Genomic DNA, 55,581 nt, shown 5'->3' with positions numbered 1-55,581 from the left:
GTTGGAGGACGTGGACCGGGCCGACGCCGAACGCGAAGGCCTGCCCGTAGCAGCCACCCGCTGAGCTGCTTGAGTTTTGGGCCGGCTCCAGCCACGCTGGAGCCGGCCGCCTCATCGAATTTTTGACACGGAAGGCTGAGTTATGGAAAACACGCTGAACGGACGCAAGGCCCTGGTCACCGGCGGCGCCGGCGGGATCGGCGCGGCGAGCGTCCGGGCCCTGGCGGCACGCGGGGCCAAAGTGGTGATCGCGGATAGGGACGAGGCCGCCGCCGCCGCGCTCGCCGACGAAATCGGCGGCACCGCGTGGGCCGTCAACCTGCTCGACGTCGAATCCCTCCAGACGCTCAGCCTGGACTGCGACATCCTGGTGAACAACGCCGGAATCCAGCGCATCAGCCCCATCGAGGAGTTCGATCCGGCCGACTTCCGCCGCATCATCACCCTCATGCTGGAGGCCCCGTTCCTGCTGATCCGGGCCGCGTTGCCGCACATGTACGCCAACAACTTCGGCCGCATCATCAACCTGTCCTCCGTGCACGGGCTCCGGGCCTCGCCGTTCAAGAGCGCCTATGTCTCGGCCAAGCACGGGCTCGAGGGCCTGAGCAAGGTGACGGCCCTCGAAGGCGGGGCGCACGGGGTCACCTCCAACTGCATCAACCCCGGCTACGTCCGCACGCCCCTGGTTGAATCGCAGATCGCGGACCAGGCCAAGGTGCACGGCATCCCGGAGTCCGAGGTGCTCGCCAAGATCATGCTGACCGAATCAGCGGTCAAGCGGCTCGTGGAGCCCGAGGAAGTGGCGTCCCTGGTGGCGTGGCTGGCATCCGACGACGCCGGCATGGTCACCGGCGCCAGCTACACGATGGACGGCGGCTGGTCCGCGCGGTAGCCCGTCGCCGCTCAAACCAACGCGGGGTCAGCTACGGCCCATTCAGAGGGCATTAATGGGCGCTAATTGACCCCGCGTTGTGCTGCTGGAGCAGCGTGCTAGTCCTTGGTGCCTGTCAGGGCCAGCGTGCCGCCCAGCCCGATCATCATCACGCCGCCGGTGGTGCTGAGAGCGGCGATCCGCCGGGGGGAGCGGGCAAACCAGTGCCGGGCCGTCCCGGCCGCGAGGGACCACGTGCTGTCCGAGACCAGGGCAATGAGCAGGAAGACCGCACCCAAGGTGGCGAGCTGCACGGGAATCGCTCCGGCCGAGTAGTCCACGAACTGGGGAAGCACGGCCACGAAGAACACAATCGACTTGGGGTTGGTCGCGCCGACGATGAAGCCCTCCCGGAGCACGCGCGCGGTCGAGGCCGGGTTCGAGGTCGACGCCCTCGCCGCTCCGCCGCCGCGGTGCCGGATCGCCTGGATCCCGAGGTAGACCAGATAGGCGGCGCCGGCGAATTTCACCACGCTGAACAGCAGCAGGGACTGCGCCAGCACCACGCCGACGCCCAGGGCCACGGCGGCGATCTGCACCACCTCTCCGGCCGCGTTTCCCAGAACGCTCAACAGCCCGCCCCTGCGTCCCAGGGCCAACGTCCGTCCGATCACGAACAGCACGCTGGGCCCCGGGATGGCGATGAGTACGAGGGCGGCAAGGGCAAAGGCCAAGAGGTTGGTGGCGGGGACCATGCCTGATCCTAACCCCGCGAGGGCCCGCCCGGGAGCGTCTTAATCCCTTGGGGGCGAGGCACCATCACCGCCCGGCGGGAACCTGCGGGAGCTGGGCGGTTTCGTCGACCAGTTCCGCCCGCGCCCGGCCGTGGCCGCGGACCCAGAGGCGGTAAGCGAGCACCAGGACGCCCAGCCAGGCGGCGCCCACGTACAGCGCCACCCGGGTGTCCTCGAAGGCACCCAGAATCACGATCACCAGGGCCATGAACGCGATCGTCAGTATGGAGGCGGCGGGCCACCACGGCGACGGGAACTCCGACGCCGGCAGGCACTTGCGGGCGATCTCGCGTTTCATGGCGACATGGGAGGCCAGGATCATGGCCCAGACCCAGACGGTCGCGAAGGTGGCGATCGAGGCGATCAGCAGGAAGACGTCTTCCGGGATCACGGCGTTCAGCACCACCCCCACCAGCAGGATGCCGGTCATCATTACCACGGTCATCCACGGCACCCCGTGACGGGAAACCTTGCCGAAGCTCGCCGGTGCGTGGCCCTGCCGGGCCAGGCCGAAGAGGATCCGGCCGGCGCCGAAGATGTCGCTGTTGACTGCCGAGAGCGCCGCCGTGATCACCACGGCGTTGAGGATGTGGGGTGCGGCGGGGATGCCCAGGCCGCTGAAGATCTGCACGAAGGGGCTGCCGTTGCTGCCAATTTCGTCCCACGGGAACAGGCTCATCAGCACGCCGAGGGTCAGCACATAGAACAGCAGGACCCGCACGGGCACGGTGTTGACGGCCTTGGGGATGACCTTTTTCGGATCGGCGGCCTCACCGGCGGTGATGCCGAGGGTCTCCACGCCGCCAAACGCGAACATCACCACGGCGAAGGAGGCAAGGAGTCCTTCGAATCCGTTCGGGAACAGGCCTCCGTGGTCCACGAGGTTGCCGAGCCCTGGTGCCACGGTGGCGCCGCCGGCCTGGAAACCGAAGACGATGATCGCCGCCCCGCCCGCGATCATGGCGATGATGGCCGCCACCTTGATCAGGGAGAACCAGAATTCCAGCTCGCCGAACACCTTGACGCTGAGCAGGTTCAGGGCAGCCAGGAAGAAGATGATGGCCAGGATCCAGACCCAGCGCTCCACGCCGGGGAACCAGAATCCCATGTAGATGCTGAACGCCGTGACATCCGCGATGGCCACGATCGCCATCTCAAAGACGTAGGTCCAGCCCGTCACGAACCCGGCCAGCGGTCCCAGGTAGCGGCTCGCGTACTGGCCGAAGGACCCGGACACCGGATGCCGCACCGCCATCTCGCCGAGGGCGCGCATCACCATGAAGACCGCGGCGCCGCCGATCATGTAGGCCAACAAGACGGCGGGCCCGGCCTTCTGGATGGCGGAGGCGGAGCCGTAGAACAGCCCCGTGCCGATCGCCGAGCCCAGCGCCATGAAGCGGATGTGGCGGACGTTGAGTCCCCGGCTGAGTACGGAGTCGACGGCTGCGCCGACGGCGGTGGCAGCGCTGCCGGTGCCGGCCTCGGCAGGAGCCGCCTTCGTAGCGGTTTGGGCTTGTTGCATGCGAATACCTTCTCGTCATTGGGAGGGGGATCGCCATCCAGCAGACCATGTCCGGCCTTGCTGTGAGGAGTCTCACGGGAACTTCGTGTCTTTGATTTCAGACTGTGCGGCGCCCCCGCGCGCGGAGCCGGCCGCCGCCGCCGTCGAACCCCAACCGGCGGGGGAGCGGCGAAAGAGCTTGACAACATGTCAGGATTTCTTCACATTCAAGGTGTCGCCCGGCGCCTGCGGTTACGGAATGGCGAGCTGACCCAGAGGAGAAGCACCATGAAAGCGATCGTCCAGGATGTTTACGGTTCCGTTGAGGTGCTGGAACTGCGCGACGTCGACGCCCCCGTGCCCGGCGACGACGACGTGCTGATCCGGGTCCGGGCCGCCGGCGTCGACCAGGGCGTCTGGCACCTCATGACGGGCCTTCCGTACCTGACCCGCGTGGTCGGCTACGGGCTCAGGAAACCGAAGACCCGGATCCGGGGCCGGGCCGTGGCCGGCCGGGTGGAGGCTGTCGGCCGGAATATCGTCGGCTTCCGGACCGGGGATGAGGTGTACGGCACCTGCGAGGGATCCTTCGCCGAATACGCGTGTGCAAAAGAAGGCCGGCTCGCGCTGAAGCCGAAAAACCTCAGCTTCGAACAGGCCGCCGCCGTCCCGATCTCGGCCGTCACGGCCCTGCAGGCGCTCCGGAACGCCGGCAGGATCCAGGCCGGGCAGGAGGTCCTCGTCATCGGCGCGGCCGGCGGTGTCGGCGCGTACGCGGTGCAGCTCGCCAAGGCGTTCGGGGCGCAGGTGACGGGGGTGTGCAGCACCGCGAAAACCGATCTGGTCCGCTCCATCGGCGCGGACCACGTCATCGACTACACACATGACGATTTCGCGGACGGATCCCGGCAATTCGACCTCATTGTGGACACCGCCGGCAACCGCCCGCTCACCGTCCTGCGGCGGGCGCTCAAGCCTAAGGGCACGCTCGCGATCGTCGGTGGGGAAGGCGGAGGGCGGCTGACGGGCGGATTTCAACGCTCGCTCGGCGCCGGGCTGCTCTCCGTGTTTGTCGGCCAGCGGCTCAGGGGCGTCATGGCTGCAGAGCGGGCGGAGGACCTCCGGTTCCTGACCGGGCTCATCGAGGCGGGCGCGGTGACCCCGGTCATCGGCAAGAGCTACGCCCTGGCGGACGCGCCGGCGGCAATCCGGGACCTGCGTGATGGGCACCTCCGCGGGCAGGCCGTCGTCATCATTTGAGCCCGCTTGCCGGTTGGCCGGCGTCACGGTTTTGGGCGGAGCCGCCTAGGGCGTTCCGGTCCGGAAGCGGGTCACGTACTGCCGCTGCCAGGGAGTTTCCACTGTCCGGCGCCGGTACTGGCGGCGGACGTAGGACACTGCCTGGCCGGGCGGGACTCCGTCCAGGATCGCGATGCAGGCCAGTGCGGTGCCGGTCCTGCCGATCCCGCGCCAGCAGGCCACTTCAACCCGTTCGGTCTCGGCCCGGCGCCAGGCCTCCCGGAACGCCTCGAGGGCATCCGGCTGGTCGACCGGCAGCCGAAGGTCGGGCCAGGGCACCCATCGGGACTCCCACCCCACGGGCGGCGGCTGCTTGCCCAGCAGGTACACGCCGAACTCGGGAAACGGCCCGGCCGGAAGCGGATAGTGCAGGCCGCGCCCACGAATGAGCCGGCCGGACGGAAGAGCCATGATGCCGTCCGCGGAAGTTTCCCACGTGTGCTTCATGAACCCGATCGTAGTCTTTCCCGCCGCCGGTTGTCCGTGACACGGAACGGCTGGATGTCAGCGGTATCCGGAGGCGTCGGCGTCGAGTCCTGCTTCCTGGACCTCCACGAGGTACCTCCAGCAGTCCGGCTGCGAGCCGTCGGTGTCGGTGAAGCCGTACTCGCGGGCCAGCGCGCCGGACGAATACGAGCCGCCCGTGCGGCTGAGCACGTGGGGGTCCGCCGCCAGGGCCGCGACCGCACGCCCGACGAACAGCGGGCTTTCCGAGATCGCGGCAAAGTGCGGCTGCGTCCCGGCGGCCTCCCGCCAGTTTGCCTCGGTGACGCCAAAGTGTTCGAGCATCATCTCCGAACGCATCCAGCCGGGCGTCAGCGCCACCGCCGCGCAGCCGGAGGATCTCAGCTCCTCCGCCTGGCTGAACGCCAGGCGGAGCACCGCGGTCTTGACGAGGTCGTAAAAGACGGAGACCCGGTAGTGCTGTGCGTTGTACTCGCGGGTGCCGTCGGTCATCTCCACCACCAGGCCGCCGGGGCGGCGGGTGAGCAGCGGCAGCGCGAAGTGGCTTGTGATGAGGTGGGTGTCCAGACCGAGGTGGAGCATCTGCAGTCCGGCATTCAGATCGTGGGCCCAGAGCGGGGTGTTCCATTCGATGAAGTCCTCGCCGCCCCAGATGTCGTTGACAAGGATGTCCAGGCGGCCCTGCTCGGCGTCGATCCGCTGCACGAGGGCTTCCACCTCCGCAGCCTGGCGGTGATCGACCTCGATGGCGATTCCAGTGCCGCCAGCGGTGCTGACAAGCCCGGACGTCTCCTCGATCGTCTCGGGCCGGTTGTAGTCCGAACGGTGGCGGGAGGTCGTGCGGCCGGTGCAGTACACCACCGCTCCTGCCTCGCCGAGGGCGACGGCGGTGCCGCGCCCGGCGCCGCGCGTGGCCCCGGCAACCAGGGCGACCCTGCCCGACAATGCTGCGTCCACGTCTGTGCCTTCCCTCCGGAACCATCCCGCATGGGGCTCAGCCGGCGATGACTGGTGCCAATGACCGGGCCTACCACTCGGAAGCCGGCGCCCAGATTCATCGGAACATCGGGGGTCTGGCCGGGCTAGGGGCGGAAGGCCCGCCGCAGGTATGCGGCACTTGTCCGGCATTCCAGACAACCGTTCCTGTGGGAGGCTGTCGGTTGACCGCTGCCGGGCGCATGCTTAAGTACGGGATACCGGACACCACCGACCCTGAAGAGGATCCATGCCACCCACCAGTACTGCCGTGAGCCCCGCCGCCGCGACTTTGTCGGCTGCGACCGACGCGACTCCGGCGCAGTCCGCCGCGACTTTGTCCGCAGCGCCTGACACACCCGCGCCCAAGGCCGTCCACCGGGCCGCGGGAACCAAGGCGGCGTCGAAGGTGCCGGCCGCCGAGAACACGCTGCGCATCCTCAAGCTGCTGGCCTCCCGGCGCGGGCCGATGGCGGCGTCGAACATTGCCACCGCGCTGGGACTGCCGCGCTCCAGCGTCTACCACCTGCTCGGGGTGATGGAGGCGAACGGCTTCGTGCTGCACCTGCACGAGGAGCAGCGCTACGGCCTGGGCATCAGCGCATTCGAACTCAGCTCGGCCTACTCCCGGCAGGAGCCGCTGTCCCGGCTGGGCCGGCCGATGCTCGCCTCGCTCGTGGACGTGATCGGCGAAAGCGCGCACCTGGCGGTGCTGCACGGCCGCGACGTGCTCTACATCGTGGAGGAGCGGGCCAAGAACCGGCCGTCCCTGGTGACCGACGTCGGCGTCCGGCTGCCCAGCCATCTCACGGCCAGCGGGCGGGCCATCCTCGCCGCGCTGCCGAAGTCGCAGGTGCGGGCGCTGTACCCGAACGCTGCAGCCTTCACGGCCCGGCACGAAACCGAATCGCCCATCATGAAGTACTCCGCGCTGTCTTCGCATCTGGACCAGGTCCGCCAGCGCGGCTACGCCACCGAACACGGCGAGGTCACGCCCGGATTCGGTTCGATCGCCGCCGCCGTGACCGACCACGTGGGGTGGCCCACCGCCGCCGTCGCCGTGACGTTCCTGGAGGACAAGCTGCCCGCGGATCAGTGGCCGGTCCTGGCCGCCCGGGTCCAGAAGGTCGCCAACGAGCTCTCGGTCCGGATCCACGGCCGTCCCGCCTGACCGGTTGCCCCATCCCACCCCACCCCACCCCCGGTTGCGCTGTCACTTAGGGCTCCCATTCGCCCTTTTTGGCAACCGGAAGTGATAGCGCAACGGGGGAGGGGAAGGGTCTGGAATCCCGGACAGCACCCCTCCGGCAGGCCTGTTTCCGCGGCCGCGAAGGGGCTTTAGTTGATACAGAACCTCATTCCTCCGGATGCACCAGGACACCAGTCCGAACAGACATCATCCGGCCACATATCCAGCGACAAAGGAGACCCTCATGGCACCCGCCGATTTCACCACCGGTGCCCGCCCGGTCAAAGCAGCCCGCGGCACCGAGCTCACCGCCAAGAGCTGGCAGACGGAAGCCCCGCTGCGCATGCTCATGAACAACCTCGATCCCGAGGTCGCCGAGCGCCCCGATGACCTGGTGGTCTACGGCGGCACCGGCCGCGCCGTCCGGTCCTGGGCCGCGTTCGACGCCATCACCCGCACCCTGGAAACCATGGAAAAGGACGAGACCCTGCTGGTCCAGTCCGGCAAGCCGGTTGGCGTCTTCCGCACCAACGAATGGGCACCGCGCGTGCTGCTGGCAAACTCCAACCTCGTCGGCGACTGGGCGAACTGGCCCGAGTTCCGCCGGCTCGAGGCCGAGGGCCTGATGATGTACGGCCAGATGACCGCCGGGTCCTGGATCTATATCGGCACCCAGGGCATCCTGCAGGGCACCTTCGAGACCTTCGCCGCGATCGCCCGTAAGCTCACCGGGGACGAGAACGGCACGCTCGCCGGCACCCTGACCCTCACCGGCGGCTGCGGCGGCATGGGCGGCGCCCAGCCGCTCGCCGTCACCCTGAACGACGGCGCCTGCCTGATTGTCGACGTCGACGAGACCCGCCTGCGCCGCCGGGCCGGGAAGCGCTACCTCGACGAGGTCGAAACTGATCTCGACGCCGCGATCGCCAAGGTCCTGAAAGCCAAGGAAGAACGCCGCGGCTGGTCCGTGGGCTACGTCGGCAACGCCGCGGAGGTCTTCCCCGAGATCCTGCGCCGCCACAACGCCGGCGAGCTCACCGTCGACATCGTCACGGACCAGACCTCCGCGCACGACCCCCTGAGCTACCTGCCCGAGGGCATCACGGTGGAGGAATGGCACAGCGAGGCTGCGGCAGATCCCGAGGGCTTCACCAAGAAGGCCCAGGCCTCGATGGCCAAGCACGTCCAGGCGATGGTCGAGTTCCAGGACGCCGGCGCCGAGGTCTTCGACTACGGCAACTCCATCCGCGACGAGGCCCGCAAGGGCGGCTACAACCGCGCCTTCGAATTCCCCGGCTTCGTCCCGGCCTACATCCGGCCGCTGTTCTGCGAGGGCCTCGGCCCGTTCCGCTGGGTGGCCCTCTCCGGCGACCCCGAGGACATCGCAGTCACGGACAAGGCCATCAAAGAGCTCTTCCCCGAGAACAAGCACCTGCACCGCTGGCTCGATGCCGCCGCCGAACGGGTCGAGTTCGAAGGCCTGCCGGCCCGCATCTGCTGGCTCGGCTATGGCGAACGCGCCAAGGCCGGCCTGCTGTTCAACCAGCTCGTCAAGGAGGGCAAGGTCAAGGCGCCCATCGTGATCGGCCGCGACCACCTCGACTCCGGCTCCGTCGCCTCCCCGTACCGCGAGACCGAGGCCATGGCCGACGGCTCCGACGCGATCGCCGACTGGCCGCTGCTCAACGCCCTTCTCAACACGGCCTCCGGCGCCACCTGGGTTTCCATCCACCACGGCGGCGGGGTCGGCATCGGCCGCTCGATCCACGCCGGCCAGGTCTCCGTCGCCGACGGCACCGACCTCGCCGCGGAAAAGCTCGCGCGCCTCCTGACCAACGATCCCGGCATGGGCGTCATCCGCCACGCCGACGCCGGCTACGACCGCGCCGTCGAAGTCGCCAAGGAACGCGGCGTCCGCATCCCGATGAACGAAACGAAGTAGGACTTCACCATGACTATCACCACGCATTCACCGCTCACCGTCACCCTCGGCTCCAGCGGTGTCACCCCCGAAGACGTCGTCGCCGTCGCCCGCCACGACGCCCACGTCACCATCGCCCAGGACGCCCTGGACGCCGTCGCCAAGGTCCGTGCCCACATCGACGACCTCGCCCACAGCGAGGTCCCGGCCTACGGGATCTCCACCGGCTTCGGGGCGCTGGCCAACCGGCACATCCCCAACGAGCTGCGCACCCAGCTGCAGAAATCCCTGATCCGCAGCCACGCCGCCGGCATGGGCCCGGCCGTGGAACGCGAAGTGGTCCGCGGCATCATGTTCCTGCGCGCCAAAACCCTGGCCTCCGGCCGCACCGGCGTCCGCCCGGTGGTGCTGCAGACCATGGTGGACGTGCTCAACGCCGGCATCACCCCGGTGGTCCGCGAATTCGGCTCCCTTGGCTGCTCGGGCGACCTCGCGCCGCTGTCCCACTGCGCCCTGGTCCTGATGGGCGAAGGCGAGGCGACTGGCCCCGACGGCACACTGTACGGGAGCAAGGATGCCCGCCCGGTCGCTGAGCTCCTCGCCGCGCACGGCATCGAACCCGTCACGCTGGCCGAAAAGGAGGGCCTGGCCCTCGTCAACGGCACCGAGGGCATGCTCGGCATGCTGCTGATGGCCATCGCGGATATCCGCCAGCTGCTTACGACGGCGGACATCACCGCCGCGCTCAGCGTCGAGGCGCTGCTCGGCACCGACCAGGTGTTCCTGCCGGAGCTGCACGCGGCGCTGCGCCCGCACCCAGGCCAGGCCGCCGCCGCGGACAACATGCTCCGTGTGCTGTCCAACTCCCCGATCGTGGCCTCGCACCGGATCAACGACACCAAGGTCCAGGACGCCTACTCGCTGCGCTGCGCACCCCAGGTGGCCGGCGCCGTCCGCGACACCGTGGACCATGCCGCCCTGGTCGCCTCCCGCGAACTGGCCGCCGCGATCGACAACCCGGTGGTCCTGCCCGACGGCCGGGTCAGCTCCAACGGCAACTTCCACGGCGCCCCGGTGGCCTACGTGCTGGACTTCCTGGCGATCGCCGTCGCGGACCTGAGCTCCATCGCCGAGCGCCGGACCGACCGGATGCTGGACCCGGCCCGCTCCCACGGGCTGCCCGCCTTCCTGGCCTCGGACCCCGGCGTCGACTCGGGCCTCATGATCGCCCAGTACACGCAGGCCGGCCTGGTCTCGGACAACAAGCGGCTGGCCGTCCCGGCGTCGGTGGACTCGATCCCGAGCTCGGCGATGCAGGAGGACCACGTCTCCATGGGCTGGCACGCGGCCCGCAAGCTCCGCCGCTCGGTGGAGAACCTGCGCCGGGTCCTGGCGATCGAACTGGTGACCTCGGCCCGGGCGCTGGACATCCGCACCCAGCTCTCCGGCGGCGAACTCACGCCGGGACCTGCGGGCGCGGCCGTGATCGCCGCGCTGCGCGACGTCGTCGACGGTCCGGGCACCGACAGGTTCCTGTCACCGGAGCTCGAAGCGGCGGATGTCCTCGTGGCCTCGGGCAAGGTCCGGGCGGCGGCCGAATCCGCCGTCGGAAATCTCGCCTGAGAAGAAACAAAATGCAGGGCAGCTGAACAATTCCCGGCGCCCCCGAAATCTTTGGCGACACGGACGGCGGGGGCCCGGGAACTGTAGTACAAATGGAGAGTCCACACCAACGAAGTTGTGGCAAAGAACACATACAAAGGGGTAGAAGTTCTATGAAAGCACGCGGCACGGTACTGTCCAGGCGCCTTGCATCCGCAGCTACGGTTTCCGACTGGAGCGGCCTTCGGGTCGGCGAACGCGTCGAAATTGTCAAGCACGCACAGGTCATTGCGGCCGGTGAGGTCGAAGAGGTCTCGGTAAGCGGGAATGTGCTCTGGCTGGTCCCCGCGGGGCCGTCCGAAACGCAGCTTTTCCTGCAGTCCGACGGCGTGCAGGTCCGCCGCAGCTAGGCTGAGCGTTTTCACCAGAAAGTCCCCGCCACGGCGGGGACTTTCTGCGTTTCGGGGCCCAGGGCCCAGATGTGGGCGCGGTGCTGTCAGTGCCCAGTGAACGGCGGCGGACCCAGCAGCACGATCCCGCCGTTTTTACGTGCCGACTCCTGGACTCTGCCAAAGTCAACCAGGCCCGGCGCGACGGATTCGCCGGCAGGGTCCCCGGCATCGTTGCCGGGGGAGAGGGGTATGCTCGCGTCCCAGTAAAAGGCCTCGCAGCATCCGGGGGTGTGCAGGCAAAGCATCCGGGCGGAGTCGGAGACCACCATGAAGGCGTGTGGAACGCCCCGCGGGGCCACGGCCAGTCCGCCGGGGCCGATCCGGTGCTCTCTCCCGTCCATATGCACGAGGATCTCGCCGTCCAGGATGTACATGGTTTCATCCGAATCGGGGTGGCTGTGCAGCGGTGTCATTTTCCCGCCGGACATCTGGTCCTCGAACAGCAGGAAGGCCCCGGCGGTCTCTTCCGCCCTGGCCTTCCAGGTGTGGACTCCGCCGCCGAAAAACCATCGGCGCTCGCCCTGGTCTTCCGCGCGGATGATGGCTGCCGGGTTGCTGGCCGTTTCCATAAGATCGCCCCTTCGCCGAGGACTACATGGGACGCGTGTCCCATGACAAGACTCGGGTACCATGAGATCCATGTCAACCCCCTATCAGGACGCTGGCCGGACGGGGCAGAAGCGCCGCACTTTTGAGGCCCTGTTGGCTGCAGCCCGCGAGGCCGTCGCGGACGGGGTCGCCCCCACCGTTGACGGCACCGCGGCAGCGGCCGGGATTGCCCGGAGCACGGCCTACCGCTACTTCCCGAGCCAGCGGGAATTGCTCGCCGCAGCCCACCCGGAAACGGCCCGGCAGTCCCTGCTGCCGGCGGATGCCCCCGAGGATCCAGCGGAGCGGCTCGACGCCGTCGTGCTGGAGTTCACACGGCTGATCCTCTCCACCGAGGCGCAGCAGCGGACCATGCTCAGGCTGTCCCTGGAACGTGACCGCGGAAAGTCGGACTTGCCGCTGCGGCAGGGGCGCGCGATCGCTTGGCTTGAGGAAGCACTCGCGCCGCTCCAGCGGAAGCTGTCCGGACCTGAAATCCGGGCGCTAGCGCTGGCCATCCGCAGTGCCATCGGGATTGAGGCCCTCGTCTGGCTGACGGACATCGGCGGTCTTACGCAGGAACAGGCTGTGGCGTCGATGCGTTGGTCCGCCCAGGCCCTGCTCGCACAGACCCTGACGTCCGGGCCGCCGCCTATCCCAGCAGCGTATTGACCAGCCGGGCCGCCACTTTGGCGGTGCGGCCGTCGATGTCGAACTCCGGGTTCAGCTCGGCGATATCCAGATGCAGGAGCTTCCCGCTCGCGGCCACCTGGCGGCACACGGCGCTGATCACCGGCAGCGGCACACCAAAGGCCGCGGGAGCGCTCACCCCGGGGGCCACGGAGGCCGGCAGCACGTCCAGGTCGATGGTCAGGTACACAGCGTCCACCTGTGCCAGGAAGGCTGCCACAAACGCGTACGCGGCGTCCGCCGAGCAGTCCTCGTCCAGCAGATAGTCCACGCCGAGCTCGTCTGCCGTCCGGAACAGCGTCCGGGTGTTGTTCGGCTCGGAAATCCCGACGACGGCGTAGCGCAGCTCCCGGCCGGCGGCTGCTTCGGCGCGGGCCATCTGGAGGAAGGGCGTGCCGGAGCTGGGCACCGGCTCATCGCGGAGGTCGAAGTGCGCATCGAGATTCAGCACGCCGACGCTCAGGCCCTCGCGCACGGCCGCCGACCCGGCCACGCCGAGATAGCTGGCAAAGGCGGTCTCGTGCCCGCCGCCGAGCACCACGGGAAGCCCGCCGGCGTCGAGCAGACTGGTGATCGCGAGCCCGGCGCGTGCCTGTCCTGCCTCTAGCGCGTCCCCGGCCACGGTGACGTCGCCGGCGTCGTGCACGGCCCGCGTCAGGTGGAACGCGAGCGGGCCGAGCGCGGCCCGGATGGCGGCGGGGGCGGCCGCGGCGCCGGTCCGGCCCTTGTTGCGCCGCACCCCGGCGTCGCTGCCGAAGCCGAGGATGACGGCGGGGCGCGCAGCAGGGACACCCGCCGGAACCGTGCCGGGAGCGTAGGGGGTCACCCCCTGCCACCAGCGCCGGTGCTCGTCGCCGTCGCCGTCGAACCTGCCGGTCCAGGGCTGGGGCGGGACATCAACGGGGAGCGCGGGAGAAACCATGCCCCTAGCTCACCGCAGCCCGGGCCGGAAAACCAGCCGGGCCGCCGTCGGACTGTCCGGAATCCCGGAAACTGAGCTTAACAACGGTTAAGCAGCGCCGGGTGGGCCACGCCCGGGTGGGCGTGGCCCACCCGGCGGCGTGACCGCGGGCGGGGCTGCGTTAGTGGATCCCCAGGACGGCCTCGATCGGGCCGATCGCGAAGAAGAGCAGGAACGCGGACGCCACGGCCCACATGAGCGGGTGCACCTCGCGGGCCCGGCCCTCGAACAGGCGGATCAGCACGAAGCTGATGAAGCCCGCGCCCAGGCCGTTGGCGATCGAGTACGTGAACGGCATGAGGGTGAAGGTCAGGAAGGCCGGGATCGCGATGCCCCAGTCCTGCCAGTCGATCTTGCCCACCTGGGAGACCATCATGAAGCCGACCACCACGAGGGCGGGGGCCACGGCCTCGAACGGCACGAGGTTGATCAGCGGGGTGAAGAACATCGCCACAAGGAACAGCAGGCCGGTCACGACCGAGGCCAGGCCGGTGCGTGCGCCTTCGCCGATGCCGGCACCGGACTCGACGTAGATCTGGTTCGAGGAGACGGAGGCGCCGCCGCCGATGATCGCGCCCAGGGCGTCCACCTGCAGCACGCGGTCGACGTCGGGGATGTTGCCGTCCTTGTCGATGGTGCCGGCCTCGGTGGCCAGGCCAACCATCGTGCCCATGGCATCGAAGAAGATGCTGAGCAGGATCACGAACGCCAACAGGGTCGCCGCGACGAAGCCGAGGTGTTCAAAGGCGCCGAAGGGGTTGGCCTTGCCGATCAGGGACAGGTCCGGGGCCGCCCACTCGGAGAACTGCGGTGCCACGAGGGACCAGCCCTGCGGGTTGTGGTTCTTGCCGTCAAAGCTGGGCCCGATGTGCAGGATGGATTCCAGGATCACGGACAGGATGGTCGAGGCCACGATGCCGATCAGGATGGCGCCCTTGACCTTGCGGACCACCAGCGCGATGGTCAGGATCAGGCCGAAGACGAACACGAACGTCGGCCAGCCCAGGAGCTTGCCGTCGAAGCCCAGGCCGACCGGGACGGTGGTGCCGGCGACATCGGGGACGCGGCGCACGAAGCCCGCGTTGACGAGACCGATCAGGGCGATGAACAGGCCGATGCCCACCACGATCGCGGTCTTCAGCCCCTCGGGTACGGCCTTGAACACGGCCGTCCGGAAGCCGGTGAGGACCAGGATCAGCATGGTGATGCCCGAGAGCATCACCAGGCCCATCATGTCCGGCCAGGTCAGGCCGGGGTTCGTGGCCACCGTGACGGCGACGAACGCGTTGACGCCGAGCCCGGTGGCCAGGGCGAAGGGATGCTTGGCCCACGCGCCCATGAGGATGGTCAGGATGCCGGCCACGAACGCGGTGACGGCGGCGACGGCGGGGAAGCCCAGCGTGGCGCCCGAGGAGTCCGGCCCGGAGAGGATCAGCGGATTCAGCACCACGATGTAGCTCATGGCGAAGAACGTGGCGAACCCTCCGCGGATCTCGCGCGAGACGTTCGACCCCCGCTCGGATATTTTGAAATACCGGTCGAGTGCCGAGCCCTGCTTGAGCATTAGGTCTTGCATTAGTCCTCCGGGAGTGATGGGTGTTGCATATATCTTATTTGGCGCCCGAGGGCCAACCCTGCGTTTTCGCCTAGTCTGTAAGGAAGCCAACACTAGGAGTAGCCTGCCCATGCGCCGTATCCGCCAGCTTCGCAGTGCCCTGCTGGGCGCCGTCGTCCTTGTGGCCGTCCTGCTGGGAGCAGTGAGCCCGGCGTCGGCGCACGATACCGCGGAGTCCACCAGCCCGGCTGCCGGAGCAACCGTCGCGGCACCGCCGGAGCAGGTCTCGGTCACGTTCAACCACAATCCGCTCGCCCTGGGGTCGCAGATCGTGGTCAATGATGCCACCGGCGCCAACTGGTCGGACGGTTCCGTGGAAATCGTGGACAACGTCGCTGCGCAGAAGCTGAAGTCCGGCGCCCCTAGGGGGCAGTACACCGTGCACTGGCGGGTGGCCAGTTCCGACGGCCACCCGATCGAGGGCAGCTTCACCTTCACAGCGACGGCGGCTGCGGCAGGCACGACGGCGGCTGCCGCAGTCCCCACGATGGGCACCGCCCAGCCGGGGACCACGCCCGCGCCTGCCCCTGCGCCGGCCGGGTCGCAGCAGTTTCCCTGGAGCGTCATGGTCTTCGTCGCCGTCGGGGTCGGCATCCTGGTGGCCCTGGGCCTGATGGCGAAACGCCGCCTCACACCGGACGAGGGCGGCGACACCGAAGGCTGAAACAAGCCAATGCAACTCCGGCAACGCGGCCAAAGCGCTGCTAGGCGGGGGCGGCCAGGGCAAAGCCGCCGGGCAGCAGTGCGGGGATCCCGTTCGGGTGGACCTTGGCCGAGATTGCCTGTCCCACCACTTTGGCCTGGCGCAGGACTTCCTTGGGCGTCGGGGTAATGAGCTCGCCCACCCCCACGAGGTACATACCCAGGGCATGCATCGCCGCCATGAGATTCTGCCCGGCTGCCATGCCAAGTTCCGAGAGCATGCGGCGCAGCTGGCTGTGGGCGCAGCGGGTCAGGACGAGGTGGTCGGCCAGCAGGACGCCGCCCGGGGTCTGGACGGCCCACTTCTCCGTGGGTGAGCCGTCCGTGCCGGCCTCCAGGAGGTCCAGCTGCAGGGCCCGGATGTTGTTCCGCACGTCGAGCTTGTGGCTTGCGGCGTAGTTGCGCAGGTGCCGCAGGATTTCGTTGCGCTCCCTCAGGCTGCCGGCGTCCGCCGCGTCGCAGCGCTGGAGCGAGGAGGTGTTGGCCGGATGGCCGGCACCCAGGAGGTCGAGCCCGTCCACAATGATGGACGCAACGCCCCGGCGCTGGAGCTCGCTGGCCACAGCCAGGCCGGAGAGCCCCGTCCCGATGACTACGGCGGTGGTCCGCTCAATCCCGCCGTACAAAGGCATGCTCGACACTGCAGGGTACCTCCTTGAAATGGTGCGAGTCGCGGGGGAAACCCCGGACGCCAACCCGTGCCTGGTTCCACAGCCCCAGCGGCTGCTTTCTGGAACACCAGTCTCGGTTCAGCAATGCCTCGAAGGATACCTAAGATTCCCGCCCGTGGATAGGGGAGGTAGGACATTGGCTGTGGTGCCGGATTCCGGCGGTTTCCGTGCTCCCGCTCCAGCGGAAACCGGCTCAAAAGCCTGAATTTCCGGGTCAGGAAACGGCGTGTTAATTCTGCGTAAATCCTTCCGCCGCGGGCGGGCGGGGGCGCCTTGCCGCCGTCTTGAATGTTCGCAATTAACCGAGAATAGTGAGGAAAATCAGGGGTTCCTGCACGCAGATTCCGGGTCGCCTCGCCGGTGGACGCCGGGCGGCAGTACTTCTGGCAGAATAGCCGCAACATCAGGCAAGAATCGCGAGGAGGCGGACCCTATGGGCCGTGAACAGGTGCATCCGGACCCGGCATGGGAGACCGGTGGCGAGCCGGCGCCGCCCCGCGGAATCGTCGTGGGAGTGGACGGCTCGGACCACAGCCACTGCGCCTTGGTGTGGGCGGCCCGTGAGGCGGAGCGCCGCCGCCGCCCGCTGCACATCGTGACCGCCTATTCCGTTCCGATCTTCGCCGCTTCCGGGCTCGACGGCGGCTACGCCACGGTGGACGACTCCGTGATCCGCGAGGGCGCCGAAGCCATCCTCAAGCACGCCATGGACAAGATCGCCTTCTACAACATCGACGTCGACGCGTCCGTCGAAAACGGGGACGCGTCCGGCGTGCTGCTGGAAATCAGCGAAACCGCGGAGCTTCTGGTCTTCGGCACCCGCGGCCGCGGTGGCTTCGTGGGCCGGCTGCTCGGCTCCGTCAGCAGCGCGCTGCCCGCCCACTCGAAGTGCCCCACCGTGACTGTGCCGCTGATCTGCGCGGACCGCCTGGGCGAAACCACAGACGACAAGCACGTCCTCGCCGAACGGGCCAAGTCGGGCAGCCAGCCGGTGGAGAACGTCGTGGTCGTCGGCGTCGACGGTTCCGAGCAGGCCCGCGTCGCCGTGCTGGAGGCCGCAGCGCAGGCCGAGCGGCTCTCCGCCCGGCTCCGCGTGGTGTGCGCGGTGCCGCAGTACACCGGCTCGTTGGCATGGGTGCCCACCCCGATGGACCGCGACGCACTGTTCGCCGACATCAAGGTCCAGCTCGACGCCGGCGTGGCGTGGCTGCGGAGCCACTTCCCCGCCCTGCAGGTGGAGACGCAGCTCGTGGACGGCTCGCCCGTCGACATCCTCGTCGACGCCAGCCGGCACGTGGAGCTCGTGGTGGTCGGCACCCGAGGGCGCGGCGGATTCACCGGAATGCTGCTGGGCTCCACGTCCGACGGCGTCCTCCACCACGCCAAGGGGCCGGTCATGGTGGTGCCGGACCGCGACGACCCGCGGCTGGCGGACAGAGCCAGCTTCGGCCCGATGCTCGGCGACTCCTAGAAGGCGACGGCCCGGCGTCGGAAGGACGGTTAACGGATGGAGCACCCCGGGACGCCGGACCCTGCCGAGGGCGGGCCGGTCCTGGCCCTAGAACGCCTTGGCCCGGACATGCTCGCCACCGTCGGCGGGAAGGCGGCGAACCTGGGCGAACTGGCACGCGCCGGCCTACCGGTGCCCGCCGGCTTCTGCCTGACCACCAGTGCGTATCTGGACGCCACGGCATCCCCGGCGCTGGCGGACGTGCACCGCGCCCTCGCCGCAACAGCCCCCGACGACCTGGCGGGGCTGGCTGCGCTTGCGGCGAAGGCCCGCGCGCTGGTGCTCGACGCCGATGTCCCCGCCGACATCGACGCCGCCGTGCGCGCCGCCTACGCGGCGCTGGGCACCGACACGGCGGTCGCCGTGCGGTCCTCCGCGACCGCCGAAGACCTGCCGTTTGCCAGCTTCGCCGGCCAGCAGGACACTTTCCTGAACGTGGTGGGCGCGGATGCCGTGCTGGCTGCCGTCCGCCGGTGCTGGGCCTCGCTGTGGACAGACCGCGCGGTGACCTACCGCGCGGTGCAGGGGATTGAGCCCTCGGCGGTGTCCCTCGCCGTGGTGGTCCAGCGCATGGTGGACGCGGCCGTGGCCGGGGTGCTGTTCACAGCCAATCCCGTGACCGGCCGGCGGCACGAGGCCGTCATCGACGCCAGCCCGGGGCTGGGGGAGGCCGTGGTGTCCGGGGCGGTCAACCCTGACCACTTCGTGCTCGACGGCACCACGGGACGGATCCTCGAGCGACGAATTGGGGACAAGGGCATCATCATTCGTCCCCTGCCCGGCGGCGGCACCGAGCGGGTGGCGCAACCTGACGCCGGGCTGGCGCCCAGCCTGGACGACGCCCAACTGGCGGCACTGGAGCTCCTGGGCCGCCGCGCGGAGGTGCACTTCGGCTCGCCGCAGGACCTCGAATGGGCCATCGGCCGGGACGGTGCCGTGTGGCTGACGCAGTCCAGGCCCATCACCACGCTCTATCCGATGCCGGACCGGCCTCCCTCCGGGCCGACGCCGCGCGTGTATTTGTGCTTCAGCCTGGCCCAGGGGCTGACCAGGCCCCTGACCCCGATGGGACTCGCCGGCATCCGGCTGATTGCGTCCTCGGTTGCGGGGGCCGCGCATTTCCCGGTGCCGGTGCCCCGTGACGGGCCCGCGCCGTACGCCGAGGCAGGCCAGCGCATTTTCTTCGATCTCACGCCGGTTCTCCGGAGCCAGACCGGGCGCGCCATTGTCCCCCGCGTGTTTGACGTCATGGAGGCGCGTTCGGCCACCGTGCTGCGCAACCTCTTCGCAGATCCCCGGTTCTCCGTGACCACAACAAGGCCGTGGCCGCTCCTGCGCCACGTCGCTCCGGTGGCGGCGCGGGCGAAGGTCCCGGAGACCTTAATCCGCGGCCTCATCCGGCCCGAGGCGGCACTGCGCCGGGCAGACCGTGTGGGCGAACAGCTCCGCGCGGCACTCGCGGTGCCCGCCGGCGCCACCGCCACGGAGCGTCTGGACCACGTCGAGCGGATCCTTGGCCAGCATGTCTTTGCCGTGGTTCCCGCGATCCTGCCGCTGCCCGCCCTGGGGTTCGCCTTGCTGGCCGTGGCCGGAAAACTCGCCGGGAAACCCGGGAACGGGGCGCTGCAGGAAGTCCTGCGGGGGCTGCCCAACAACGTGACCACCGAAATGGACCTGGACCTGTGGTCGCTGGCTACTGCCATCCGCAACGACCCGGCGTCGGCGGCGGTGTTCGGGGAAGCCGCATTGCCCGAGATAGCCCGGCGTTACCGGGCGGCGGACCTGCCCGGCGTCGTGCAATCCGGGCTGCGGGACTTCCTGGGCCGGTACGGCCACCGCGCCGTGGCGGAGATCGATGTCGGCATGCCCCGCTGGTCTGATGACCCGACCCACATCCTCGGGGTTCTGGCCAACTATCTGCGCATGGATGATCCTGCGCTCGCCCCGGACCGGCAGTTCGGCAAGGCGGCCCGCGAGGCGGAGGCGCAGGTGGCCCGGCTGGTGGCAGCGGCGGGGCAGCGCAACCGCCTTCGCGGTGCACTCGCGCGGGCCGCGCTGCGGCGGACCCGGATGTTCGCCGGGCTGCGTGAGCTGCCCAAGTACCACCTCGTGGAAGCGCTCGGCGCCGTCCGGCAGCAGCTCGCAGCCGTCGGGGCCGAACTCGCCGCGGCCGGGGCCATCGATGCGGCGGACGATATCTTCTTCCTCGACCTGGCTGACGCGCACCGGGGGCTCGGCGGCGCCGCGCTGCAGGGGCTCGTGGCACGGCGCCGGGAGGCTTACGCGGCCGAACTGGGCCGCCGGCACATTCCCCGCGTGCTGCTCTCGGACGGCACCGAGCCCGAGGCGGTGCAGACCACAGCCGGCGGAAGGGGGCCGGCGGGTTCTGACGGCGGCGCGGGGCGGCTCTCCGGCACGCCGGCTTCGGCCGGCACCATCACTGCCCGGGCCCGGGTGATCCTGGACCCCCAGGGCGCGCACCTGGAACCGGGCGAGATCCTCGTGGCGCCGTCCACCGATCCGGGCTGGACGCCGTTGTTCCTGACAGCCGGCGGCCTCGTGATGGAAATGGGCGGGCCCAACTCCCACGGCGCCGTCGTCGCCCGGGAATACGGGATCCCCGCAGTGGTGGGGGTCCCCGACGCGACGTCGAGGATCGCCACGGGCCACAGCATTACGGTCGACGGCGCCGCCGGCACCGTGACGCCGTCAACGTCGCCGGCACCCTGACGCCGCCACTCTGACGCCGGCCAATTCGTGCCGGGCCGCCCGCGGCGGCGGGCTCCGCACCATGGTGTCGGCCGGCTCGCTACAGTGGGGCCATGAGCGAAGTGCGCGGCTCCGAGGGCCGGGAGCCCGGGAGCGCCGGAGTTCCCGCGGCGGGCATACCGGCGCCTGACACCCGGCCGCCCGCAAGCCCCGCGCCCGGAGCCCCCGCGCCCGCGACTGACGCCCCCGCGCCCGTGGACCCGGACGCGTGGCTGCCGGAGTGGTTCGTGGGGCGTCCGCTCACGGCCGGCTGGGCGTGGGCCGGGTTCTGGGCGGTGCTGATCGTGGCCGACGAGTTCCTGGATCTGGCCGGCTGGTCCTGGTACGTGCTGGTTGGCCTCGCCGCCCTGCCGACGCTGCTGGCAAGCATCGCCCTTCTGCACGCCACCCCGCGCCGCTACCTGAAGCCGCGCCGGGACTCCGTCCTGGGCCACTTCTTCGTCCGCTTCCTGGCCCTGATCGCCGCCTTCCTCGTGTGGGGCGTGTCCGTGGTCATGAGCGCCTCGATCTCAACCACCCTCCAGTCACTCGTCGGGGCGTCCGAACGCGAGGTCACCGCGGTGGGCTTCAACCTCCTGCTGGCCGCGATCCCGCTGGTGGTCTCAGTACTGTGGCTGGCCTTCATCATTCGCTGCGCCTGGTTCCTGCGGCGGCTCCGGGGCTGGAAACAAACGCCGGAACCGGGCGCCGTGCCCAAGAAGTTCCTGCGGGACAGGCCGCGGCTGAGGCGGGTGGTGGTGGGCCTGGCCCATCCCGGCCTGCTGCTCGTGGCGGGCCTGGGCACCTCCGTGCTCGCGTTCCTGCTGGGCGCCGTGGAACTGACCATTAATGTGCTGAAGTAGGATAACCGGGCCGCCGGGGCCAGGCGTACTGTTGACCTATGAGCTGCACTGAAGCGCGCATTCCCCAGGCGCAGATAGTTGGAACATCTCTTTCCGGAGCGCGGTCACGATGACGCGCACGTGGCTGCGCTGGCTGCCCGCTGCCGCCGTTCCTGCCGTTATTGCCGCCGGCGCGCTGGCCGGATCCCTGCCCGCCAGCGCCGGGGATCCCCTGCCGCCCAAGACGCCGGAGCAGGTGCTGCAGTTGATTGCCCAGCACCGCCAGGCCGCTCTCTCCGGAACCCTGGAACAGTCCTCTGCGCTCGGGCTTCCTGAGCTGCCCAAGACCGGTGCCGGCCCGGACGCGTCAGGGACGGCATGGCTCGAACTGCTGACGGGGCCGCACACCGCGCGGGTTTATCGCGACGGCCCGGACAACGCCCGCGTCCAGGTGATGGACCGGCTGGCCGAACGCAACGCCATCCGCCACGGCAACGACGTGTGGTTCTACAACTCCAAGGACAACACGGCCGCCCATGCCCAGCTCCCGGCCGACGACGCCGGTGACACAGGCCGTCACAGCGCCGGCACCGACGTCACCGCCACCCCCGACCAGCTCGCCGCGATGCTTCTGGCCAAGATCGAACCGGGCACCGACGTGGCGGTGGGCGCCGATGTCCAGGTAGCCGGCCGGCCCGCCTACAACCTGGTGCTGACACCAAAGTCCGATGCGACGCTGGTCGGGTCCATCGCAGTAGCCGTTGACGGCCAGACCGGGCTGCCGCTGGGCGTCGAGGTGAAGGCGCGCGGACAGTCGGATCCCGCCTTCCGCGTCGCCTACACCAGCCTGACCCTCGGGGCCCCCGACGCGTCGGTCTTCACGTTCACCCCGCCGCCGGGCGCCACGGTCGAGGAGATTCCGGTAAAGGAGCACAAACACGGAAACGACGCCGGGAATGCCACAGCGCCGGCGGCCAAGGACCGCGCCGGCAAGCCGGCCGTCACCGGCTCTGGCTGGGACTCGGTTGTTGAGTTCCCGGCGGGAACGGCCGGCCCGGCGTCGGACGCCACGGCCCTGCTCGAACAGGCCACCGTCCCGGTCCAGGGCGGCCGGCTCTTGTCCACCGCGCTGGTGAACGTGTTGGTGCTCGACGACGGCCGGGTCGTCGCCGGCTCCGTGCCACTGGAGCGGCTCCAGGCCGCTGCCGCACAGAAGTGATGTCCGGTGCGGTATCCGGTGGCCGACGGTTGCTCCCTGACCATCCGGTGACGGCCGCGTGAGCGCCGCCGGGCCGGCGGCCGAGCTGAGCATTGAGACCACGGGCCTGACCAAACGGTTCGGCCAGCAGATGGCTGTCGACGGCGTCGACCTGGCCGTGCCGAAAGGCGCGGTCTTTGGTTTCCTGGGCCCGAACGGTTCGGGGAAGACCACCACCATCAGGCTCCTGCTCGGCCTGGCCACGGCCACCGGAGGTTCCATGCGCGTGCTGGGCGAGGAGATGCCCGGCAAACTCAATGACGTGCTGCCCCGGGTCGGGGCGCTGGTGGAAGGACCGGCGTTCTACCCTTTCCTCTCCGGCGCCGCGAATCTGCGCCGCATGGACGCCGCGGACCCCTATGGTTCGGGCGCCACTCGGCGTGCCCGCGTCCAGTCAGCCCTGGAACGGGTGGGTTTGACGCACGCCGCGGACAAGCTGGTCCGGGCCTATTCGCTGGGGATGAAGCAGCGGCTGGGGATCGCCAACGCCCTGCTCGCCCCGCGGGAACTGCTGGTGCTGGACGAGCCCACCAACGGGCTGGATCCGCAGGGCACCCGTGAGGTGCGGAGCCTGGTGCGATCGCTCGCGGCCGACGGCGCCACGGTGTTCGTCTCCAGCCACCTGCTGGCCGAGGTCGAGCAGATCTGCACCCATGCGGCCATCATGAGCGCTGGCCGGCTTGTGGCGCAGGGAACCCTGACGGAACTGCGCGGGGCCGGCCAGGCAAGGATCCGCGTGTTGACCCCGGATCCGGGTACTGCGGCGCAGGTGCTGGCCGGCCTCGGCCTGACCGCGACCCTGGGCACCGACGGCCGTACTCCCGGTGGCGTCGGTCCCGGTGCCGCCGGCCCCGGGACCGACGCGGCCCTGTTCGCCTCACTGCCTGGGGCTCCGGCTGCCAGGGAAGACGGAGGATCGTCCCGGTCCGTGGAGCGGGCGGCCGTGCAGCCGGAGGCCGTGGTGGCGGCCCTCGTGGCGGCGGGGGTCCGGGTCCGCGGCTTCGCGACCGAACAGGCCAGCCTTGAGGACCGGTTTGTGGCATTGACGGGGGAGGGGTTCGACGTTGTCCAGTAACAGCTCATCCGCGGGCGATCCGGGAGCCGGCCCGTCAGTTGCCCCGGCGCCGGGCCCCAGCGAAGCGGCCGCAGGCGCTGGCGGGGACGGCGGGGCGGGCGCTGCGCCGGTCCGGCGCGGGTCCCTGACCGGTGACCTGCTGGCGTCCGAGCTCGGGGTGCTGTTCCGCCGCCGCAGGACGTGGGCCATGTTGTGCGCGCTGGCGGCCATCCCGATCCTGATCGCGGTGGCGGTGCGGGTCTCCTCGGCCGTGCCGGCAGGCCGCGGGCCGGCCTTCCTGGACCGGATCGCCCAGAACGGCCTGTTCGTGGGCGTCACGGCAATGGTGGTCTCCGTTCCGCTGTTCCTGCCCCTTACCGTCGGCGTCGTGGCCGGAGACACGATCGCCGGAGAGGCCGGACAGGGGACCCTGAGGTACCTGCTGGTGGCTCCCGCCGGGCGGATCCGCCTGCTGATCGTCAAATATGCCGGGGCGGCCGTGTTCGTGATCGTTGCCCCGCTCGTGGTGGCCCTGACCGGGGCCGGAATCGGCGCGGCGCTCTTCCCCGTGGGGCCGGTGACCCTGCTCTCCGGCGACACGATCGGCACCGGCGAGGCCCTGGTCCGGCTCCTGCTGATCGCCGCCTATCTGGCGGTTTCGCTGCTGGGGTTGTCGGCGATCGGGCTGTTCATCTCCACCCTCACCGATGTTCCGGTGGGGGCCATGGCGGCCACCGTGGTGCTCTCTGTCGTCGCGCAGGTCCTGGACGCGCTGCCGCAACTCGAGTGGCTGCATCCCTGGCTTTTCAGCCACTACTGGCTGGACTTTGGCGATCTGCTCCGGCAGCCGGTTTCCTGGGATTCCTTTGCCGCCAATGCCCTGCTCCAGGGCGGTTACGTCGCCGTCTTCGGCGCGCTGGCCTACGGCAGGTTCATCACCAAGGACGTGCTCTCCTAGCCGCCAGTCTCAGTAACGGGCCGCGTAGCCGTACAGCTGCATCCCGGACATGGCGGCGACATCGGTCACGGTAATGCCGGCGTCGGGGTTCAGCGCCTGGACCACGCGGCCGCCGCCGAGGTAGATGGCCACGTGGTAGAAGCCCGGGGCCGAACCCCAGACGAACAGATCGCCCGGACGCGCCTGGGAGAGCGGGACATGGACGGGGGCCTGGGCGAACTGCTGGGAGGCCGTGCGGGGCAGGTACTTCCCTGCGGCGGCGAACGCATTCTGCACCAGGCCCGAGCAGTCAAACCCATAGCTCCCGGTTCCGCCGTACTGGTAGAAGAACGGCGATCCGGTCTTGCCGAGCGCCACCGAAATCGCGGTCTGGTTTGACCCGCCGGAAATCGGCGCCGGAACCGGAACGGGTACTGGCGCCGGGACCGGGGCAGGAATCGGTGCGGGGACCGGAGCAGGTACCGGCGCGGGATCCGGCGCGGACGCCGGAGCCGGAGCGGACGCCGGTGCGGGTGCGGGCGCCGGTGCGGGCGCCGGTGCGGGCGCTGCAGCGGGGGCCGGCACGTCGGCGGGAGCGGGAGCGGCTGGCTGTCCTGCGGCTGAATCGTCCCGTCCAGGTGCTGCCGGTGCCGGCTGTGAACCCGTGCCAGGCTGCGGCGCGGGACCTGCCGCCGCGGTCAGTGCTGCGAGCCGAGCCTGCTGGCGCTGGCGGTCGAGGGCGTCCACCCGGGCCGATTCCAGCGCCGCGGTGGTGTTTCTCAGGCTTGCCAGCTGGTCCACGAGCGCGCTGCGCTGCGCTTTGGCATCGGCCACGACCTGGCGCTGGGCGGCGTCGGCGCGGCCGGCGTCGGCCTTGCGGTCCGCAGCAGTCGCGGCGGCCTCGTCGGCGGCGCGGTTGGCGTCCGCTGCGGCTTCGGTCAGGGACTGCGCGGCCGTGGCCGCGTTTTCCGCGGACTCGAAGGCCCGCGCGCGTCCGGCCGTTACAGCCTCCAGCGTGGCGGCATCCTCCAGGGCCCGCCCGGAGCCGCTGACAAAGCTGCTGAGGGCCGGGTTCAGCCCGCCGTTGCGGTACAGGTCACCGGCCAGCTGGCCCAGCTGTTTGCGGGTTTTGGCCTGTTCTGCCCCGGCGGCGGCAGCCCTGGCGGCCGCCACAGCCGCCGCGTCACGGCGTGTGGCCAGCTCCACGAGGGCCTCGCCGTACGCGTTGTTTGCTTGCAGGGATGCGGCGAGGCTGGTTTCCTGGCCGGCCGACGCGTCGGCCAGAAGCCCGTCGATCCTGGTGACCTCTGCCGCCGTCGAGCTCGCACTGGACTTGGCGGCAGCGATCTCTTCCGGTGAGGGGATCTCCGGCGACGCCGGAACCCGGCCGGCAGTCTCCTGCGGCGGGCGCCCCTGCGCAGAAATCTGCGAAGAAATCAGCGGCGCGGCCTGGGCCGGGAGCGCGAGCGTTCCGAGGAGGACGACGGCGGTGCAGAGCACAGCCGTCTTGCGGCCGGATCGGATCCAACTCATGGGCAACCTCGCTGAAGTCTCAGGCTGGAGTGAGCGAGGTCGGATTTGGCGCGTGAAAGCCCTCTGCGGATCACCCAGCAGGCATGAGGCTACGTGCCGAAGGCTACTTTGGCAACACGAGTCACATGAATAACATAAACAACACGAGTGTCATTTGGCCACGTCCGTGACGGGTGTGTCCTGCCGACGGTCAGGCGTGCTGGTGGGCCTCGTGCTCTGAATGCGTGGTGGGCTCGAGCTGGAACGTGCAGTGTTCGGTGTCGAAATGGGAGCCAAGGCAGCTGGTGAGTTTGTCCAGAACCCGGTCGGCGCCTTTGGCGCCGAGCGCTGCGTCTTCCACCACCACGTGGGCGGAGAAGACGGGGACACCGGAGGTAATGGTCCAGATGTGGATGTCGTGGACGGATACCACGCCGTCCACCGCAAGGATGTGGTCGCGGATCATCTGAACGTCCACGCCCTTGGGCGTGGCCTCGAGGAGCACGTCGACGACGTCGCGCAGCAGGTGCCAGGCCCGGGGCAGGATCATGAGGGCGATAAGGATCGAGGCAATGGTGTCGGCCGCCTGGAACCCGGTGACCATGATGACCACCGCCGCCGCGATGACGGCAAAGGACCCCAGCAGATCCCCCAGGACTTCGAGGTAGGCGCCGCGGACGTTCAGGCTTTCCTTCTGGGCGCCGCGCAGGATCAGCAGGGAGACCAGGTTGGCGACGGCGCCGAGGACCGCCGCGGCGAGCATGACGTCGGTGTGGACCTCGGGGGTGGTGCCGAGCCTGCGGATGGCCTCGGTGAAGATGACCACCGAGATGACGATCAGGACCAGTGCGTTCGCCAGCGCCGCCAGAACTTCGGCGCGCTGGTAACCGTAAGTGCGCAGGTCGCTGGCGGGCCGGGTGGCGATCCATGCGGCCAGCAGGGCGATGAAGACGCCGGCGGCGTCCGAGAGCATGTGTCCGGCATCGGCGAGCAGGGCCAGGGATCCGGAGACCACCGCACCGATCGTCTGCACGAGCACCACGGCGAGCGTGATGGCCAGGACGGCGACCAGGCGCTTGCGGTGCTTGCCGGTGGCAGTGATGCCATGCGAGTGGCTGTGGTCGTGTCCCATGCCTACAAGGCTATCCCCAGCCGAGCTCGTGCAGGCGCTCGTCGCTGATGCCGAAGTGGTGGGCGATCTCGTGCACCACGGTGACGGTGACTTCCTCGATCACGTCCTCCCGGGAGGTGCAGATGTCCAGGATGGGTTGGCGGAAGATGGTGATCCGGTCCGGCAGCGAGCCGGCGTCCCACCAGGAGTCCCGCTCGGTCAGGGGCACCCCCTCATAGAGCCCCAGCAGCACGGTGTCCGGATCCTCGCCGGGCTGCGGGGTGTAGTCGTCCTCGATGAAGATCGCGACATTGCTCATGGTCTTTGCCAGATCCGGCGGGATCCGGCCGAGGGCATCACTCACGGCGGCCTCGAAATCGGCCTCGGACATCGGGAAGGGGCTGTCACCACCGTCCCCGCCGTTCGGAACGATCGGCAGGCCGGGCGGGAGGGAGGAGGGCATAGGCAAACTCTAGCGGGACCGGCGCCGGGTCAGTCCCACGCCCACAAGGCAGATCGCGCCGCCCACCAGGCCCCAGATGGTCGGAATCTCGCCCAGGACCAGCCAGGAGATCAGGATTGTGGTGCCCGGGACCAGATAGGTGGTGGCCGCGAGGCGTCCCGCATCAATCATCGAGAGCGCATAGGCCCAGGTGGTGAATGCGATCGCAGTGGGGAAGATGCCCAGGTAAACCAGGCCGAGGGTGGCCGGCAGGGGAGCGGACTGCAACTCGGTGACCAACTGGCCGCTGAAGGGCAGGCAGCACAGGGCGCCCACCATGATGCCGAACCAGGTGGCCTGGGCGGCCGGGAACTTGCGGAGCACCGGTTTTTGGACGATTACGCTCACGGCGGCCAGCGCGGCCGCAAGCAGGCAGAGCAGGACGCCGGCCACGTCCGCCGTCGACCGCTGGCCGGAACCAAGCGCAATCACGGCCACGCCGCCGAACGCGATGAGGCTGCCGATGATGAGCCAGCGCGGGAACCCTTCCTTCAGGATCACACCGGCCATGACGGCCACCAGGATGGGGTTGACGTTGATCAGCAGGGCGGCCGTGCCCGCGTCGAGCATGTGTTCGGCGGCGTTCAGGGCCACGTTGTAGCCTCCGAACCACATGACGCCATAGGCCAGGATGGGCCGCCACTCGCGGCCCCGGGGCAGGCCCCTGAGCTTGGGCACCACCAGCAGGCCCAGCACGACGGCGGCAACGGCCAGCCGGCCGAGCGTCAGGGAGCCAGGGGAGAAGCTCGGGCCCACGGCGCGGATGCCCACGAAGGCGGAGGCCCACAAGACCACGGTGACGACGACGGCGGCGATGCCGAGCCTGCTGATCGTGGCCGGCTGCCCGGGAGGGGGCGGCGCGGGTTGCGGGGCGGGTGCGGGGGCAGCGTGCGGAGACCCTTCGTGGGGGCCTGCGGACGGAGTGGGGCCGGATGCGGCGGTTGTTGCCATGCTGCCAATGTAGCCGTTCCCGCCTCCTCCCGGCTGGCGGGAATCGGTCACGTCTAGTCGAGATCCTGCCAACATCCCGAATGGCCTCAGCGCAGGACGCGCGCTGCCGTCCGGACAGCGGCCGCGACGTCGTTCAGCGCTGCCGAGCCGCGCCGCCACTGCTGCCAGTAGAGGACAACGTCCACGTGCGCTCGCGGGGCGAGGGCCTCGAGCCTGCCGGCCAGCAGGTCCTCGCCGATTTCGATTTCGGGCATCATGCCCCAGCCCATGCCCCAGCGGATGGCATCGCCAAACTCCTGGGCGGCCGGGACATAGTGGCGCGGCGGCTGCAGGGAGGCCCGGCTGACCCGGCGCAGCCAGCGGTCCTGCAGGTCGTCCTTGCGGTCGAAGACCACAACGGGAGCCGCGGCGAGCGTCGCGCCAGTCGCACCCGCCCCAAACCAGCGGCGGGCGAAGCCCGGAGCGCACACCGGCAAATAGCGCATGGTGCCCAGCTTGCTCGACGAGCAGCCGGGCACGGGCTGGGCTGTCTCCGTGATGGCGGCCGCGGCGGCTCCGGCGCGCAGCAGGTCCAACGAGTGCTCCTGGTTTTCACGCAGGATCTCGAGCTGGACGTTGTCACTGGCCGCCGCGAGGCCGGCCAACGCCCAGGTGTGCAAGGAATCGCTGTTGATCACCAGCGTCAGGCGCGTCCCTCCGCGGGGGTGCTCCGGCTGCAGTTCCTCGGCCAGGTCCGCAGAAAGCATTTCCAGCTGCCGGGCGAAGCGCACCACGGCCTCGCCGGACTCCGTGAGTCCGGGCGGCCGCGCCCGGGTCAGGACCGGCCGCCCGACGGCGGTCTCGAGTGCCCGGACCCGCTGGCTGATCGCCGACGGCGTCACGGACAGGTGCGCGGCCGCGGCGTCGAAGCTCCCGTGCGTCAGAATCGCGGCCAGCGTCCGGGCCTGTTCGGGGGTGATCTCCATCATTAGCCCATCTTACGTATCAGCAGAATCTTTAACTGGTTTCATCTTTGGCGGGCGCCTACCGTGGAGTGGTGATCCTTCCCCTGTTTTCCGGTCTCTCCGCCGGCCTGTCCCTCATCGTTGCCATCGGCGCGCAGAACGCTTTTGTCCTCCGGCAGGGCATCCAGCGCTCGCACGTCGTCATGGTGGTGGCAGTCTGCGCGGTCTCGGACCTCGTGCTGATCCTGCTGGGCGTCGCGGGCATCGGCATCCTCCTGGACCGGGCGCCCGCTGCCCTCGTCGTGATCCGGTGGGCCGGGGCCGCGTTCCTCCTTGCCTACGGGGCGCTCGCGGCCCGGCGTGCGGTCCGCGGGGAGCAGATGGAGAATCCCGGCGACAAGCCCGCCGCCGGCCGCGCCGCCGTCCTTGGCACCTGCCTGGCCTTCACCTGGCTGAACCCGCACGTCTACCTGGACACGGTGCTGCTGCTCGGGTCCCTCGCTGCCGCCCAGGGCGAAGCCGGGCGCTGGTGGTTCGCCGCCGGGGCCGGCCTGGGAAGCATTGCCTGGTTCACCGCCCTCGGCGCGGGGGCGCGGTTCCTGACGTCGCTGTTCCGGCGCCGGACGGCCTGGCGCGTGCTCGACGCCGGAATCGCCGTCGTGATGGTCACCCTTGCCGTGCTGCTGCTTACCTGAACCGCGCCCGCCCGCCGCGCCACCCCGCGCCACCCCGCGCCGCCCCACGCGAAGTGTCGGGAAGCTCAGGCTGATCCCTCCGTCCCCGGGGTTGGGCCGGTGGGCCCTTGTCCGCTCAACATGGCGGGGTCACGATTGCTGGTATGACAGCATCCCCAGCTTCGGTCAGCGAACGACGGCGTGCAGCAATCGGCACAGCCGTCTTCGCGGTCGCCCCCGCAACCGCCGCCGCCGTGGTGCCGTGGCTGCTGACCCGCTGGAAAGTGGAGTCCCCGGTCCCCGGCGGGGTGCCCGCGCAGATCGCGGGCGCCATGATGATCGGTGCGGGCGCCGCCGTCATCGCGAACTCCTTTGTGCATTTCGCCGTCGAGGGCATCGGGACCCCCGCGCCATTTGCCCCGCCCAGGCAACTGGTGGTTGGCGGCCTTTACCGGTACGTGCGGAATCCGATGTACGTGTCCATTGCCGCGGCCGTCGCGGGGCAGGGGCTCCTGCTGGGCCAGCCGAAGCTCTTCCTGGCTCTGGGCATCGGCGCCATCCCGGTGGTGGGTTTCGTCCGGCAGTACGAGGAGCCCACACTGGCCCGGAAGTTCGGTGCGGCGTACGAGGAGTACCGCAGCAATGTCCCGCGCTGGCTGCCCAGGCCCACGCCGTGGAGGCCCGAAGGGCCGGAGCCGTCCCGGGCCTAAGCATCGTCGGACTGGGCATCGGCGGGCTGGGTAGCCCTGGGGCCTGGCCCAGGGCAGCTGTCCGGTCGCTATTTGCCGCTTCCGGCCCACTCCAGCAGCCGATCCAGCGGCCAGGTGGTGACGATCCGCTCGGCGGGTACCCCGTTCGAGGCCGCACGCTCGGCGCCGTACTGCAGGAAATCCAGCTGGCCCGGCGCATGGGCGTCGCTGTCGATGCTGAACAGACAGCCGGAATCGAGGGCCAGCCGGATCAGCTCGTCCGGCGGATCCTGCCGTTCGGGGCGGGAATTGATTTCGACGGCCACATTATTGCCGGCGCACGCTGCGAACACGCGCGCGGAGTCGAACTCGGACTGCGGGCGGGTTCCCCTCGACCCCTGCAGCAGCCGGCCGGTGCAGTGGCCGAGGACGTTCGTGTGCGGATCATTGATGGCGCCCAGCATCCGCTCGGTCATGGTGCGCCGGTCGGAGCGGAGCTTCGAGTGGACGCTCGCCACGACGATGTCCAGCCGGTCCAGCATCTCCGGGGACTGGTCCAGGGTGCCGTCCTCCAGGATGTCCACCTCGATCCCGGCCAGGAGGCGGAAGTCCCCGCCGTCCGCGTTGATGTCCGCAACAATGTCCAGCTGTTCCCGAAGGCGTTCGGCGCTCAGGCCGTTGGCAATCTTGAGGTTGGGGGAGTGGTCCGTCAGGGCGAGGTAATCCCGGCCCAGCGTCCGGGCGGCGTCAGCCATCAGTCCGATCGAGGACCCGCCGTCGGACCAGTCGCTGTGGCTGTGCAGGTCCCCGCGGAGGGCCGAGCGCAGTTCGGCGCCGCCGGTCGCGAGGGGTTGCTGCCCGCGTTGGCGCAGATCCTCAAGGTAGTCGGGCACGCCGCCGTCGACCGCCTGCCGGATGACCTCGAACGTTCTGTCGCCGATCCCCTTCATGCTCTTGAGTCTGCCGTTGCGTGCCCGCGCTGCGACCTCCTCCGGGTCCAGGGCGCCGACAATCCCGGCTGCCTTGCGGAACGCCTGGATCTTGAAGGTGGGGGCGAGCCCGCGTTCGAGCCAGAACGCAATCTCATTGAGGGCATCAACGGCATCCATCAGTCCATCTTGCACCCACTCTGCCCGGCCCCGCCCCTATCTTGGCCCGGCTTTGTATCGGCGGGAAGGACCGATTTTGGATAATCCGGGGGTCTGCCCTTATAGTTTTATAGTCCAGTTCGGAGGAACCCGAAAGGACAAAAACGACAGGCTTCGGCCCTTAATTTTTGCCCTGATATGTTCCGACGGATGGCGTCCTGGCCCCCATCGTCTAGCGGCCTAGGACACCGCCCTTTCACGGCGGCGGCACGGGTTCGAATCCCGTTGGGGGTACGCAAGGAACTGGTCAAACCGGGTGAAAAAGTCTGGTAGGCTAAAGGCCTTGAAAATCTGCGGTAGCGATATCGCAGGCAGCAAGAACAAGCAGTAAACAAGCAAGGCCCTGTAGCGCAGTTGGTTAGCGCGCCGCCCTGTCACGGCGGAGGTCGCGGGTTCAAGTCCCGTCAGGGTCGCTCTGATTGCCGGAAGAAGTTCCGGCCTTCAAGGTGACATGTCACCTAGGCTCTGTAGCTCAGTTGGTAGAGCGTTCGACTGAAAATCGAAAGGTCACCGGATCGACGCCGGTCGGAGCCACCACTGGGAAGCATCAGTTCTTTGAGAACTGGTGCTTTTCTTCTTTAACACCCATCTGGTGCTCCGCTTTATCGACGGGGGAGGCGGGCGGCGGCCGACGGCGGCGACCGTTTGGGGGCCGTCCAGCCGGCCGGGCTAGACTCGCACGCTGGGGAAAGAACACCAAGGCCGCCGGCAGCCCGGTCCGGGCAGGCGGCGTAATCTCAACCGAAAAGTGATTCTGCACCGTGACTTCGAAGAATATTGCCCGTCCTCTCGCCGCAACCGCCCTCCTCGCAGCCCTGGCGCTTACCGGGTGTTCGGCCCCGCAAGCCGGCAGCGCGCCTTCGTCCGCCGCGGGCACGTCCGCCGGTGGCGAGTCCACCGCTTCCACGTCCGCCACGCCGAGCCCCAGCGGGACCTCGGGACCGTTCGGCGGCTTCACCAGCGCAGCCGAGGCGTGCTCCAAGATCTCGGAGCAGGCAACCGGCGCCACGCTCCTTCCGCTGTCGGCCGCCCAAGGCAAGACGGCGGAACTGGAACAGTTCAAAACGGAGCTGGCCGAGACGGCCGAACGCGTCCCGGACAGCCTCAAGGCCGACTTCGCCAACCTCAAGGAGGTGGCCGTTGCCGGAGTCACCGACCAGACGGTCTTCTCCAGCGGAAAGCTCCAGGCCGCCATGGCGCCGGTCACGACCTGGATCGCCACCAACTGCAAGTAGGGGGTTCGGCCAGGCCAACGCCCGCGTCGGCCCCCGGCTGACATCCCGCGGCGGACAGACGGCTGGCCTTGTCCCCGATGCAGGCCGCCCGTTCCCGCCCCCACCTGCATGGACTGTGGGAACGGGCGCCGCAAGATTCCCCCACGCGCCCCAAGGCAGGGACTAGGGTTGTGTCAAAGAGAAGGGGGAGTGCGTTATGGAATACCAGAATTCTCAACCCGTCGCCGGTCCTGCGGCCGGTCAACACGTTGCCGGGCTCGCAGCCGGTCAGCCCGGTCCCGATGCCCTGGTCAGTCCTACAGACGGTCTGTCCGCGCCGGCCGGCACCGGCCGCACGGTCATAGCGGAAACTGCCGTCGCCAAGGTAGCGGGCATCGCCGCCCGATCGGTGCCCGGCGTCTATTCGTTGGGATCAGGACCCTCACGCGCCCTCGGGGCCATCCGCGACGCCGTCGGCAACGCTGATCACGCAGCAGGCGTCCGCGTGGAAGTCGGCGAAACGCAGGTCGCCGTGGACATCGATCTTGTTGCGGTGTACGGCACCCCCCTGCAGACCCTCGCGGACCAGGTCCGCGCCGTCGTCTACGCCGCCGTCGGGGAACTGGTGGGTCTCGAAGTGATCGAGGTCAATATCGAGATCAACGACGTTTATGTGCCCGGCCCGGCCAAACCGGCCGCGTCCGCCGAGGCCCGGCCAGTCAGGGAGGCAATCCAATGAGTCTGACGGTAGTGGGAATCGCCATGGGCGCCTTCGTGGCCTTCATGTCCTTCCAGTTCGGTGTCTGGGGCTTCCTCGGCTCCCTGTTCTTCATGGCCATTGGCGCCCTCCTGGGCCGGGCCGCAGAGGGGAAGCTGGACCTGCGAAGCGTGTTTGACGCCCTCACGGGCCGGCGTTCCTCCTCATGAGCATCACGGCAGAAGCGCCGATCCCCGGCGCCGCGGTGGCCGGGCACAACCGCATCAGCACCCAGGCCCTGACGAGCGTGGCCCGGGCGGCCGCGGGGGAGGCCCTCGGTGTCCCGGCGCACGACGTCCGCGCCGACTGGTCGGACGATGACGGGCTGCTCGCCCTGTCGCTTGTCATGCCCGTCGCGGTCCCGAATCTCACCGCTGTGGTCCGGGACCCCGGCCGCGTCGCCGGATTCGGCGGTTCCATCTGGGAGCGTGCCGTCGCCGCCAAGGCCGAGATTCTGCGCCGCGTGACGGAACTGACCGGAGCGCAGCTGAGCCGGGTGGACATCCGCATCAGCGGGGCCGCCGTGCGCGGGGGAGGCCGGGTACATTGAGCCAGGACACCCAGAACGCCGGGATCGACTCCGCCGGGCACGACGCCGATGCGGTGCAGGGGAGCGCGCCGTTGGGTTCCGGCGCCGCGGGCATGGGCCGGATAGTGAAACGGGAGACGCACACATCGCGCGCTGTTGTGTCCGTGATCGCGGCCGGCCTGGTCATGGTCGTGTTCGGCTATGCGCTGCTTGAGACCGGGGTCCGTGCGATCGGGCAGCCGCCGTGGCTCGTGGATCCGCAGACCGCGGCCGAGCGGGTAGTCGCGCTCCCGGCGGGAATCCCGCCGCTTCTGCTCGGTGTCACGGGCGCTGTGATCGCGATGGCCGGATTGTTCTTCTTCCTCAATGCCGTGCTGCCCGGCCGGCGGGCACGCCACCTGCTCCCGGACCGCCGGGCCGCCGTCGTGGTGGACGATGAGGTGATCGCCGCTGCCCTGGCGCGCCGGGCCCGGCTGGCCGCCAACGTGGCCAAGGAACAGGTGATGGTGGTCGTGTCGCGGAATCGGATCACGGTCAACGTCCGGCCGACCTCCGGTGTGCCGCTGCGCCCGGACGCCGTCCTGGATGCTGTGCGCCGGGAAGTGGAGGAAATGGGCCCCTGGCCGATGCCGGAAGTGCGGATCCAGGTATCCACAGCCGGGGTGGTGGGGGCATGAACAACACCCCCCGGGCGCTGAACCGCGTACTGATTGGCATCCTTGGCATCCTGCTCCTCGCCGTCGGCGTCCTCCTGATACTGCTTGCAAGCGTCCCGGCCGTGGGCGTGTGGTGGCATGAGTGGGCCGGCGGCGTCCTGAGCTTCTGGCTCGATTTGTTCGAACGGACGCAATTCCCCCGCCGCCAGGGGAGCTGGCTGTGGCTTGCCATCTGCGTGGCGCTGCTGGTGGTGATTGGCCTGATGATCGCCTGGATTGCCCAACAGGGTACGGGCCGGACCAGCCTGCTCGTGGCAGAGGAGGACCCGGGTGAGGTGCCCGGCAACGTCGGAATCAGCGGCGGCGTGGCGGAGCAGACTCTCCGCGCGGCGCTGGCGGACCGGCCCGACCTGGCCGGCGTCACGGTCGCCGCCTACAAGATCAGCGGTGAGCCGGCCCTCAAGATCCGGGTGGAACCGCGCCAGGGCGTCGCCCCGCACCGGCTCGCCGCCGAAGTTTCCGCCCTGGTAGAGGCGCTCGACGCGGTGATCGGCAAACGCACCCCGGTGCTGATCCACATCGGATCCGGCGCGCGGTCGCGGTTCGGCCGTTCCGAGCGGGTCCGCTGAGGTGGCCGGCCGGCGGGCGGGCCACGGAATCTCCTTTGCATAAAGGTTTCATGTAAACGCTTGCATTCCGGACTGCCTGTTGATTACTGTGATGGTCGGCACACCATCAGTACGGCCGTTTTTCACCGGTACTCAGCGAGGAGCACTCCAGTATGAAAACCCGCAATTTCCTACTTCCCGTCGCCACGGCAGGCATTTTGGCTATCACCCTTTCGGCGTGTGGCGGCGGAGGTGGCGGCACTACCAGCGGCAGCGACGCCGCCTCGCAGGGCCTGGACGGGCGCGGCCCCATTACTTACGTTCAGGGCAAGGACAACAGCAACGTGGTCCGCCCGCTGATCGACAAGTGGAACGCCGCCCACCCGAACGAAAAGGTCACCTTCAAGGAGCAGACCGACCAGGCCGACCAGCAGCACGACGACCTCGTCCAGCACTTCCAGGCCAAGGACCCCGGCTACGACGTCGCGAGCGTCGACGTCGTCTGGACCGCCGAATTCGCCGCCAAGGGCTGGCTGCAGCCGCTCAAGGACAAGATGGCGCTGGATACCTCGGCCATGCTGAAGCCGACCGTTGATGCCGCTTCCTACAAGGGCACGCTGTACGCGGCACCGGAATCATCCGACGGCGGCATCCTGTACTACCGCAAGGACCTGGTCCCCACGCCCCCGAAGACCTGGGACGAGATGATGAGCATGTGCTCCATCGCCAAGACCAACAACATCGGCTGCTACTCCGGCCAGTTCAAGAAGTATGAGGGGCTGACCGTCAACGCCTCCGAGGCAATCAACTCCGCCGGCGGAGCCGTGCTGGACGAGAACGGCAAGCCCAACCTGCTCACCGCGGAGGCAAAGGCCGGCATGGCCAACCTGACCAAGGCCTACGCAGACGGCTCGATCCCGAAGGAAGCCATCACGTTCCAGGAAGAGGAAAGCCGCCAGGCATTCCAGGACGGCAAGCTGCTGTTCCTGCGCAACTGGCCCTACGTCTACAACCTGGCCACCACCGAAGGCTCCTCCAAGGTCAAGGACGTCCTGGGCATGACCGCACTCCCCGGCAAGACCGGTCCGGGCGCCTCGTCCCTCGGCGGCCACAGCGCCGCGATCAGCGTCTACTCCAAGAACAAGGCCACCGCGGTGGACTTCCTGAAGTTCCTCACCACCGAAGAGACCCAGAAGTTCTTCGCCACGCAGGGTTCGCTCGCACCGGTGCTCGGCAAGCTCTACGACGACAAGGAGCTCGTCGCCAAGCTGCCGTACCTGCCGGTCCTGAAGACCTCGATCGAGAACGCCGTGCCGCGCCCGGTCACCCCGTTCTACCCGGCCGTCACCAAGGCCATCCAGGAAAACGCGTACTCGGCCATCAAGGGCGAGAAGACTGTAGACGCGGCCCTGTCCGACATGCAGAAGTCCATCGAGTCCGCTAGCGCGGGACAGTAGGTCCATCATGGCAACTGAAGTAGGCCCGACGTCGGTCAAGGCACCGGCGTCGGGCGGGGCACCGATCCACCACGCACCCAAGGGTGTTGGGGAGGACAACCGCATCGCGACGCAGGGGCGCTGGGCAGCTTGGCTGCTGGCGCCGACCATCCTCGCATTGTCGGTAGTGATCGTGTATCCGATCATCACCGCCATTGTGATGTCATTCCAGAAGGATGCCGGTCTGGACCCCGCTACGGGTCTCTTCGTTGAGGGTGGCCCGGCCGGCTTCTCGAACTACTACAACTGGATTTTCCAGCAATGCCCGGCACCGTCCGGCGGAACCGTTGACTGCCCGCCGGGAACCCTCGGCGCGCAGTTCTGGTCCGCCACCGGCACCACGTTCTTCTTCACCATCGTGACGGTGGCACTGGAGACCGTGCTCGGCTTCTGGATGGCCGTCATCATGGCACGGGCCTTCAAGGGCCGCAGCCTGGTCCGTGCAGCCGTCCTGGTGCCGTGGGCCATCCCCACCGCCGTGACGGCCAAGCTGTGGCTGTTCATCTTCGCCTTCGAAGGCATCGGCAACAAGCTCTTCAACACCACCGTCCTATGGACCGGCAGCGAATGGCCGGCCAGGTGGGCCGTGATCATCGCGGACGTCTGGAAGACCACGCCGTTCATGGCGCTGTTGATTCTTGCCGGCCTGCAGATGATTCCCGCGGAAGTGTACGAGGCGGCCAAGGTCGACGGCGCCTCAGCCTGGCAGCGGTTCCGGATGATCACCCTGCCGCTGGTGAAACCGGCGCTCATGGTGGCCATCCTGTTCCGCACCCTGGACGCGCTGCGCATGTTCGACCTCCCCTACATCCTGACCGGCGGAGCGAACAACACCACCACGCTCTCCATCCTGGTGATCAACCAGATCAGGCAGGGCTTCAACGCGGCGGCGGCTTTGTCCACCATCACGTTCATCATCATCTTTCTGGTGGCTTTCATCTTCGTGCGCTTCCTCGGAGCGAACGTGGTGGAGCAGCAGACCGGCGCAGGTAAGGGGAAGAAATGACCGCCGCGACGAGCGCCGCAACCGAGCTGCGCGCAGAGCAGGACCGGGGGCGGAAGGCCGCGCAGAACCGCGAGAAGTGGGCCCAGAGCCGGACCTACATCAGTGCGGTCGTGATCCTCTTCTGGTGCCTGGCTCCGGCCTACTGGATGGTGGTGACGGCGTTCCGCGACGTCGGCTACACCTACGACACCTCGATCCTGCCGACTCACATCACGCTGGACAACTTCAAGACGGCGTTCGACACGTCCTTCGGCAACCACTTTGGCCAGGCACTGCTGAACAGCTTGTTCATCGGCACCGTCGTCACCCTGGTGTCGCTGGTGATCGGCGTGTTTGCCGCCTACGCACTGGCCCGCTTGAACTTCAAGTTCAAGTACCTTGTGCTGGGCTTCATCCTGGGCGCTTCCATGTTCCCCGGCGTCGCCCTCATCACCCCGCTGTTCCAGCTCTTCACGAACATCGGCTGGATGGGCACCTACCAGGCCCTGATCATCCCGAACATCTCGTTCGTGCTGCCGCTGACGGTCTACACCATGACCTCCTTCTTCCGGGAGATGCCGTGGGAGCTCGAGGAATCGGCCCGGGTGGACGGCTGCACGCAGGGACAGGCCTTCCGGAAGGTCATCATGCCGCTGGCCGCACCGGCCATCTTCACAACCGCCATCCTGGCCTTCATCTCATCGTGGAATGAATTCCTGATCGCCAGCCAGCTTTCGTCCGACGCAACGCAGCCGGTCACCGTGGCCATTGCGAGCTTCGCCGGTGCGCAGCCGAACCAGATTCCGTACACCGCCATCATGGCTGCGGGCACTATTGTGACCATTCCCTTGGTCATCCTGGTGCTGGTGTTCCAGCGTAAGATTGTCGCGGGCCTCACGGCCGGCGCGGTTAAGTGACTGAGGCGTGATGACTGACGAGCAGAACCAGGGTCACGTGCCGGCGACGCGTCGAAAGGTGCGCTCCGGCGAGGACTTCGACATCATCATCGGGTTCCTCGGCTTTTGGGCCGTGGTGCTGCTGGTGGTCACTGTCTGGATGGAAGTGACCGCCCAGCCAGCCCTCTTCTGGGCCCTGGGTCTGCTCGCCATGTTGCTGGCCCTCTACGGGATGATCCGGCTGCGCCGGCGTTTGCCGCGCCGGACGGCCAGCCGGCACTCCTAGCAGGGGGACAGCAGCCGGGCAGGAGCCGGGCAGCAGCCGGGCAGGATTATTCAGCCGCCGGGGGGAGGCGGACGCAACACGTCTGCGGGCAGCCGCCAGGCTTCCACGGACCGTTAATTAGGGGGCACAGGTGGCACGGACGGAACGGGCGCAGCGCGGCGGCCACTCGGGCGTCAGCATTGAGGATGTCGCCGCCGCTGCGGGCGTGTCAACGGCCACCGTATCCCGTGCCGTCCGGGGACTGCCCCGTGTTTCCCCGGCAACCCGCGAGAAGATCCTCGGCATCGCCGAATCCTTGGGCTACGTCGCGTCGTCCTCGGCGTCCGGCCTGGCGACGGGCCGGACCAAAACCATCGGCGTCCTGGCCCCGTTCGTCAGCCGCTGGTTCTTCTCCAAGGCCATCGAGGGAGCCGACCGGGAACTCCACTCCCGGCAGTACAACCTTTCCCTCTTCAACCTCGGCGGCCACGGCAGCCACCGTGAGCGGCTCTTCAGCAAGACCATGGTCTACAAGCAGATCGACGCCCTGCTGGTCCTCTGCATGGCGCTCACCCACGAGGAAATCGAGCATCTCCAGAAAATCGACATCCCGCTGGTGGTGGTGGGAGGCCACGTCGAGGAGTGCCCCTACATCGGCATCGACGACTACGCCGCGGCCGCCACCGCAGTGCGCCACCTGATCGGGCTGGGCCACACGGACATCGCGCTCCTGCACGGCGACGACGAAACCGACCTCAACTTCGACGTCCCCAGGGTCCGGATCCAGGCTTTCCACGACATCATGGGCGAGTCGCGGCTGCCCGTCCGGGCCGAATGGGACCTCTGGGGGGACTTCACCGTCCGCAGCGGTCAGGAGGCATTCCGCCGCCTCTGGGCCACCGGCGGTGCCAAGCCCACAGCAATCTTCTGCGCCTCCGATGAGATGGCCATGGGCGTCATCTTCGAGGCCAACAAAGCCGGTGTGCGCGTCCCGGAGGACCTCTCGGTCATCGGCATCGACGACCACGACTTCGCCGAGGCCATGGGCCTGACCACAGTCGGGCAGCGCCCGGACCAGCAGGCCGAACTCGGCACCAAAATGCTGCTGGACGAGCTCGACGGCATTTCCGGCTCCGTGCAGTCCGCTGTGGCGCCGCACCGGCTGATTATCCGGACGACGACGGCGCCGCCGCTGCGCCAGTCCACGCGGCTCAGCTAGCGGAGTTCGGGCCGCGCTAGGACGCGCGGGCCAGCTGGCGGATCGGCACCCAACGCGAGGCCAGCCGGCGGTAGGCCGCGGCGGCGCCGGTCATGTCCCCCTCCGCCAGGCACTCGATGCCGAGGCGTACGTCCAGCGGCGAATCATCCGGATAGACCTTGTCTGCCACCCCGCCGTAGTCGAGTTCCACCGCCGAGTCCGGGTGGAAGAGCTCAAGCCATTCCGTTAACTGGGTCAGGTCCTCAAGCATGTCGAGATCGGGCGCGGCGAGGGCCAGGTGCGCCACCGCATAGCTCACCCGCTCCAGCGCGTTGCTGATGCCGGCGCGGATGCGGACCGTCACAATGTGGCCGTCGGCTTCGACGACGTCGGTGGGATCCGATTCCTGGAAAAGGCAGAACCAGCTGAACGGAATGCCCCACGTGGACGCCCTGGTGTGGACCCGGCTCAGGCCATCGTGGGCGCGCACCTCATCAATGCGTTCCTGGTGTTTGTCCCGCTGTTCTTCCGGGATCAGCAGCTGGGCCAGGGGCCCGTGGATGCCTTCCATCAGGGCATTGGCGGCCAGCCCGGCGCGGAGGACCAGCTGGCTGGGGCAGTACAGCAACCGGTCGGGCTGCGGGGCGGCCGCAGTCCCGGACCCGGCGGCGTCGTGCGCTGCGCCGGACGGGGCCCGCCTGGCCGGAGCCGCGACAACGCGCACCAGATCGGTCCGGCCGGTGGGAAACGGATCCCCGTCGGGCCGGGTGATGCGGCCCAGGGACGCCAGGAGCTCGGCGTTCTCCACAGCCGCGCGGGACGCCTGGCCGGCGCCGGCGGCCTCCAGGGTCTTCCGTTGCTGTTCGGGGAACGCCTCGAGGGGCTCGTAGATCCGGAGCGCGGAAGAGAACGGCAGCCCGGACTGTCCGTGGTAGATGCTCCCCGTCATTGGATCACGACGCTTCCCTGGCCGGCAGCCATTAGTCCGCCAGTTCCGCAATCACCGGGGCGTGGTCCGAGGCGCCCTTGCCCTTGCGCTCCTCGCGGTCGATCATCGCACCGGTGACCCGTGCCGCCAGGGCCGGGGAGGCGAGGATGAAGTCGATCCGCATGCCCTCCTTTTTCGGGAAGCGGAGCTGCGTGTAATCCCAGTAGGTGTAGACGCCGGGCCCCGGGGTGTGCGGGCGGACGACATCCTGGAAGCCGGCCTCCTCGAAGGCATGGAAGGCGGCCCGCTCAGGTTCACTGACGTGGGTGAGGCCCTCGGAGCGGAAGTAGTCGATGTCCCAGACGTCATCATCCAGGGGGGCGATATTGAAATCGCCCATCAGCGCAATCTGCGCCTCGGGGTCCTCCTTGACCCAGGTGCCGGCGTGGTTTTTCAGGATGTCCAGCCAGTTGAGCTTGTAGGGCATGTGCTCATCGTCGAGGGCGCGGCCGTTCGGGACATAGAGGCTCCAGACCCGGACGCCGCCGCACGTGGCGCCGATGGCGCGGGCCTCCTGCACGGCGTCCTTGCCGCTCTTGCCGAACACGGGCTGGTCCAGGAAGGTGCGTTCGACGTCGTCGAGTCCCACCCGGGAGGCGATCGCGACGCCGTTCCACTGGCTCAGGCCGAAGTGCGCCACCTCGTAGCCCATGTTCTCGAAGAGCTCCCAGGGGAAGTTCTCGTCCTTGCATTTGGTTTCCTGGATGGCCAGGACGTCGCAGTCCGTGCGCTGAAGCCAGGACTCCACACGGTCGGCGCGGGCACGGAGCGAGTTCACATTCCAGGTAGCAATCTTCACAGTCCCTAACTTACCGAACTTGGCCCCCGGACGAAGCCGCCGGCCGGCTCCGTCCTCTGGAAATTAGTAGGAAGTCCGAGTATATTCGGCTGCAGAGATGATCTAGGTCACATGCAAAGGAGCATTCGGTCATGGTTCGAAAACTATCCCATTACATTGACGGGCAGCGGGTTGAGGGAACCTCCGGCCGGTTCAGCGACGTCTATGATCCCTGCACCGGCGAGGTCCAGGCCCGGCTGCCGCTGGCCAGCACCGAGGAGGTGCGCAACGTCATCGCCAGCGCCGAAAAGGGGCAGGTGGAATGGGCCGCGATGAATCCGCAGCGCCGCGGCCGGATCCTGCTCAAGTTCGTGGACCTGGTCAACGAGCACATGGACGAACTCGCCACCCTGCTGTCCTCCGAGCACGGCAAGACCTTCCCGGACGCCAAGGGCGACATCCAGCGCGGCATCGAAGTGGTCGAGTTCGCCGCCGGCGCCCCGCACCTGCTCAAGGGCGAGTTCTCGGACAACGCCGGAACCGGCGTCGACGTGCACTCGATGCGCCAGCCCCTCGGCGTCGTAGCCGGCATCACGCCGTTCAACTTCCCGGCCATGATCCCGCTGTGGAAGTCCGGGCCGGCGCTCGCCGCCGGCAACGCCTTTATCCTCAAGCCCTCCGAACGGGATCCCTCCGTGCCGCTGCGGCTGGCCGAGCTCTTCACCGAAGCGGGCCTCCCCGATGGCGTCTTCAACGTCGTCAACGGGGACAAGGAAGCGGTGGACGCGCTGCTGGAGGATCCCCGGGTCCAGGCCATCGGGTTCGTCGGCTCCACGCCCATTGCCCAGTACATCTACGCCACCGCCGCGGCGAACGGCAAGCGCGCGCAGTGCTTCGGCGGCGCCAAGAACCACATGGTGATCATGCCCGACGCGGACCTGGACATGGCCGCGGACGCCCTGATCGGGGCAGGCTTCGGCTCCGCGGGCGAGCGCTGCATGGCGATTTCGGTGGCCGTTCCGGTGGGCCAGAAGACCGCGGACGTCCTCGTGGAGAAGCTTCAGGAGCGGATCGCCGGCCTCAAGGTCGGCCACAGCCTCGCCAAGGACTCCGATTTCGGCCCGGTGGTGGCGGCCTCCGCGAAGGACCGGATCGAAGGCTACATCGCCTCCGGCGTCGAAGAAGGCGCGAGCCTGGTGACCGATGGCCGCGGCCTGAAGGTGGAAGGCTACGACGGCGGCTTCTGGATCGGACCCACGCTGTTCGACAACGTCACGAAGGACATGAAGATCTACAAGGAGGAAATCTTCGGCCCGGTCCTCAGCGTGCTCCGCGCCGAAGACTACGACGAGGCCCTCCGGCTCTGCAGCGAACACGAGTTCGGCAACGGCGTGGCCATCTTCACCCGCGACGGCGACGCCGCCCGGGACTTCGCCAGCCGGGTCCAGGTGGGCATGGTGGGCATCAACGTCCCCATCCCCGTGCCGATTGCTTACTACACCTTTGGCGGCTGGAAGGCGTCCGGATTCGGCGACCTCAACCAGCACGGGGCCGACGCCTTCCGCTTCTACACGAAGACCAAGACGGTCACCAGCCGCTGGCCGTCCGGTATCCGCCAGGGCGCCAGCTTCATCATGCCGGAAGGCAGCTGATGGGGGCGGACGTTGCGCGGGTAGCGGACAGTGGAGCAGCGGCAGGCGAACCCTTGGCCGGGGAAGCAGGGGAAGTGACGTTTGAACGGCGCGGCCACCTCGGCGTCGTGACCCTCAACCGGCCCGCGGCCGTCAACGCCCTGACGGCCGGCATGGCCGCCGCGATGCTCGAACAGCTCACGCTCTGGGCCGACGACGACGCCGTGGCTGCGGTGCTGGTCCGCGGCGCCGGGGACCGGGGCCTCTGCGCCGGCGGTGACATCGTGGCCATCTACCGGGACATGCTCGACGGCGGGGACGCCACCGCAGACTTCTGGGCCGTCGAGTACCGGCTGAACCTGGTCATCTCCGAATACCCCAAGCCGTACGTCGCGTTCATGGACGGGCTGGTGTTGGGCGGCGGCGTGGGGATCTCGGCCCACGGCTCCGTACGGATCGTCACCGAACGCACCCGCACGGGCATGCCCGAAACGACGATCGGGTTTGTACCCGACGTCGGCGGCACCCTGCTGCTCTCCGGCTCGCCGGGGGAGACCGGCACCCATGCGGCCCTGACCGGAGCCCACCTGAGCGGCGCGGACGCACTGTTCCTGGGCCTCGCCGACTGCTTCGTGCCCTCCGGCCGTTTGCCGGACCTGGCGGCAGCGCTCGAAACCGAGGCGGCCGAGGCCGCTGTGGCCCGATTCGCCGAACCGGCACCGGCTTCAGTCCTGGCCGCACAGCAGGAATGGATCGACGCCTGCTACTCCAGCGACGACGCCGAGGAAATCCTGCGCCGGCTGCGGGCCTTCGGTGGAGAGGCGGGCGGGGAGGCCGCCGCAGCCGGTGACACCATCGAGGCCAAGTCGCCGACGGCGGTCAAGGTGGCGCTGGAATCCCTGCGCCGGGTCCGCGGCCTGAGCCTGGAGCAGGCGCTGGAGCAGGAGTACCGCGTCGGCCTGCGCTTCCTTGACGGCCCGGACTTCCGCGAAGGCATCCGCGCCCAGGTGGTGGACAAGGACCGCAATCCCCGCTGGAAGCCCGCCACCCTTGCCGAGGTCACCGGGACGGACGTCGCGGCCTACTTCGCCCCGCTGGGCGGGCGCGAACTGAAACTCTCTCCGAAAGAGAACAACGCGGAGAACAACAAGGAGAAGAACCATGTCTGACGCAGGAGCCCCGGTTACCGGCACCATCGCCTTCCTCGGCCTGGGCCACATGGGAGGCCCCATGGCCGTCAACCTGGTCAAGGCCGGCTACCGGGTGACCGGCTTCGACGTCGTGCCGGCGGCCCTGGACGCCGCCCGGGAGCACGGCATTCCCACTGCCGGGACGGCTGTCGAGGCGGCGGCGGGCGCCGCCGTCGTGCTGACCATGCTGCCCAGCGGCAAGCACCTCCTTGACGCCTACCGCGGCACGGGCGGTACGCCCGGCCTGCTCGAAGCCGCCGCCCCGGGCACCATGTTCCTGGATTGCTCAACCATCAACGTGGACGAGGCCCGCGAGGCCGCAGAACTCGCGGTCGCAGCCGGCCACCGCGCCGTCGACGCCCCCGTGTCCGGAGGCGTGGTGGGCGCCGAGGCCGGCACGCTCACATTCATGGTCGGTGCCCTCCCGGAGGACTTCGAGGCCGTCAATCCGCTGCTGGAAGTCATGGGCAAGCGGGTGGTCCACTGCGGCGCGCACGGTGCCGGCCAGGCGGCCAAGATCTGCAACAACATGATCCTGGGCGTCTCGATGATCGCCGTCAGTGAGGCCTTTGTGCTGGGCGAGAAGCTCGGCCTGACCCACCAGGCGCTGTTCGACGTCGCTTCCGCCGCCTCGGGACAGTGCTGGGCGCTGACCACTAATTGCCCCGTGCCCGGTCCGGTCCCGACGAGCCCCGCCAACCGGGACTACCAGCCTGGCTTCGCCGGGGCGCTCATGGCCAAGGACCTCAACCTGGCCCTCAACGCGTTGCAGAGCACCGGCGTCGCGGCCCGGCTAGGGCCGCTCGCGGCCGAAATTTACGATACGTTTGCCGCGGAAGGCGGTGCCGGCCGGGACTTCTCGGGCATCATCACCGACATCCGGGAAAAGTCGGAAGCAGGCAAATCCGAGGCAGGCACGGCCGGGCACTAGTCCCGGACCGAAGCCAACGCGCAACATCAGAACCAGAACCAGACCAGCACCACCGAAGGGGACCACCCATGACGGAACAGTACGCAAACATCCTGGTGGAGCGCCGCGGCCGCGTGGGCCTCGTGACGCTCAACCGGCCCGAGGCCCTCAATGCCCTGAACAAGGCCACGATGGACGAGCTGGTGAAGGCAGTCGCCGGGATGGACGCGGACCCGGGGGTCGGTGCCGTGGTGGTGACCGGTTCGGCGAAGGCCTTTGCTGCCGGCGCGGACATCAAGGAAATGCAGTCCAAGGGCTACATGGACATGTACGCGGCGGACTGGTTCCGCGGCTGGGAGGACTTCACCCGGCTCCGCATCCCCGTCGTGGCAGCCGTGTCCGGCTTCGCGCTCGGCGGCGGCTGCGAGCTGGCGATGATGTGCGACTTCATCATCGCAGGGGACAACGCCAAGTTCGGCCAGCCGGAAATCAACCTTGGCGTGCTCCCCGGCATGGGCGGCTCGCAGCGCCTGACCCGCGCAGTGGGCAAGTCCAAGGCGATGGACATGATCCTGACCGGCCGCTTCATGGACGCCGAGGAGGCCGAACGCGCGGGCCTGGTGTCCCGGGTGGTCCCCGCCGCGGACGTCGTCGAGGAGGCGCTGAAGGCGGCCGAGGTGATTGCGTCCAAATCCAAGCCGGTGGCGATGGTGGCCAAGGAAGCGGTGAACGCCGCGTTTGAGACCGGGCTTGCCCAGGGCGTGCTGTTTGAACGGCGCGTGTTCCACTCGCTGTTCGCCACCGAGGACCAGAAGGAAGGCATGGCCGCCTTCACCGAGAAGCGGCAGCCGGAGTTCAACCACCGCTAGGCGGCACCGGCCGGCCGTGGGAGCGGCGGGGCGGCCTCAGGTGAAGATGTCGGCCACGTACCTGCCGTGGGTGCGCTCCACCTCATCCATCCAGGCCTCGGCCTCCGCCTTGGAGGCGCCGGTCGCTTCCTGGTAAATGAGGGCGCACGTGTCCCGGACCTGCGGCGCCATGTGCTTGCCGTCGCCGCAGACATAGACCGTGGCGCCCTGCCGGACCAGCTCGACGACGTCGGCCCGGTCTGCCCAGAGCCTGTCCTGGACGTATTTCAGGCCGTCCTCCGGTGCGGTGGAAAAGACCGGCCGCAGATCGAGGTTGGCTTGGTCCGCCCATGACGCGAGTTCCGAGCGGTAGAGGAAGTCGGTGTCCGGGGCGCGGCAGCCGAAGAACAGCAGGGCAGGTGCCGGCGTCGTCTCCTCGGCCTCGGCCCGCAGCGCCCGGTCCTGGACGAACCCGCGGAAGGGGGCCAGTCCCGTCCCCGCGCAGACCATGATGAGCGGGACCGCCAGGGACGGCGGCGGGTGGAAGGCCGCGTTCGAGGGGCGGACAGTAACCGCGACCCTTGACCCGGGCCTGGCCTGGGCGAGGTAGGTGGACGAGGCCCCTTCGAAGACCCCGCGGCCGGACCACGCCGGAGCCTGGATGACGGCGAAGGTCAGGGTCACGTGGTCGGGGCTCCAGAGCGGGGACGAGGAGATGGAGTACCGCCGGGGGGTCAGCTGGGTCAGCAGTTGCAGGAACGAGGTGAACGACAGCTGGCATGACGGATACGTCTCCAGCAGGTCAAGGATGGAAACGCGTTTGTCGAGGATCTCGGCCGCGTACCGCCCGCGGTCCTGGGCCAGGGCCTCAAGTTCGGCGCGGTGGGCAGGATCGGCCGCGACATCCGCCAGGTCCTCGAGCTGGGTGCGGGTGGCAGGGACTGCGAGCTCCACGTAGCTGCTCAGCAGTTCGCCCACGGCCACCGGCGCGCCCGTGGGCAGGAAGGTGTCCCCGCGCTCCATGGTCAGCTGGACGTGCGAGTCGTAGTCGAGGTTGAAACGGGCCAGGGCCCGCTGCACGAGTTCGCTGGGATTCAGGGGCAGCACGGCCAGATAATCCCCGGTCCGGTAGCTCATCCCCTCGGGCAGGGCGATCTCGACATGCCGCTTGGACCGGGCGCCGGGCTTGGCCAGATCGACCAGTTCCCGGTTCGCGACGACGGTGCCCAGCGCCAGCCCGTTCTGGCGCAGCATCGGGTCCCGGACGTTGCCGACGAACTGCAGTTCCAGCTCGGGTTGAGCTGTCGGCTGGCTGGTCCGCTGCCCCAGGGCGGCGTCCACCGCGGGCCAGAATCCCGCGTACCACTCTTCGAAATCGCCGAAGAAGTCGCCGCGGGCGTTGGCTTCGCCCCGGACATAGATCCGCGTGGCACCGGCTGCCTCGAGCCGGGCGTCGATGGCCTTGGGCACCTCCTGGTACGTCCTCGCCCAGTCCTTGTTGCCGTTGCCGAAGACCGTGTACCGGACCCCGGCGAGGGCGCCCGGCCGCAGGCCCTCGGTCCAGGCCACGAATTTTCGGGCGTTGTCCGGCGGCTGCCCCTCGTAGGAGGACGTCACGATCGCGACGAGCCCCTCCGTGGGCAACCCGCCGGCCGCCTCGTCGAGCGGACCGATGGTGGGGCTGTAGCCGCGCCGTCCGGCGTCGTTGGCGAGGCGCTGGGCGAAGTCCTTGGACGTGCCTGCATTGGAACCGTAGAGCACCCGGATCGGGACGCCGTTGGGCGCGGCGGCCGCCGCTGCGGCTTCGGCCTGCCGTGCCTGTTCGACGTCGGCCCGGGGGCTGGCCGCGATGGTGACGTCCCGCCTGCGCACGTGGATGAACAGCCCTTCAGGCTTCATGGTCAGCGTGTGTTTGATCTGCAGCTCATAGCCCGGGTCCGCCGCCGTGACCTCGAAGCGCTGCAGGAGCTTGGCCAGGAAGAGCATGGCCTCCTGCAGGGCAAATCCCCGGCCGATGCAGGAGCGCTGCCCGTTGCCGAAGGGCTTCCAGGCATTAGCGGGGATTTCGGCGGCCCGTTCCGGGGAGAACCGCTCCGGGTCAAAGAGGCCGGCGTCCTCGCCCCAGGCCGCCTTGTCCCGATGCAGTTGCGGGATCAGGACCATGATGGGCTGGCCCGCGGGGACTTCGTAGCGGCCGCCGAGCATCGTGTCCTCGTAAGGAGTCACGTTGAACGCCGGAGCGGTGGGCCACAGCCGTAGCGTTTCCTTAAGGATCTGGTCCAGGTATCCCAGCCGGGGCAGGTGCTCGAACCTGGCGCTTTCGGTACCAAGGACCTCGTCCACTTGTGCACGCGCCTTGGCCAGGACGCCCGGATGGCGCAGCAGTTCGTAGAGTGTAAAGGACAGCAAGCCGCTGGTAGTCTCGTGCCCGGCGATCAGGAACGTGACCATCTGATAGCGGATGTTTTCATCGGATAGACGCTCACCGGTCACCGGGTCCGCCGCGCTGAGCATGGTGTCCAGGATGTCTTCGCTGCCGGGCGGGCTGGGGTTGCGCCGCCGGTCACTGATGATCTGTTCGGCGACCTCGAACATCAGGGCATGGTCTTCTTCGAGCTGGTGCCGCCTGCGCAGCATGATCTTGTTCTGCACCGGGAGCCTGCGCGCCCGGTCCCCGGATTCAACCAGGGCGCGGACCATGGCGCCGACGAACGGGTGCATCTCCTCCCGGTAGAGGCTGTTGAACCGGTAGCTGAACGAGCACAGGGCGATGGTGTCCAGCGTCAGGCGGGTGGTGCTGTCCGGAATGTCGATCCGCGCCGTGGGGCCCAGCCTCTCCCACTTGAGCAGCAGCTGCTCAACGATGTCGTCCATGCCGGCGAACATCCGCTTCAGCGCTGCAGGCCCGAACGCCGGCATCAGGATCCGGTGTGCCTTTTGCCAGTTGGGTTCCTGTGTATCTGCGGTGAACAGGCCGTCGCCGGCGAACTGCCTCACCTGCCGAAGGGCAACGCCCAGCACTTTGCCGAACCGGGACTCGTCGCACACCTCGTTGACGAGCTGCTGGGAAGAGATGGCGACGATACTGCGGTTGAAGAACTGGATGCGGACTATGGGGCCGTACCGCTCGGCCAGCTCGACTATTCCCAGGATTCCCTTGCTGGAGTCGATGTCCGGCAAATTGCCGACTACCGGCCTCGTGGGAGGCTGCGGTATGGGGACGCTGGGCGAAGTCATGGCCACTCCTAGGCGATCGCCAATGGACGCGCTGTGAGCACTGCTTACTGCCTGGCCGGACGGAACCGTCCTGCCGGAACCACGATACTCCGGTCCGATCCCGCACAAAATAGCTCCTGCCCGGCTTCGCGGGCCATCGTCCCTGACGGCCGAACGCCAAGAAGCGAAGGGTCGGAGACTGTTTTCTTCGTGCTGTCTGCCGGGACGCCCTTCTTGTCAGCGGGCGGGGTCAGCGGGCGGGGCGTTCCTTAGCCGGCGGCCGTCGCTGAGGTTCGCAGCCCGTGGACGAACTCAAGCTTGTCGATAACTGCGGCGGAAAGGACGAAGGGGTAAAGATCATCTTTCCCCATGCTGCGGTTGACCTGGTTCAGGGCAAGGGAGAGCGGCAGCCATTCGGTTTCCACAACTTCCTGGAAAGAGGTCCCCCGGGGAGTGCTTGGGATGAGTCCGAATTCCCGGGCGGTGTCGAGGGTGTCGCAGATGTGGAGGTAATGGGCGAACGACTCCGCAAAGTCCTCGTAGGGGTGCATGGTTGCGTACTTTGAGATGAACCGTTCATTCCAGTCCGCCGGGGCGCCTTCGCTGTAGTGGCGGTCTATCTCTGCCTGGTAATCCTTGGTGTCGTCGCCAAAGAGATTACGCGCCTCGCGCGTTCGTCCGTCATCGCTGAATACCAGCACCGTCTCAAAATAGTGCCCAACTTCATGCCGGAAATGCCCGAGCATCGTCCGGTACGGTTCATCGAGTTGGGTACGCATTCGTTCCCGATAGGCATCGTCGCTTTCGGCCAGATTGATGGTGATCACACCGTCAGCATGACCAATCACCACATTTTCCTTGACACTGGACAACAGGTCGAAAGCAAGTCCCCCATCAGGGTCTTCTGCGCGCGTGATGATCGGCAGGCCCAGCCCATCGAGCTCAGCAATGAGATGACGCTTGGCCCGCTCAGCCGCAATGAACTGCGATAGGCCTTTGGCGTCGCTGTCGTTCGGTCGAGTCCGCGTGAGCTCACAGCTGAAGCATTGACTGCCGCCCTCCGGGGCAAGCCAAGTGCAACCGGAAAGCAAAAAATTAGCGCACCGGTGCCAAGTGGCTCCCGACTCATCGGTGTACTGTCCCTGACTGCCGGTTGCGACTATGGCGCGGGCGTTCCGCAGGTATGCCAAGTTAGTTCCGCAGTGCAGGCAGACCGAATTTTCAAAGTACACGCTCGAACCGCAGACACCGCAGGATTGTTTTTTCACTTCATGATCTTAGCCGCGGCCACCGGGCTTCACCCGGTGCCCGGCGCCCGGGTCTCAGCCGCTGAAATCACCGGCGTTCCGGCGGAATGTGCCCAGGATCCGGATCAGCTGGTCCACGTCCTGGTCCGCGAAGCCGGACTGGCCAAAGACCTCGGAGTTCAGCACCGCCGTCGCCCGTTTGGCCAGGGTGCGGCCTTCCGGGGTGAGTTCGATCAGGGTGGTGCGGCCGTCTGTGGGGTGCGGCGAGCGGATCACCAGCCCGGCCTCCTGGAGCCGGTCCACGGCATTGGTGACTGAGGTGGGGTGGACCTGCAGCAGCGCGCTCGCCTTGTTCATGGGCAGCGCCCCGCTGCGGGCGAAGCTGAGCAACGCGAGCAGCTCGTACCGGGCAAAGGTGAGCCCGAACGGCTTGAGCACCGTCTCGATCCGGCCGAGCAGGATCTGCTGGGTCCGCATGATGGCGGTGATGGCGGCCATCGGGGCGGCGACGTCGGACCAGCCGTGGCGCTCCCAGTTCAGCCGGGCGTCGGCAATCGGATCTCGCGGCAGCGGTGTTCCCATGTTCAGCCCTGACCCTTGAGCCCGGGGAAATCGGAGTCGGAGTACTCGACGCCGAGGCCTTCCGGGACGGGCCCGCCGCCGTGGCGCACTTCCTCGCTGTGCCGCAGCTCCACGCGCCGGATCTTGCCGGAGATCGTCTTGGGGAGCTCGGCAAACTCCAGCCGGCGGATCCTTTTGAACGGTGCCAGGTGCTCCCGGCAGTACCGCAGGATGTCCTCGGCCAGCTCCGGGCCCGGCTGGTGTCCGGCCGCAAGAACCACAAAGGCCTTCGGCACCGACAGCTTGAGCGGGTCGGGAGAGGGGACGACGGCGGCCTCCGCCACCGCGGGGTGCTCAATCAGCACGCTCTCCAGTTCGAACGGGGACAGCCGGTAGTCGGAGGACTTGAAGACGTCGTCGCCGCGGCCCACATACGTGATGATGCCGCGCTCGTCCCGGCTCGCCATGTCCCCCGTGTGGTAGTAGCCGTCACGGAAAGCCTCCGCCGTCTTGTCCGGGTCGCCGTAGTACGCCTTCATGAGCCCCACGGGGCGGGGGTCGAGGCGCAGGCAGAGCTCGCCGTCGTCAGCCTCCTCACCAGTAGCGGGGTCCACAAGCACGACGTCGTAGCCAGGCAGCGGCTTGCCCATGGCGCCGATCTTGATCGGCTGGCCCGGGGTGTTCGCGATCTGCACGGTCGATTCGGTCTGGCCGAAGCCGTCCCGGATGGTTTGGCCCCAGGCGCGGTGGACCTGGTCGATCACTTCGGCGTTGAGCGGTTCGCCGGCGGACACCACCTTGGTGGGCGGATTCTTGAGCAGTGTGAGATCGGCCTGGATCAGCATCCGCCAGACCGTGGGCGGGGCGCAGAAGCTGGTCACGGATTCGCGGTCCATCTGCTCCATGAGCGCCCTGGCGTCGAAGCGTTCGTAGTTGTAGATGAACACACACGCCTCGGCGATCCAGGGGGTGAACACATTGGACCAGGCGTGCTTGGCCCAGCCCGGAGAAGCCACGTTGAGGTGCACGTCGCCCGGTTCCATGCCGATCCAGAACATCGTGGACAGGTGTCCCACCGGGTAGGACGTGTGCGTGTGTTCGACGAGTTTGGCCTTGGACGTGGTGCCCGAGGTGAAGTACAGCAGGAGCGTCTCGTCGGCCAGGGTGGGGGTGTCGGGGGTGAAATCCGTACCGGCCGCGGCAGCATCCGCGCCGTAGTACTGCAGGGCATTGGCCTGGGCAGCGGCGGGGTCCCCGGCGCTGGCGCCGACCTCAATCAGCGTGTACTGGCCGGCGACGTCGGCGAACTTCGCGATGTTGGCACTGCCGACGGCGGCCCAGGCCGCACCGCCGCGCTCCACCCGGTCCTGGAGGTCGGCCGGTCCCATCAGCGTGGTGGTGGGAATCATGACGATCCCCAGCTTGATGCCGGCCAGCATCAGTTCCCAGAGCTCCACCTGGTTGCCGAGCATGATGATCATCCGGTCCCCGCGCCGCACACCTGCCCCGCGCAGCCAGTTGGCCACCTGGGACGAGCGCCGGGAGAGGTCCGCGAAGCTGCGCCGGGTCGCGGACCCGTCCTGTTCAACGATCACCAGCGCGGGCTTGTCCGCCTTGGCCGGGTCCGCGGCGAGCTGGTCGAACCAGTCCAGGGCGAAGTTGAACTCCTCGAAGCGGGGCCACTGGAATTCGTTGCGGGCGCCGTCGTAGTCCCCGCGCAGGGCCAGCAGCCGGTCCCTTGCGGCCCGGAATTCCTCAGTCACGGTCATGGTGCACCTTTCGAAGTCCTCGGGCGCTGCCGTTCCGGGCGGTCGGTGGCACGGCGCCGTTGCCTGGGATCCACCGGCCCGGCACGGCGCCTGCCTAGTGATCCCCGTCACTGTGCAATATACTAGGACATCCAAGGGTTTGGAAGGGCGGCGCTGCTCTGCAGGCGTTGCATGACGAAGGGATACGTGCCCGTGCAGCCACAAGGACGTGCCAGCGGACCGGCCGCGAGAGCGGAAGACAGAGCCGAATCAAATACAGCGGAAAACACAGCGGAAAACACAGCGGGATCAGACACGGCGGAATCCGCTACCGCCGTCGCCGCATCCGAAGCCGCGGCGGAGCCGCCGTTTCCCGACGCCGACCTCATGTACATCGTGGACCTGCTGCCGCCGGACGAACAGCTCCGCTACCAGGAGGTCCGGGAATTCCTGCAGTCCCGGATCCGGGCCGCATCAATCGACTACTGGAACCGCGAGGAGTTTCCCTTTGGGCTGCTCGCCGAACTCGGCAAATACGGTTTGGGCGGGCTGCAGACGGACGGCACGTCCAAGCTCTTCAAGGGGCTCATGTATGTCGAGGTGGCGCGCGCCGACGTGTCCCTCTCGGCGCTCGTCGGGATCCACAACGAGCTGATCGTCGGCATGATCGACGAGCTCGGCTCGGAGGAACAGAAGTCGCGCTGGCTCCCTGGCCTCACCGCGTTCACCCAGCTCGGGGCGTTCGCCCTGACGGAGCCGGACCACGGCTCGGACATCGCCGGCGGCCTGGAAACCACCGCGCGGCTGGACGGCGACGAGTGGGTCCTCAACGGCGCCAAGCGTTGGATCGGCGCCGGCACCATCGCGGACTTCGCCCTCGTGTGGGCCCGGGACGTCGCTGACCAGCACATCAAGGGCTTCATCGTGGAGACGGACCGTCCGGGCTACACCGCAACCAAGATCGCCAACAAGATCGGCCTGCGCATCATGCAGAACGCGGACATCGTCCTCGACGAGGTCCGGATCCCGGCGGCCAACCTGCTGCCCGGCGCCACCAGCTTCTCCAAGGCCAACGAGCTCCTGCGCGATTCGCGGGCCTGGGTGGGCTGGCAGGGTGCCGGCATCCAGCTGGCCGCGTTCGACGTCGCGCGCGCCTATTCGCTGAAGCGCCGCCAGTTCGGCAAGGAACTGGCCCGCTTTCAGCTCATCCAGCAGCAGCTCGCCGAGATCCTGGGCAACGCGACCGCCTCCCTGGCCCTGATGGCCCAGCTGGCGCGCATCCAGGAAGAGGGCAAGCTCGAGATGGTCCAGGCCGCCATGGCCAAAGCGACCACCACGCGGCTGGCGCGTGCCTCGGTGGCGATGGGACGGTCCCTCATGGGCGGCAACGGCATCAGCAGCGACTATGAGATGGGCAAGCTCTTCGGCGACGCTGAGATTCTCTATACCTATGAGGGCAGCTACGAAATCAATTCACTGATCGTGGCGCGGGCCGTGACGGGAAAGTCCGCTTTCGTCTAGGCTCCCCGCGGGATCTAGACGATATGAGGTGTGGTGGTCGTCTGACGTAGGACTGGAACCCCGGGTTCAAAGAGGTTCGTGGGTTGCTGGTCCACGGTCTGTTCCGCAATCTGGTGCGGGGTGTGGACTGGTAGAGCCACATTTGAACGTCTGGAGGTTCCAG

General features: G+C 68.5%; 53 protein-coding genes and 3 tRNA genes (1 of these 56 only partly in view). 36 read left to right on the top strand and 20 right to left on the bottom strand.

What is annotated here, in order from left to right:
* On the top strand, positions 1-64 hold the end of the coding sequence (locus AC1DFR_RS10470) for an MFS transporter (protein ID WP_223914618.1). 1,319 nt of this gene lie to the left of the window's left edge; 64 of the gene's 1,383 nt are visible here — the last part of the coding sequence; its start codon lies beyond the left edge, outside the window; its stop codon occupies positions 62-64.
* Positions 65-142: 78 nt separating this feature from the next.
* Positions 143-892 (top strand): 3-hydroxybutyrate dehydrogenase, encoded by a 750-nt coding sequence (locus AC1DFR_RS10465; RefSeq protein ID WP_223914617.1) that lies wholly within the window; start codon positions 143-145, stop codon positions 890-892.
* A 98-nt stretch (positions 893-990) separates the two neighbouring features.
* On the opposite strand, the gene AC1DFR_RS10460 is transcribed toward AC1DFR_RS10465, so the two are convergent.
* Positions 991-1,626, bottom strand: a complete 636-nt coding sequence (locus AC1DFR_RS10460; protein ID WP_476873273.1) for a LysE family translocator — start codon at positions 1,624-1,626, stop codon at positions 991-993.
* A gap of 64 nt (positions 1,627-1,690) precedes the next feature.
* Positions 1,691-3,187 carry an amino acid permease gene (locus AC1DFR_RS10455; protein ID WP_230007225.1) on the bottom strand — a complete coding sequence of 499 codons (1,497 nt, stop codon included), beginning with the start codon at positions 3,185-3,187 and terminating at the stop codon, positions 1,691-1,693.
* A gap of 267 nt (positions 3,188-3,454) precedes the next feature.
* Here AC1DFR_RS10455 and AC1DFR_RS10450 point away from each other — a divergent pair, with 267 nt between their 5' ends.
* Positions 3,455-4,426, top strand: a complete 972-nt coding sequence (locus tag AC1DFR_RS10450; RefSeq protein ID WP_230007226.1) for an NAD(P)-dependent alcohol dehydrogenase — start codon at positions 3,455-3,457, stop codon at positions 4,424-4,426.
* Positions 4,427-4,471: 45 nt separating this feature from the next.
* Here AC1DFR_RS10450 and AC1DFR_RS10445 read toward each other — a convergent pair whose 3' ends face one another.
* On the bottom strand, positions 4,472-4,912 hold the full coding sequence (locus tag AC1DFR_RS10445) for a protein-tyrosine phosphatase family protein (protein WP_230007227.1): 441 nt from the start codon (positions 4,910-4,912) through the stop codon (positions 4,472-4,474).
* 57 nt (positions 4,913-4,969) lie between these two features.
* Positions 4,970-5,887, bottom strand: a complete 918-nt coding sequence (locus AC1DFR_RS10440) for an SDR family oxidoreductase (protein ID WP_230007228.1) — start codon at positions 5,885-5,887, stop codon at positions 4,970-4,972.
* A 268-nt stretch (positions 5,888-6,155) separates the two neighbouring features.
* Here AC1DFR_RS10440 and AC1DFR_RS10435 point away from each other — a divergent pair, with 268 nt between their 5' ends.
* The 4 genes from AC1DFR_RS10435 (at position 6,156) to AC1DFR_RS10420 (ending at position 11,027) form a co-directional block, all read left to right on the top strand.
* Positions 6,156-7,076 carry an IclR family transcriptional regulator gene (locus AC1DFR_RS10435; protein ID WP_476873272.1) on the top strand — a complete coding sequence of 307 codons (921 nt, stop codon included), beginning with the start codon at positions 6,156-6,158 and terminating at the stop codon, positions 7,074-7,076.
* A 262-nt stretch (positions 7,077-7,338) separates the two neighbouring features.
* Positions 7,339-9,036 carry a urocanate hydratase gene (gene hutU / locus AC1DFR_RS10430; RefSeq protein WP_223914611.1) on the top strand — a complete coding sequence of 566 codons (1,698 nt, stop codon included), beginning with the start codon at positions 7,339-7,341 and terminating at the stop codon, positions 9,034-9,036.
* A gap of 9 nt (positions 9,037-9,045) precedes the next feature.
* On the top strand, positions 9,046-10,638 hold the full coding sequence (gene hutH / locus AC1DFR_RS10425) for a histidine ammonia-lyase (protein ID WP_476859458.1): 1,593 nt from the start codon (positions 9,046-9,048) through the stop codon (positions 10,636-10,638).
* 152 nt (positions 10,639-10,790) lie between these two features.
* Positions 10,791-11,027 carry a hypothetical protein gene (locus tag AC1DFR_RS10420; RefSeq protein ID WP_018774814.1) on the top strand — a complete coding sequence of 79 codons (237 nt, stop codon included), beginning with the start codon at positions 10,791-10,793 and terminating at the stop codon, positions 11,025-11,027.
* 86 nt (positions 11,028-11,113) lie between these two features.
* Here AC1DFR_RS10420 and AC1DFR_RS10415 read toward each other — a convergent pair whose 3' ends face one another.
* Complete coding sequence (locus tag AC1DFR_RS10415) at positions 11,114-11,638, bottom strand: cupin domain-containing protein (protein WP_476856175.1); 525 nt, start codon at positions 11,636-11,638, stop codon at positions 11,114-11,116.
* Positions 11,639-11,708: 70 nt separating this feature from the next.
* On the opposite strand from AC1DFR_RS10415, the gene AC1DFR_RS10410 reads away from it, so the two are divergent.
* Positions 11,709-12,329 carry a TetR/AcrR family transcriptional regulator gene (locus tag AC1DFR_RS10410; protein WP_476856176.1) on the top strand — a complete coding sequence of 207 codons (621 nt, stop codon included), beginning with the start codon at positions 11,709-11,711 and terminating at the stop codon, positions 12,327-12,329.
* Here the strand turns inward: AC1DFR_RS10410 and hutG are convergent.
* Entirely contained in the window at positions 12,310-13,269 is a 960-nt protein-coding gene (gene hutG / locus AC1DFR_RS10405; protein ID WP_476849831.1) for a formimidoylglutamase, read from the bottom strand. The two genes, AC1DFR_RS10410 and hutG, sit on opposite strands and share 20 nt — an antisense overlap.
* Before the next feature lie 160 nt (positions 13,270-13,429).
* Positions 13,430-14,872, bottom strand: a complete 1,443-nt coding sequence (locus AC1DFR_RS10400; RefSeq protein ID WP_223915341.1) for an NCS2 family permease — start codon at positions 14,870-14,872, stop codon at positions 13,430-13,432.
* 121 nt (positions 14,873-14,993) lie between these two features.
* Between AC1DFR_RS10400 and AC1DFR_RS10395 the strand changes: the two genes are divergently transcribed.
* Positions 14,994-15,587, top strand: a complete 594-nt coding sequence (locus AC1DFR_RS10395) for a copper resistance CopC family protein (RefSeq protein ID WP_476856177.1) — start codon at positions 14,994-14,996, stop codon at positions 15,585-15,587.
* Positions 15,588-15,627: 40 nt separating this feature from the next.
* Here AC1DFR_RS10395 and AC1DFR_RS10390 read toward each other — a convergent pair whose 3' ends face one another.
* A complete protein-coding gene (locus tag AC1DFR_RS10390; protein WP_476850003.1) occupies positions 15,628-16,257 on the bottom strand; it encodes an FAD-binding protein in 630 nt (209 codons plus the stop codon).
* A gap of 472 nt (positions 16,258-16,729) precedes the next feature.
* Between AC1DFR_RS10390 and AC1DFR_RS10385 the strand changes: the two genes are divergently transcribed.
* The 6 genes from AC1DFR_RS10385 to AC1DFR_RS10360 all read left to right on the top strand — a co-directional run bounded on the left by AC1DFR_RS10385 (position 16,730) and on the right by AC1DFR_RS10360 (position 24,666).
* On the top strand, positions 16,730-17,767 hold the full coding sequence (locus AC1DFR_RS10385) for a universal stress protein (protein ID WP_230009431.1): 1,038 nt from the start codon (positions 16,730-16,732) through the stop codon (positions 17,765-17,767).
* A gap of 36 nt (positions 17,768-17,803) precedes the next feature.
* Positions 17,804-20,536 carry a PEP/pyruvate-binding domain-containing protein gene (locus tag AC1DFR_RS10380; RefSeq protein WP_476873271.1) on the top strand — a complete coding sequence of 911 codons (2,733 nt, stop codon included), beginning with the start codon at positions 17,804-17,806 and terminating at the stop codon, positions 20,534-20,536.
* A 92-nt stretch (positions 20,537-20,628) separates the two neighbouring features.
* Positions 20,629-21,417 carry a hypothetical protein gene (locus AC1DFR_RS10375; RefSeq protein WP_476873270.1) on the top strand — a complete coding sequence of 263 codons (789 nt, stop codon included), beginning with the start codon at positions 20,629-20,631 and terminating at the stop codon, positions 21,415-21,417.
* A gap of 109 nt (positions 21,418-21,526) precedes the next feature.
* Entirely contained in the window at positions 21,527-22,615 is a 1,089-nt protein-coding gene (locus tag AC1DFR_RS10370) for a LolA family protein (RefSeq protein WP_476873269.1), read from the top strand.
* 58 nt (positions 22,616-22,673) lie between these two features.
* A complete protein-coding gene (locus tag AC1DFR_RS10365) occupies positions 22,674-23,729 on the top strand; it encodes an ABC transporter ATP-binding protein (protein ID WP_476873268.1) in 1,056 nt (351 codons plus the stop codon).
* The gene (locus AC1DFR_RS10360) at positions 23,719-24,666 is read left to right on the top strand and encodes an ABC transporter permease (protein ID WP_476873267.1); all 948 of its coding nucleotides are present in this window, start codon (positions 23,719-23,721) and stop codon (positions 24,664-24,666) included. Before AC1DFR_RS10365 ends, AC1DFR_RS10360 begins: the two co-directional genes overlap by 11 nt.
* A gap of 9 nt (positions 24,667-24,675) precedes the next feature.
* Here AC1DFR_RS10360 and AC1DFR_RS10355 read toward each other — a convergent pair whose 3' ends face one another.
* The 5 genes from AC1DFR_RS10355 to AC1DFR_RS10335 form a co-directional block, all read right to left on the bottom strand.
* A complete protein-coding gene (locus AC1DFR_RS10355) occupies positions 24,676-26,178 on the bottom strand; it encodes a C40 family peptidase (RefSeq protein WP_476873266.1) in 1,503 nt (500 codons plus the stop codon).
* Between the two features lie 190 nt (positions 26,179-26,368).
* Complete coding sequence (locus AC1DFR_RS10350; RefSeq protein WP_476849824.1) at positions 26,369-27,289, bottom strand: cation diffusion facilitator family transporter; 921 nt, start codon at positions 27,287-27,289, stop codon at positions 26,369-26,371.
* A gap of 10 nt (positions 27,290-27,299) precedes the next feature.
* Positions 27,300-27,731: a metallopeptidase family protein gene (locus tag AC1DFR_RS10345; protein ID WP_476859451.1), complete on the bottom strand. Its 432-nt coding sequence runs from the start codon at positions 27,729-27,731 to the stop codon at positions 27,300-27,302.
* A 9-nt stretch (positions 27,732-27,740) separates the two neighbouring features.
* On the bottom strand, positions 27,741-28,721 hold the full coding sequence (locus AC1DFR_RS10340) for a DMT family transporter (protein ID WP_476873265.1): 981 nt from the start codon (positions 28,719-28,721) through the stop codon (positions 27,741-27,743).
* Positions 28,722-28,807: 86 nt separating this feature from the next.
* Positions 28,808-29,689: an ArgP/LysG family DNA-binding transcriptional regulator gene (locus AC1DFR_RS10335; protein WP_476873264.1), complete on the bottom strand. Its 882-nt coding sequence runs from the start codon at positions 29,687-29,689 to the stop codon at positions 28,808-28,810.
* A 68-nt stretch (positions 29,690-29,757) separates the two neighbouring features.
* Here AC1DFR_RS10335 and AC1DFR_RS10330 point away from each other — a divergent pair, with 68 nt between their 5' ends.
* Positions 29,758-30,360: a LysE/ArgO family amino acid transporter gene (locus tag AC1DFR_RS10330; protein WP_476873263.1), complete on the top strand. Its 603-nt coding sequence runs from the start codon at positions 29,758-29,760 to the stop codon at positions 30,358-30,360.
* 143 nt (positions 30,361-30,503) lie between these two features.
* A complete protein-coding gene (locus tag AC1DFR_RS10325; RefSeq protein ID WP_476873262.1) occupies positions 30,504-31,049 on the top strand; it encodes a methyltransferase family protein in 546 nt (181 codons plus the stop codon).
* 68 nt (positions 31,050-31,117) lie between these two features.
* On the opposite strand, the gene AC1DFR_RS10320 is transcribed toward AC1DFR_RS10325, so the two are convergent.
* Positions 31,118-32,137, bottom strand: a complete 1,020-nt coding sequence (locus AC1DFR_RS10320; protein WP_476873261.1) for a PHP domain-containing protein — start codon at positions 32,135-32,137, stop codon at positions 31,118-31,120.
* Between the two features lie 200 nt (positions 32,138-32,337).
* Between AC1DFR_RS10320 and AC1DFR_RS10315 the strand changes: the two genes are divergently transcribed.
* The 14 genes from AC1DFR_RS10315 (at position 32,338) to AC1DFR_RS10250 (ending at position 40,801) form a co-directional block, all read left to right on the top strand.
* Positions 32,338-32,410: transfer RNA gene (locus AC1DFR_RS10315), tRNA-Glu, on the top strand.
* Between the two features lie 105 nt (positions 32,411-32,515).
* Positions 32,516-32,589, top strand: a tRNA-Asp gene (locus AC1DFR_RS10310).
* A gap of 48 nt (positions 32,590-32,637) precedes the next feature.
* Positions 32,638-32,713 (top strand) — tRNA-Phe (locus AC1DFR_RS10305).
* Positions 32,714-32,937: 224 nt separating this feature from the next.
* Positions 32,938-33,411, top strand: a complete 474-nt coding sequence (locus AC1DFR_RS10300; RefSeq protein ID WP_476873260.1) for a hypothetical protein — start codon at positions 32,938-32,940, stop codon at positions 33,409-33,411.
* Between the two features lie 196 nt (positions 33,412-33,607).
* Positions 33,608-34,129, top strand: coding sequence for an Asp23/Gls24 family envelope stress response protein (locus AC1DFR_RS10295; protein WP_230012588.1), 522 nt, complete (start codon positions 33,608-33,610; stop codon positions 34,127-34,129).
* Positions 34,126-34,317: a hypothetical protein gene (locus AC1DFR_RS10290; RefSeq protein ID WP_223914590.1), complete on the top strand. Its 192-nt coding sequence runs from the start codon at positions 34,126-34,128 to the stop codon at positions 34,315-34,317. Before AC1DFR_RS10295 ends, AC1DFR_RS10290 begins: the two co-directional genes overlap by 4 nt.
* Entirely contained in the window at positions 34,314-34,697 is a 384-nt protein-coding gene (locus AC1DFR_RS10285) for a hypothetical protein (protein WP_476851809.1), read from the top strand. Before AC1DFR_RS10290 ends, AC1DFR_RS10285 begins: the two co-directional genes overlap by 4 nt.
* Positions 34,694-35,353, top strand: a complete 660-nt coding sequence (locus AC1DFR_RS10280; RefSeq protein WP_476873259.1) for a hypothetical protein — start codon at positions 34,694-34,696, stop codon at positions 35,351-35,353. The genes AC1DFR_RS10285 and AC1DFR_RS10280 overlap by 4 nt, the downstream gene beginning before the upstream one ends.
* Entirely contained in the window at positions 35,350-35,961 is a 612-nt protein-coding gene (locus tag AC1DFR_RS10275; protein WP_230007798.1) for a hypothetical protein, read from the top strand. The genes AC1DFR_RS10280 and AC1DFR_RS10275 overlap by 4 nt, the downstream gene beginning before the upstream one ends.
* Positions 35,962-36,113: 152 nt before the next feature.
* Complete coding sequence (locus tag AC1DFR_RS10270) at positions 36,114-37,397, top strand: ABC transporter substrate-binding protein (RefSeq protein ID WP_028277787.1); 1,284 nt, start codon at positions 36,114-36,116, stop codon at positions 37,395-37,397.
* Between the two features lie 7 nt (positions 37,398-37,404).
* Positions 37,405-38,442: a carbohydrate ABC transporter permease gene (locus AC1DFR_RS10265; RefSeq protein ID WP_026266860.1), complete on the top strand. Its 1,038-nt coding sequence runs from the start codon at positions 37,405-37,407 to the stop codon at positions 38,440-38,442.
* Entirely contained in the window at positions 38,439-39,338 is a 900-nt protein-coding gene (locus AC1DFR_RS10260) for a carbohydrate ABC transporter permease (RefSeq protein WP_223914586.1), read from the top strand. Before AC1DFR_RS10265 ends, AC1DFR_RS10260 begins: the two co-directional genes overlap by 4 nt.
* A gap of 10 nt (positions 39,339-39,348) precedes the next feature.
* Positions 39,349-39,603 carry a hypothetical protein gene (locus AC1DFR_RS10255; RefSeq protein ID WP_079552393.1) on the top strand — a complete coding sequence of 85 codons (255 nt, stop codon included), beginning with the start codon at positions 39,349-39,351 and terminating at the stop codon, positions 39,601-39,603.
* A 130-nt stretch (positions 39,604-39,733) separates the two neighbouring features.
* Entirely contained in the window at positions 39,734-40,801 is a 1,068-nt protein-coding gene (locus AC1DFR_RS10250; RefSeq protein WP_476873258.1) for a LacI family DNA-binding transcriptional regulator, read from the top strand.
* Positions 40,802-40,817: 16 nt separating this feature from the next.
* On the opposite strand, the gene AC1DFR_RS10245 is transcribed toward AC1DFR_RS10250, so the two are convergent.
* The gene (locus AC1DFR_RS10245; RefSeq protein ID WP_476870142.1) at positions 40,818-41,729 is read right to left on the bottom strand and encodes a DUF8083 family protein; all 912 of its coding nucleotides are present in this window, start codon (positions 41,727-41,729) and stop codon (positions 40,818-40,820) included.
* A 31-nt stretch (positions 41,730-41,760) separates the two neighbouring features.
* The gene (locus AC1DFR_RS10240; RefSeq protein ID WP_476873257.1) at positions 41,761-42,567 is read right to left on the bottom strand and encodes an exodeoxyribonuclease III; all 807 of its coding nucleotides are present in this window, start codon (positions 42,565-42,567) and stop codon (positions 41,761-41,763) included.
* Positions 42,568-42,698: 131 nt separating this feature from the next.
* Here AC1DFR_RS10240 and AC1DFR_RS10235 point away from each other — a divergent pair, with 131 nt between their 5' ends.
* The 4 genes from AC1DFR_RS10235 (at position 42,699) to AC1DFR_RS10220 (ending at position 47,146) form a co-directional block, all read left to right on the top strand.
* Positions 42,699-44,198 (top strand): CoA-acylating methylmalonate-semialdehyde dehydrogenase, encoded by a 1,500-nt coding sequence (locus tag AC1DFR_RS10235; protein ID WP_476873256.1) that lies wholly within the window; start codon positions 42,699-42,701, stop codon positions 44,196-44,198.
* Positions 44,198-45,346 (top strand): enoyl-CoA hydratase/isomerase family protein, encoded by a 1,149-nt coding sequence (locus AC1DFR_RS10230; RefSeq protein WP_476873255.1) that lies wholly within the window; start codon positions 44,198-44,200, stop codon positions 45,344-45,346. The genes AC1DFR_RS10235 and AC1DFR_RS10230 overlap by 1 nt, the downstream gene beginning before the upstream one ends.
* Positions 45,339-46,298, top strand: a complete 960-nt coding sequence (gene mmsB, locus AC1DFR_RS10225; protein ID WP_476873254.1) for a 3-hydroxyisobutyrate dehydrogenase — start codon at positions 45,339-45,341, stop codon at positions 46,296-46,298. The genes AC1DFR_RS10230 and mmsB overlap by 8 nt, the downstream gene beginning before the upstream one ends.
* A gap of 68 nt (positions 46,299-46,366) precedes the next feature.
* Entirely contained in the window at positions 46,367-47,146 is a 780-nt protein-coding gene (locus AC1DFR_RS10220; protein WP_223914579.1) for an enoyl-CoA hydratase, read from the top strand.
* Positions 47,147-47,182: 36 nt separating this feature from the next.
* Here the strand turns inward: AC1DFR_RS10220 and AC1DFR_RS10215 are convergent, their stop codons facing one another.
* The 4 genes from AC1DFR_RS10215 to AC1DFR_RS10200 form a co-directional block, all read right to left on the bottom strand.
* Positions 47,183-50,362 (bottom strand): bifunctional cytochrome P450/NADPH--P450 reductase, encoded by a 3,180-nt coding sequence (locus AC1DFR_RS10215; protein WP_476873253.1) that lies wholly within the window; start codon positions 50,360-50,362, stop codon positions 47,183-47,185.
* A gap of 248 nt (positions 50,363-50,610) precedes the next feature.
* Entirely contained in the window at positions 50,611-51,609 is a 999-nt protein-coding gene (locus AC1DFR_RS10210) for a zinc-binding metallopeptidase family protein (protein WP_476851798.1), read from the bottom strand.
* A gap of 54 nt (positions 51,610-51,663) precedes the next feature.
* A complete protein-coding gene (locus AC1DFR_RS10205) occupies positions 51,664-52,170 on the bottom strand; it encodes a MarR family winged helix-turn-helix transcriptional regulator (RefSeq protein WP_223914576.1) in 507 nt (168 codons plus the stop codon).
* Between the two features lie 2 nt (positions 52,171-52,172).
* The gene (locus AC1DFR_RS10200; protein ID WP_476873252.1) at positions 52,173-53,918 is read right to left on the bottom strand and encodes an AMP-binding protein; all 1,746 of its coding nucleotides are present in this window, start codon (positions 53,916-53,918) and stop codon (positions 52,173-52,175) included.
* A gap of 366 nt (positions 53,919-54,284) precedes the next feature.
* Here AC1DFR_RS10200 and AC1DFR_RS10195 point away from each other — a divergent pair, with 366 nt between their 5' ends.
* The gene (locus AC1DFR_RS10195; protein WP_476873376.1) at positions 54,285-55,418 is read left to right on the top strand and encodes an acyl-CoA dehydrogenase family protein; all 1,134 of its coding nucleotides are present in this window, start codon (positions 54,285-54,287) and stop codon (positions 55,416-55,418) included.
* Positions 55,419-55,581: the final 163 nt, after the last annotated feature.

The sequence above is a fragment of the Arthrobacter sp. 05T410 genome (assembly GCF_056396505.1).
The sequence above is the reverse complement of the archived record's forward strand: the minus strand, read 5'-3'. Positions and strand labels throughout refer to the sequence as shown.

Excerpts from the sequence above, each read along its gene's own strand:
- AC1DFR_RS10465 (WP_223914617.1), top strand. The coding sequence starts at position 143 with ATGGAAAACACGCTGAACGGACGCAAGGCCCTGGTCACCGGCGGCGCC.
- AC1DFR_RS10460 (WP_476873273.1), bottom strand. The coding sequence starts at position 1,626 with ATGGTCCCCGCCACCAACCTCTTGGCCTTTGCCCTTGCCGCCCTCGTA.
- AC1DFR_RS10455 (WP_230007225.1), bottom strand. The coding sequence starts at position 3,187 with ATGCAACAAGCCCAAACCGCTACGAAGGCGGCTCCTGCCGAGGCCGGC.
- AC1DFR_RS10450 (WP_230007226.1), top strand. The coding sequence starts at position 3,455 with ATGAAAGCGATCGTCCAGGATGTTTACGGTTCCGTTGAGGTGCTGGAA.
- AC1DFR_RS10445 (WP_230007227.1), bottom strand. The coding sequence starts at position 4,912 with ATGAAGCACACGTGGGAAACTTCCGCGGACGGCATCATGGCTCTTCCG.
- AC1DFR_RS10435 (WP_476873272.1), top strand. The coding sequence starts at position 6,156 with ATGCCACCCACCAGTACTGCCGTGAGCCCCGCCGCCGCGACTTTGTCG.
- hutU (WP_223914611.1), top strand. The coding sequence starts at position 7,339 with ATGGCACCCGCCGATTTCACCACCGGTGCCCGCCCGGTCAAAGCAGCC.
- hutH (WP_476859458.1), top strand. The coding sequence starts at position 9,046 with ATGACTATCACCACGCATTCACCGCTCACCGTCACCCTCGGCTCCAGC.
- AC1DFR_RS10420 (WP_018774814.1), top strand. The coding sequence starts at position 10,791 with ATGAAAGCACGCGGCACGGTACTGTCCAGGCGCCTTGCATCCGCAGCT.
- AC1DFR_RS10415 (WP_476856175.1), bottom strand. The coding sequence starts at position 11,638 with ATGGAAACGGCCAGCAACCCGGCAGCCATCATCCGCGCGGAAGACCAG.
- AC1DFR_RS10410 (WP_476856176.1), top strand. The coding sequence starts at position 11,709 with ATGTCAACCCCCTATCAGGACGCTGGCCGGACGGGGCAGAAGCGCCGC.
- hutG (WP_476849831.1), bottom strand. The coding sequence starts at position 13,269 with ATGGTTTCTCCCGCGCTCCCCGTTGATGTCCCGCCCCAGCCCTGGACC.
- AC1DFR_RS10400 (WP_223915341.1), bottom strand. The coding sequence starts at position 14,872 with ATGCTCAAGCAGGGCTCGGCACTCGACCGGTATTTCAAAATATCCGAG.
- AC1DFR_RS10395 (WP_476856177.1), top strand. The coding sequence starts at position 14,994 with ATGCGCCGTATCCGCCAGCTTCGCAGTGCCCTGCTGGGCGCCGTCGTC.
- AC1DFR_RS10390 (WP_476850003.1), bottom strand. The coding sequence starts at position 16,257 with ATGCCTTTGTACGGCGGGATTGAGCGGACCACCGCCGTAGTCATCGGG.
- AC1DFR_RS10385 (WP_230009431.1), top strand. The coding sequence starts at position 16,730 with ATGGGCCGTGAACAGGTGCATCCGGACCCGGCATGGGAGACCGGTGGC.
- AC1DFR_RS10380 (WP_476873271.1), top strand. The coding sequence starts at position 17,804 with ATGGAGCACCCCGGGACGCCGGACCCTGCCGAGGGCGGGCCGGTCCTG.
- AC1DFR_RS10375 (WP_476873270.1), top strand. The coding sequence starts at position 20,629 with ATGAGCGAAGTGCGCGGCTCCGAGGGCCGGGAGCCCGGGAGCGCCGGA.
- AC1DFR_RS10370 (WP_476873269.1), top strand. The coding sequence starts at position 21,527 with ATGACGCGCACGTGGCTGCGCTGGCTGCCCGCTGCCGCCGTTCCTGCC.
- AC1DFR_RS10355 (WP_476873266.1), bottom strand. The coding sequence starts at position 26,178 with ATGAGTTGGATCCGATCCGGCCGCAAGACGGCTGTGCTCTGCACCGCC.
- AC1DFR_RS10350 (WP_476849824.1), bottom strand. The coding sequence starts at position 27,289 with ATGGGACACGACCACAGCCACTCGCATGGCATCACTGCCACCGGCAAG.
- AC1DFR_RS10345 (WP_476859451.1), bottom strand. The coding sequence starts at position 27,731 with ATGCCCTCCTCCCTCCCGCCCGGCCTGCCGATCGTTCCGAACGGCGGG.
- AC1DFR_RS10340 (WP_476873265.1), bottom strand. The coding sequence starts at position 28,721 with ATGGCAACAACCGCCGCATCCGGCCCCACTCCGTCCGCAGGCCCCCAC.
- AC1DFR_RS10335 (WP_476873264.1), bottom strand. The coding sequence starts at position 29,689 with ATGATGGAGATCACCCCCGAACAGGCCCGGACGCTGGCCGCGATTCTG.
- AC1DFR_RS10325 (WP_476873262.1), top strand. The coding sequence starts at position 30,504 with ATGACAGCATCCCCAGCTTCGGTCAGCGAACGACGGCGTGCAGCAATC.
- AC1DFR_RS10320 (WP_476873261.1), bottom strand. The coding sequence starts at position 32,137 with ATGGATGCCGTTGATGCCCTCAATGAGATTGCGTTCTGGCTCGAACGC.
- AC1DFR_RS10295 (WP_230012588.1), top strand. The coding sequence starts at position 33,608 with ATGGAATACCAGAATTCTCAACCCGTCGCCGGTCCTGCGGCCGGTCAA.
- AC1DFR_RS10290 (WP_223914590.1), top strand. The coding sequence starts at position 34,126 with ATGAGTCTGACGGTAGTGGGAATCGCCATGGGCGCCTTCGTGGCCTTC.
- AC1DFR_RS10285 (WP_476851809.1), top strand. The coding sequence starts at position 34,314 with ATGAGCATCACGGCAGAAGCGCCGATCCCCGGCGCCGCGGTGGCCGGG.
- AC1DFR_RS10275 (WP_230007798.1), top strand. The coding sequence starts at position 35,350 with ATGAACAACACCCCCCGGGCGCTGAACCGCGTACTGATTGGCATCCTT.
- AC1DFR_RS10270 (WP_028277787.1), top strand. The coding sequence starts at position 36,114 with ATGAAAACCCGCAATTTCCTACTTCCCGTCGCCACGGCAGGCATTTTG.
- AC1DFR_RS10265 (WP_026266860.1), top strand. The coding sequence starts at position 37,405 with ATGGCAACTGAAGTAGGCCCGACGTCGGTCAAGGCACCGGCGTCGGGC.
- AC1DFR_RS10260 (WP_223914586.1), top strand. The coding sequence starts at position 38,439 with ATGACCGCCGCGACGAGCGCCGCAACCGAGCTGCGCGCAGAGCAGGAC.
- AC1DFR_RS10255 (WP_079552393.1), top strand. The coding sequence starts at position 39,349 with ATGACTGACGAGCAGAACCAGGGTCACGTGCCGGCGACGCGTCGAAAG.
- AC1DFR_RS10245 (WP_476870142.1), bottom strand. The coding sequence starts at position 41,729 with ATGACGGGGAGCATCTACCACGGACAGTCCGGGCTGCCGTTCTCTTCC.
- AC1DFR_RS10235 (WP_476873256.1), top strand. The coding sequence starts at position 42,699 with ATGGTTCGAAAACTATCCCATTACATTGACGGGCAGCGGGTTGAGGGA.
- AC1DFR_RS10230 (WP_476873255.1), top strand. The coding sequence starts at position 44,198 with ATGGGGGCGGACGTTGCGCGGGTAGCGGACAGTGGAGCAGCGGCAGGC.
- mmsB (WP_476873254.1), top strand. The coding sequence starts at position 45,339 with ATGTCTGACGCAGGAGCCCCGGTTACCGGCACCATCGCCTTCCTCGGC.
- AC1DFR_RS10220 (WP_223914579.1), top strand. The coding sequence starts at position 46,367 with ATGACGGAACAGTACGCAAACATCCTGGTGGAGCGCCGCGGCCGCGTG.
- AC1DFR_RS10215 (WP_476873253.1), bottom strand. The coding sequence starts at position 50,362 with ATGACTTCGCCCAGCGTCCCCATACCGCAGCCTCCCACGAGGCCGGTA.
- AC1DFR_RS10205 (WP_223914576.1), bottom strand. The coding sequence starts at position 52,170 with ATGGGAACACCGCTGCCGCGAGATCCGATTGCCGACGCCCGGCTGAAC.
- AC1DFR_RS10200 (WP_476873252.1), bottom strand. The coding sequence starts at position 53,918 with ATGACCGTGACTGAGGAATTCCGGGCCGCAAGGGACCGGCTGCTGGCC.
- AC1DFR_RS10195 (WP_476873376.1), top strand. The coding sequence starts at position 54,285 with ATGTACATCGTGGACCTGCTGCCGCCGGACGAACAGCTCCGCTACCAG.